Genomic DNA, 57,671 nt, shown 5'->3' with positions numbered 1-57,671 from the left:
CTGGCCAACAGCAGCGCAATCACGGTGGTGAACGCCATGCTCAGCGCGATCCCAGCCAACAGCATACGCTGCGTGGAGAAACCACCACGTCCGGCAATAATCACCATGATCAGCAGCGTCAACGCCGCCCCTGCACTACCGGCCGGAAGCAGCCACACGAACGCATTACCGGGAACGAAGAACAGCAAAATAATGACGCCAAACGACGCACCGGAGCTAATCCCCAGCACTTCCGGGCTCCCCATCGGGTTGCCCGTCAGTTTCTGTATTAGCGTTCCCGCCACCGCCAGCAGCACCCCGGCTGTTAGCGCCGCCAGCACCCGAGGCCAGCGCCATGAGAGCAACTGCGCTAGCACATCGCCAGCGCCCCACTGCCAGCCTTCGGCATCTTTCCCTACCATCAGCGCCGCGATCACCACCATTCCTAACAGCATGATGCCGAGTACCAGCCACGTTCCCCACAGGCGACGTTCAACCGTCGGCGTGCTGTTGCTGTCGATCATCGCGGGCTGGCCACTATTACGCAGGCGCGGCAGCAGCCACAGTAGCAACGGCGCGCCAATCAGCGCAGTCGCCGCGCCCGTTGGGACATCAAACCACACTCGACTCAGCCAGATAACGCCCTGATCGGCAACGCCAAGCAACAACGCCCCCAACAGCGGCGCGAGCAAAAGGCGGTGAAGCAAGCGCCGTGCGCCCAGCATTTTCGCCAGCAGCGGTGCAAACAGGCCGATAAAACCGATAATCCCCGCAGCGTTCACCAACTGAGCACACAGGAAAATCCCCAGCCCCAGCGCACTCAAACGTGCCAGCGATAGCCCAAGCCCCAGATTACGCGCAACGCCGTCATCCAGCCCCAGCAGCGTTAGCGGGCGAATCAACAGCAGCGCCAGACAGAAACACGCCAGAAGACGCGGAAGCACAAACTGTACATTGCTCCAGTCCTGCTGGTTCAGTACGCCGCTGCTCCACAGGAACAAGCCCTGAAGCTGCTCATGATGGAAAAGCACCAGTAGCTGATTGACCGCGCTACAGTAGAAACTCAGCACCAGCCCCGCCAGTATCAGCGTCACCGGCGATAATCGCTTGCCCCAGGCGACGCCAAACACCAACACACCAACCACCAGCGCGCCGATCATCGCCGCGGCCTGCTGGGTCCATGCGCCGCCGGGCAGCGCCCACAGCGTAACGACCGTGATCCCGAGCTGTGCGCCCGTGGCAATCCCCAGCGTTGACGGCTCGGCCAGCGGATTACGCAAGACCTGCTGGAATAACACACCGCACAGCCCCAGCCCCGCGCCAATCAGCAGCGCCAGCACCATACGTGGCAACAGGCTGTAGTAAAACAGAAGCGGCTGCATCGTGTTCGATACCGGTTGGCTCAGCGCGTCAAACCACTGTGATACCGGTAATTGCTGCTGCAAATTGTAGCTGCCCATACCCAGCATCACGATCAGTAGAAAACCCATCACGACCACCGGCAGCACCAGCGGATGACTCACGCGTTGATACGCGGTCGAGGAACCAACAGACAGAGGATTAGCCATGATTTCTCGCCTCCAGTGCCTGATTCAATACACGGCAGAAGCGCATCGCCGAGAGCGTTCCGCCATACAGCCAGACAGCCGGCACGCGCTGCACACGCTGTTGACGTACAAACGGCATGGCCTGCCAGATCGGATTGCTATCAAGCCGATCGAGCGCGGCACTATCACCGTGTTCAAAACAGAGCACATGGGCATCGCCGATCTCCGCCAAGCTTTCAATACCCACAATCGTACTGCCCCAGAAGCTGGTTTCACCACGCCAGGCATTCTCTATCCCGATGTGATCCATCACTTCCTGAAACAGGCTGTTCTTGCCAATCACCAACACATGGCGACTGTCGACCAGCGTGATCAGCAGCAGAGGCCGCTGGGTATACGGCTGAAGGGTGATTTTTTCCTGCTGGAGAAACTGCGCCAGTTCCGTCAGGTGTCGTTCCCCGGCCGCCTTCATATTTAGCGCATCAGCCAGTTTCATGACCGAGGACTGTGCCGCCGTCAGCGGTTTTCCCTGTTCGCTGCTAAAGCCAAAGCCCAGCATCGGAGAGATACGGGACATTTTCGCGACCGAAGGACCGTAGCCTTCAGAGTAAAGAATCATGGATGGGCGAATCTGCGTCAGCAATTCCAGATTAGGTTCGGTACGCAGCCCCACATCAATTACCGATTCAGGCAGTGCAGGCTCTTTCACCCACAGGTTGTAGTTATGTTTATCCGCGATCGCGAAGGGTGTGATGCCTAGTGCCAGAAGCAGCTCAACCGGCAACCATTCCAGCGCCACAATGCGGTTTAGATCGGGAAAATCACGCGTTCCTCCCCTGCTTGCCGCCGAATAAACCAGTGGGGACAGCAGCAGCGCCGTCAGCAAACGACGGCGTAGCGGATCGGGAGAGGGTGGAGAAGAAAAACATTCAGGCATCATGAGCAGGGAAACCGAGTTAACAAACGAAGCTGACCGGTGCGCCACCAGCCGGATGGGGCAAAATGCCCATGGGAATACCGTAGATGTTTTCCAGTACGTCCCCTTGCATCAGCGCGACAGGCTCACCCTGCGCAATCATGTTGCCACCGCGCAGTGCCACCAAGTGATCGCAGTAGCGGGCAGCCATATTGATATCATGCAGCACCGCAATGACGGTGATACCGCGCTCGCGGCTCATGCGCTGAATCAGCGCCAGCACCTCAACCTGATGGGCAATATCCAATGCGGAAGTTGGTTCATCCAGTAACAGACAGCGGCTATCCTGCGCCACCGTCATCGCCAGCCAGGCTCGCTGCCGTTCCCCGCCGGACAGGCTATCCACCAGACGATTCGCGAATGGCTTTAGTCCTACCAGCATGATGGCTTCTTCGACCTTTTCCCGATCGGCACTACCGAAACGGCCTAATGCGCCATGCCACGGGTAACGCCCTACAGCCACCAGTTCACGCACGGTCATCCCTTCGGCGGCAGGAAGCTGCTGCGGTAAATAAGCCACCTGACGGGCGAACAATTTGCTGTCCCAGCTTCCAATCACCTGTTCTCCCAGCAATGCCGTTCCGCTGCTGGCAGGCTGGTGACGGCCCAAAATTTTCAGCAAGGTCGATTTGCCCGAGCCGTTATGCCCAATCAGGCCGCATACTTTCCCGACAGGGAACGTGATAGAGAGCGGGTGTAGCAACGTGCGTCCGGCGACAGAAAAGCTGACGTCGTCCAGTCTGAAGGTGGTATCAGGCAGTACAGTTTGATTTTGCATAGCGTTTTTGGTTTGTAGTGTCACCGAAGGAAAGGGGTGAGCAGAATTCACTATTCCCGTAATCGTCAGTCTAAAAGAGAACGATAATGATTACGATAAAGGCAGCATGATAGGCGCAACAGAATACCAATCGCAAGACTTTTACCTGTCAGCAACAGAATGGCATGGCAGGAAAAGCGGTCTCAGGCAGGATGCGGTGCTCGTCTCAAAATAGCAGAGAAAAAAAATCCAATTAGATTCAGCCTATTAGGAACATTTTATGCCACTATTGAGGCGGTTTCGTGCGCGATAATACCGTTATTTTCATGCTACCTTGTAGCACGCGCCCGACATAGGGGGCTACGCCAGCCCCCTATGAACCCCGGCTTTTAGCGCGAATTATGCCGCTGACGCGGTTCCTTCGTCGGTATCAGGCTTAACGGACCGCTTGCGACACGTTTACTCGCCCCATAAATGGGGCTCGCCCTTCGGGCCAGCACAAGTGCTGTTCAAAAACGTCTTTGACGTTTTTGTCCGACGTGGCGCAAGCTTTCGCCGCGTCCATGCGGCTCATCCTAAGCCTGCTATCTCCTCAGCATAATTTTTTACGCCAGATAACGACAAAACACGTGATTCCCCTGTCTTTATCTATAAGAAACAATAGATTAACCGGGGGCAGTGAGAAGCGCTTATTGACCAAACATTTGTTTGATCCAGTCAGCGACACCTTCTCCGTTTTGCTGATCCTGCTGCGCCGAAGGCTGCGGCTGGCTGGCCTGACATAGCGCCTGCGGGTTATCCGTCCAGACCGGCAGTACGCGTCCGGCGCTGCTGCCGTTACAGATAAAGTTACCGCTGGCATCCACCGTCATGGTCGTAATGCCTTCCGGCGGCGTCAACATGAGCGGCAGAGGCGTTTGGTTTTCCAGATAGCGACGATAAATCGTCAGCGCACCGTTCGCCCCGGTCAGCTTGGCCGGGCCGTTGTTATCGCGCCCTACCCAGCTAATCGCCACTTCTTTACCGTCGATACCGGCAAACCAGCTGTCACGCAGGTCATTGGTGGTACCGGTTTTCGCCGCCAAGTGATAATTCGGGAATTTCACCGCCAGCGAACGCGACGTACCGCGTTCGACAACCTGCTGCATACCATACAGCGTCAGATAGGCCGCCTGCGCCGGAACCGCCCGTTCGGCCTGCGGGAAGCTCTGGTACAACACCGTACCATCTTCCGCAATCACCGAACGCAGTGAGGAAAGCGGTGCACGGTTGCCGCCGCTGGCGATCGTCTGGTATTCCTGCGCCACTTCCATCGGCGTCAGACTGATCGCCCCCAGCAGCATAGCCGGTACAGGCTGAATCACGTTTTCCGGAATCCCTAAACGCTTCAACGTTTCCGTGATCTGATTCAGTCCCACGGCCATCCCCAGATTGACGGTCGGCACGTTCAGCGAGTTCGCCAGCGCATCAACCAGCATGACGCGGCCGCGGAACTCACGATCGTAGTTCTTCGGCTGCCACAATTGCCCGTTCGGCTGTTTGATCGACAGCGGCTCATCCGCCAGCCAGGTATTCAGACGATAGCTGTCCGGCTGACTCAGGGCTGTCAGGTAGGTCGGCGGCTTCGCCAGCGACCCAACGGGGCGACGCGCCTGTAGCGCACGGTTAAACCCGGCGTACTGCGTTTGAGAACCGCCCACCATCGCGCGAACTTCGCCGCTAAAACGATCGACAATCACCATCGCCGCTTCCAGATCGCTGACGTTACGGCCTGCGCGCAGTGCCGGAACCCCGACTTCCACCGCTTTTTCCGCCGCATCCTGCGAGACCGGATCGAGCGTGGTAAAGATCTTCACGCCGGAGAGATCGTTAACCTTGTCGCCAAGCCGCTGTTGCAGTTCCTGACGCACCAGTTGCATAAACGCGGGCTGAGGGCTGATGACGCCGCCTTTCGGCTGTACACCCAGCGGACGCGCGCTCAGCATGTTGTACAGATCGGCATCAATCACCTGCTGATTCTGCAACAGACGCAGCACCAGATTGCGTCGCTCTAACGTAATCTCCGGATTACGCCACGGATTGTACAGCGACGCCCCTTTCACCATCCCCACCAGCAGCGCCTGCTGATCGAGACTCAGTTCATTCACCGGGCGACCAAAATAGTACAGGCTGGCAAGCGGGAAGCCGCGGATCTGATCGTTACCGCTCTGACCAAGGTACACCTCGTTAAGGTACAGCTCAAGGATACGATCCTTGCTGTAGCGGTAATCCATGATCAGCGCCATATAGGCTTCATTGGCTTTACGCCACAGCGAACGCTCGTTAGTCAGGAACAGGTTCTTAACCAACTGCTGCGTCAGCGTACTGCCGCCCTGTACCGCGCGTCCTGCCGTGATGTTGGCTAAAAACGCACGGCCAATCGAGTACAGGCTAATACCATCATGTTCATAAAAATGGCGGTCTTCGGTCGCGACCAGCGTATCAACCAGCAGATCGGGGAAGCCGGAACGCGGCACGAATAAACGCTGTTCGCCATTCGGTGACTGCATCATGGTGATCAGTTTCGGATCGAGACGGAAAAAGCCGAAGTTGCGCTGGTTGTCCAGATTCTGGATCTGCGACAGGCGATCGTTGGCAAACGTCAGACGCGCCTGAATCTGCCCTTCTTTCCCATCAGGGAAATCAAAAGGCCGACGCAGCATATCGATACTGTTGCCGCGCACGCTAAACTCGCCCGGACGGGTAATCCGGCTTACCTGACGATATTGCATGCCTTCCAGCAGACTAATCATCTCTTTCTGACTGTAGGCCATGCCGGGTTCAAGGTTGACCATGCGGCCATAGACGGCGGCGGGCAACTGCCAGACTTTGCCTTCAATACGGCTGCGGATCTGGCTGTCGAGGTACACACCATAGATCGCCATCGCCACGGCAAAGATCAGGAACAGTTTAATTGCCAGTCCCAGCCAACGTCGCCTTCTCTGCGATTTACGCGTCATGGTTTCGTCGCCGTCATCATCATCGTCGTCATAGTCGTCCTGATAATCATCGTAGTCATCATCATCATAGTCGTCATCCCTGCGACGTCGTATAGCCTGTTTGCGTTCAGGTTTACGTTTTGGCGCTCTCCCTTTGCGTCCGATAGGTTCGCGGTCATCCCCAGACATTACAATAACTTCTCCATCAGGTTGTTCACGGCTATCTGCAGTGCGCTCAAGCCGCCTACTCTGTTTCCAGCCCCTTTTTTGGGAAAGCGGAAACGTCTGAAATTAGTGATTCTGATATTTCTTGGTACGCCTCGTTGGAGCCGTATTCGCCGGATCGTCCGGCCAGACATGCTTGGGGTAACGCCCCTTCATCTCTTTTTGCACCTCGCGGTACGTGCCTTGCCAAAATGCGGCTAAATCACGCGTAATCTGTAGTGGACGCTGCGCTGGCGATAAAAGCTCCAACACCAGCGCCACACGACCTTCCGCCAGCAGCGGGCTCTGCTGCTCACCGAACATTTCCTGCATCCGCACCGATAGCACCGGTGGCTTATCGTCATAATAGGCGATAGGCAAACGACTGCCCCCGGGTGCCGTGTAGTGCGTGGGCAATGCGCTATCCAGCCGCTGGTGCAGCGACCAGTCCAACAGCCGCAGCAGCGCATCGCTCAAACTAATCTGGTGCAGCGCTCGTAAATCACGCACGCCGGACAGCGACGGCTGTAGCCAGATTTCCAGCGTTGCCAGCAGCGTTTCATCATCCACTCGCGGCCAGTCAACTTCAGGCAACCACTGGTGAGCACACTGTAGCCGGGCGCGTAGCTGCAACGACGCCTCGTCCCAGTTTAATGCAGCAATGCCCTGCTCCCGAATCCAGGATAACATCGCCTGCTGTAGTGCTTCATCGGAAGGCTTGTTCAGCGGGCGTGTTCTCAAGGTCAGGCAACCTATCTGGTCACGCTGGCTGGCGCGCAGAGTACCCTTTTCTTCGTCCCAGTGCACCACGTTATGTTCATTTATTAGTCCGGGTAGCCGCCGTTCCAGCCGCTCAATATCCAGCGGCAACGCCAGCAGGATCCGCGCCTCCGCGCTTTGCTTATTTTGCACTAATCGATCGTTCTGTAAGAGCGTCGGAGCCAGCAACCACTCCGTACCCGACAGCGCGTCATCAGCCGACATCATCGCGCCGCTTCCGTTAGCAAGCTGGTAGCGCCCATCCTGACTGCGCCGCCGGGCAATGCGGTCTGGGAAAGCCTGCGCCAGCAGCCAGTCGGCTTCTCCACTGTCAATATGCCCAAAATCAGCGATACGCCCCGAAGCCGTCGATAAACGACGCGTTAGCTGTTTTGCCCGCCGCAGCCAGTGCGGCAGCGGACGATGCAGCCAATCGGCCAGATTGATCGACCCGCTACGCGGCGGCTCTTCCAGTATCGCCGCCAGACATCCGGCGGTGGCCAGCGCATCTGAATTTTGCTGTGAAGCGGCATACAACATCGTCGCCAAACGAGCATCGCTACCTAGCGCGGCGATCTTGCGCCCCTCTGCGGTCAACCGATCCTGTTCATCGGTAATGCCAAGCTGGCGCAGTAGCTGGCGTGCGGCATACAGCCCGGGAGCGGGTGGTGTATCCAGCCAGGTTAACTGCGCCACATCGGTACAGCCCCACTGTAATAAGTCCAGCCAGACGCTGCTTAAATCGCTGTTCAGTATCTCAGCGTCGCTTTGCGCCGCTGCGCGTTCTGCCTGTTCACGCGAGCACAGGTGCCAGCAAATGCCGGGGCTTAAGCGTCCGGCACGTCCGGCGCGCTGCACCATAGAGGCCTGACTGATTCGCTGTGTCACCAATCGGGTGACGCCGCTTTTCACATCAAAGCTGGCAACACGTTCAAGACCGCTATCCACCACCAGCCGGATCCCTTGAATCGTCAGACTGGTTTCTGCAATATTGGTGGCTAACACCACCTTACGACGACCCGGCTCGGCAGGCAGAATCGCCTTTTGCTGCTCCGCCAGCGTTAATGCGCCGTATAACGGACAGAGATCCGTCTCGCCCGACACGCTATTTTCCAGCAGTGCCTGCACACGGCGAATCTCCGCAACACCGGGCAAAAACAGCAGCAGCGAGCCGTCTTCTTCACTGAGCAAGCGTCGCACCTGTCGCGCCACGCCCTCTTCCAATCGTTCCTGATTATTTAGCGGCGCGTAACACCGCTCAACCGGATAACTGCGACCTTCAGACACCACGCAGACAGCTTCCGGCAGCAGCGCCGCCAGCCGCGCATTGTCGAGCGTGGCGGACATAATCAGCAGTTTTAAATCGTCACGCAGCCCTTGTTGCACATCGAGCAATAGCGCCAATGCCAAATCGGCCTGCACGCTGCGCTCGTGAAATTCATCAAGGATAATCAGCGCCACGCCTTGCAGTTCCGCATCCTGTTGCAGCAAACGGGTTAACATCCCTTCGGTGACGACTTCCAGTTTCGTTGCGTCGCTCACGCGGCTTTCTGAGCGCATGCGATAACCTATCGTCTGTCCCGGTTCCTCACCGAGCTGCTGCGCCAACCGCCAGGCTACGCTCTTCGCCGCCAGACGACGCGGCTCCAGCATGATGATGCGCCCGTTCAGCTTACCCTGTTGCAGCAATTGCAACGGCAGCCAGGTCGATTTTCCCGCCCCTGTTGGGGCATTGAGCAGCACCTGAGGCGCGGTATGTAGCGCCGTTATGACATCATCCAGCACAGCGCTGACGGGCGGTAAAATCACAGACATCTCCGTATAAGGTTAACTTTCAGCGGCGAGCATTGTAGCATCATGATGAATATCGCATCGGATGGAATCAGCACAGAGAGATCGCCATGTCAGCCCCCCGCCGCCTGTTTTTTGCCCTATCACTACCGGAAACCATACAGCAAGAGATTATCCGCTGGCGTGCCGAGCACTTCGCCCCGGAAGCGGGTCGTCCGGTCGCGGCGGCCAACCTTCATCTGACGCTGGCTTTTTTGGGTGACGTTAGTGAACAAAAAGCGCAGGTTCTACAGACATTGGCGGGCCGCATCCATCAACCCGCCTTTTCCCTTACGCTGGATGACGCCGGACACTGGCCACGTCCCGGCGTGGTCTGGCTGGGCTGCCGCCGTGCACCGCGTGGGCTGCTACAGCTCGCGGAACTGCTGCGCTCTCAGGCCGCACGCAACGGCTGTTATCAAACGGCATTACCTTTCCATCCACACATTACGCTATTGCGCGGCGCGACTCGCCCCGTTGCGATTCCCCCCGCCACCTTCAGTTGGCAGGTCGACATGACGCACTTTTCGCTTTATGAGTCACTTTTCGACAATGGCAAAACCCGCTATCAACAATTGGAAAGCTGGCCATTTATTAAATAAGTGAGCAGGCGGATAAACGCATAAAACAGGATACGCATGGACTATAACCCACGTTTACAACCTGCCCGGTTGATTAAGCGTTACAAACGCTTTTTGGCCGATGTCGTGACCCCGGAAGGTGAGACGCTTACGCTGCACTGTGCCAATACTGGTGCGATGACAGGCTGTGCCACGCCCGGCGATACCGTTTGGTACTCAACGTCCGATAATCCTAAGCGTAAGTATCCACAGAGCTGGGAACTGACTGAAACGCAACAAAATCACTGGATTTGTGTCAATACTCTGCGTGCCAACACATTATTGTACGAAGCCTTATTGGAAAATCGCATAGAAGAGTTGGCGGGCTATTCGGACGTAAAAACAGAAGTGAAATACGGTACGGAAAATAGCCGAGTCGACCTGCTTTTGCAGGCGCCGGGTAAGATTGACTGCTATATTGAGGTGAAATCCGTCACATTATTGCAACATGAATGTGGTTACTTTCCCGATGCGGTTACACTCAGAGGGCAGAAGCATCTACGTGAGCTGCAACAGATGGTTTCCAATGGAAAACGCGCGGTACTGTTTTTCGCCGTGCTCCATTCAGGAATCCAGCAGGTTTCTCCCGCCCGGCATATTGATGCACGCTATGCGGAATTATTTACAGAAGCACAACGGGCAGGGGTTGAAATTTTATGTTACGGCTCCACATTATGCCCTGACGGTATTACATTGACGCACAAACTACCGTTGTTGGCATGACGTAAAAGCATTGCATAACACGCCAAACGCACCATAAAAGGCGTAACACATTGTTTATTATTTAATGTATACGGGTTGTTCCTCACACTTTATCAGGCCGGTGTCAGGAAGCATTGCCAACCCCATCTTCATCTGCTATTTATAGCGGCCTGTTTTTTCCCCCTTTTGGGGGCCGATATACCCAGATAGCTGAAGTTCTGGTCAACAACGCCGCATCTTCACTGCATAAAAGGGTATTATGCGTGTCGTGTTATGTAGGAGAAGCAACATGCAAGAAGGGCAAAACCGTAAGACATCTTCTCTGAGCATTCTCGCAATTGCCGGAGTAGAGCCGTACCAGGAGAAGCCGGGCGAAGAGTATATGAACGATGCTCAGCTCGCTCATTTCAAGCGTATTCTTGAAGCATGGCGCAACCAACTCATGGATGAAGTGGATCGTACTGTATCGCACATGCGCGATGAGGCCGCTAACTTCCCCGATCCTGTGGATCGTGCGGCGCAGGAAGAAGAGTTCAGTCTCGAACTGCGTAACCGTGACCGTGAGCGCAAGCTGATCAAGAAAATCGCCAAAACGCTGGTGAAAATCGAAGAAGAGGATTTCGGATTCTGTGAATCCTGTGGCGTCGAAATTGGCATCCGCCGTCTGGAAGCACGTCCGACAGCCGATCTGTGTATCGACTGCAAAACACTGGCAGAGATACGCGAAAAGCAAATGGCAGGATAATCCTCCTGCCCAGAATCGGCTCCTGCCCGTCGCAGGGGCCGACTCCAGGCACGCTACCGCTGATGAATAATGATGTTCATCACGCTATTTTCTGTCTGGATGAAACGCTGACGAGATAGCACCGACCCCTTATGTCTGGAACAGCTTGTTTTACACAAAAAAGTCGTTTTGCCGAAAAAAGTAGGTTTACAGAGAAAAATAGCTTTACCGAAACTCCCCCTTCTCCTGAAGCGAATCCCTTTACTGAAACCGACCGCTACGTCGGGCGTTTTGCGCCCTCTCCCTCTGGCGATCTGCATTTTGGCTCACTGATTGCCGCACTGGGTAGTTATCTTCAGGCTCGTTCCCAACAAGGGCGCTGGCTGGTACGCATTGAAGACATCGATCCGCCACGGGAAATTCCTGGTGCCGCCTCCCGTATACTGGCACAGCTAGAACACTACGGCCTGCACTGGGATGGCGATGTGGTTTACCAATCACAGCGCCATGCGCGTTACCGTGAGATTCTTCAGCTACTGCAACAGCAGGGAATGAGCTATTACTGTACCTGTACGCGCAGCCGTATTCAGCAGTTAGGTGGACACTATGACGGCTATTGCCGGACGCGTAACCTGCCCGCCGACAACGCCGCGCTACGCCTGCGTCAGACGGCGCCGGTATTTCATTTTCACGATAGATTACGTGGCGACCTGCATGCCGACATGGCTCTCGCGCAGGAAGATTTTATTATCCACCGCCGTGACGGGCTGTTTGCCTATAATCTGGCTGTCGTGATCGACGATAACGATCAGGGAATTACGGAAATCGTGCGCGGAGCCGATCTTATCGAACCGACAGTCCGGCAAATTTCGCTCTATCAGCAATTGGGCTACACGATCCCTGCCTATGTTCATCTGCCGCTGGTGCTGAATACAGAGGGAAATAAACTGTCCAAACAAAATCATGCCCCAGCGCTGCCGAACAGCGATCCGCGTCCCGTGCTACTTGCCGCACTGCAATTTCTAAATCAACCGCTGCCGGAAAACGCGCAAGACATGACGCTTTCCGCACTGCTGGCATGGTCCGTCGCGCACTGGTCGCTTGATATCGTCCCGTTACAGGCGGCAATAAACGCGTCCGCGATCACATCAGCATTCTCAAAGGGGCATTGGTGAGCTATGATTAGCCGCTATTTTTCATGGCGCGCCATCCTTAGCCGCCCCTTTGGGGGGCGACGCCAATGCTGTGCTGTTGATTTATCCATCACTATCGAGGTGTATTATCTTTTCCCGAGTTGCTAATTTTTGTCGTAAAGTACTGAATCGTGAGAACGAAATGGTCGAATCAGAGGAAACGCGTCAGAACCTGACGGTGATCCCGCGTGACCAACATACTATTTCACGCAGCGACATCAGCGATAACGCGCTGAAAGTACTTTATCGCCTGAACAAAGCGGGCTACGAGGCTTATCTGGTTGGCGGCGGCGTACGCGACCTGCTGCTGGGCAAAAAGCCAAAGGATTTTGATATCACCACTAACGCTACGCCCGATCAGGTACGCAAGTTGTTCCGCAACTGTCGTTTGGTTGGGCGTCGTTTCCGTCTGGCCCATATCATGTTCGGGCCAGAGGTGATTGAAGTTGCCACGTTCCGTGGTCACCACGATCAGCATCAGGAGCAGCAGGAAACCAAGAATTCTTCTCAGCAAGCTCAGAGCGGCATGCTGCTGCGCGACAATATTTTCGGCTCGGTTGAAGAAGACGCCCAGCGTCGCGATTTCTCGATCAACAGCCTCTACTACAGCATTTCTGATTTCAGCGTTCGTGACTATACCGGTGGCCTGAACGACCTGCGTCAGGGTGTCATCCGAATGATTGGCGACCCTGAAACGCGCTACCGTGAAGATCCGGTGCGTATGCTGCGCGCCGTCCGTTTCGCGGCCAAACTGAACATGACGGTCAGCCCGGAAACCGCCGAACCGATCCCTCGTTTAGCTTCGCTGCTGCACGATATCCCTGCGGCGCGTATGTTTGAAGAGTCGCTGAAGCTGCTTCAGTCAGGGTATGGCTACCCAACCTATAAAATGCTGTGTGAATATCAGCTGTTCCAGCCGCTTTTCCCGCTGCTGAGTCGCTATTTCACACCAAACGGCGATTCCACGCTGGAGCGCATGGTTGCACAGGTGCTGAAAAACACCGATCAGCGCCTGCAAAACAATATGCGCGTCAATCCGGCATTTTTGTTCTCCGCCATGCTGTGGTATCCGCTGATTGAACACGCACAAAAGCTGGCTCAGGAAAGCGGTCTGGCCTACTTTGATGCCTTCTCGCTAGCGATGAACGATGTGCTGGATGAACAGTGCCGTTCTCTGGCGATTCCTAAGCGTATTACCTCTTTAGTCCGCGATATCTGGCAACTGCAAACGCGCCTGTCTCGTCGTCAGGGGAAACGCGCGTATAAACTGATGGAACACCCGAAATTCCGCGCCGCGTATGACTTGCTTTGCCTGCGTGCCGAAATCGAGAACCATCAGGAGCTGCTGCGTCTGGCTCAGTGGTGGGGAGAATTCCAGGTTGCCGCGCCGCCACGTCAGCAAAACATGCTGAAATCGCTGGATGATGGCCCGACGCCACACCGTCGTTCCCGCCCTCGTCGACCGCGTAAACCGACAACAGCACGTAGAGATCCAGCCTAATGACACGCGTGTATCTGGCGCTGGGCAGCAATCTTGCCCAGCCTTTGCAACAGGTGCGCGCGGCATTGTCTGCGCTAGACGCGATTCCCCATACTCGCGTCGTTTGCTGCTCCTCGTTTTACCGTAGTCGCCCGCTCGGCCCGCAGGATCAGCCAGACTATCTCAATGCCGTCGTTGAACTGGAAACCGAACTTGCAGCCGAGTCGCTGTTGGATCGCACACAGGCCATCGAACTGGAACAAGGCCGTGAGCGCAAGGAACACCGCTGGGGCCCGCGCACGTTGGATCTGGATATTCTGCTGTTCGGCAATGACGAGATCCAGACTGAACGCCTGACCGTACCGCATTATGATATGAAAAACCGTGAGTTCATGCTCTACCCGCTGGCAGAAATCGCCCCAGACCTGGCGTTCCCTGACGGTGAAACACTTGCCCAGCGGCTAACCCATGTCGATCGCAACGGTCTGACATTATGGGACAGACAATAAACCGACGGAATCGCGAGGCCAACTGACCGCCCCGCTTATCAACACCTCTCACATCTGTAGCTTGAAGCATGACGGGTATATCGCTACACGTCAGCTTACATTAGAATGTCTCCCTTAATTCTTCGCCCTATTGACATAGGAAGACCGTCATGAAACCGACGACTATCTCCCATTTGCGCCAATGGAAACAAGAGCAGCGAAAATTCGCTACGATTACCGCTTACGACGCCAGCTTCTCTCGCCTATTTTTTGAACAAGGCATTCGCGTGATGCTAGTAGGTGATTCTCTGGGAATGACCGTGCAAGGTCACGATTCCACCTTACCCGTGACCACCAACGACATCGTTTACCACACACAGTGTGTGCGCCGCGGCGCCCCACTGGCGCTGGTTCTCTCCGATATGCCTTTTATGACCTATGCCACGCCGGAGCAAACATTCAGTCAGGCCGCAGAGCTAATGCGTGCAGGTGCGAATATGGTGAAGCTGGAAGGCGGAAGCTGGCTTGCGCCAACGGTAAAAATGCTGACCGAACGCGCCGTGCCGGTTTGCGGCCATCTGGGTCTGACACCGCAATCCGTTAACATCTTCGGCGGCTATAAAATTCAGGGCCGAAGCGAAAGCGATGCCAATCAACTGCTGGCCGATGCCCTCGCGCTTGAAGAAGCGGGAGCACAGTTGCTGGTACTAGAATGTGTACCGGTTGCGCTGGCTAAACGCGTTACGGATGCGCTGTCGATTCCGGTGATCGGCATTGGCGCTGGCAACGTGACCGACGGGCAGATTCTGGTCATGCATGATGCTTTCGGCATTACCGGTGACAACACGCCTAAGTTCGCCAAGAACTTTCTGGCGCAAAGCGGGGGGGATATCCGTTCGGCAGTGCGTTTGTATGCACAAGAAGTCGAACAGGGTATCTATCCGGCCGAAGAACATTCATTTCATTAAAAAACGAGCATTCCGTTAATCGGACTTATACCCTAAATAATTCGAGTTGCAGGAAGGCGGCAAGAGAAAGAATCCCGATGAGCTTACTTGAGTAAGTGATTCGGGTGAGTGAACGTAGCCAACGCACATGCAGCTTGAAGTATGACGGGTATATTTTTTAGGAGTACGAGTGTGTTAATAATCGAAACCCCTCTGCTGCTGCGCCGCGAAGTTCGCCGCTGGCGTCAGGAAGGGAAACGCATTGCTTTGGTTCCCACCATGGGTAACTTGCATGACGGGCACATGACGCTGGTCGATGAAGCCAGAGCTCGCGCCGACATCGTTATTGTCAGCGTTTTTGTCAATCCCATGCAGTTTGAGCGGCCAGATGATTTAGCCCGCTACCCCCGGACATTGCAGGAAGACTGCGAGAAATTGAATCGCCGCGGTACCGATCTGGTTTTCGCGCCGAGCCCGGATGTGATATACCCAAATGGGCTGGAGTCACAAACGTTTGTCGATGTGCCTGGCCTGTCTTCCATGTTGGAAGGTGCCAGCCGTCCCGGCCATTTCCGGGGCGTAGCCACCATTGTCAGTAAGCTGTTCAATCTGGTACAGCCAGATGTAGCCTGCTTTGGTGAGAAAGATTATCAGCAGCTAGCGCTGATTCGACAACTCGTCCGCGATATGGGCTATGACATTGATATCATTGGCGTCCCTATCGCACGTGCAAAAGATGGGCTGGCATTGAGTTCACGTAATGGCTACCTCAGTGCTGAAGAACGCCAGCTGGCACCAACACTTTATCAGCTGATGATGGCGCTTTCCGCACAATTGGACAACGGCGATCGTCAGATAGACACATTGCTGGAACAGACGGCAGAACAGTTGCGTGCAGCGGGCTTTACGCCTGATGAACTGTTTATCCGCGATGCTGATACACTACAACCGCTAAACGCGGCCAGCACGCGTGCAGTGATTTTGATGGCTGCCTGGTTAGGCAAGGCCAGATTGATTGATAACCACCAGGTCGATTTGACTGTATGAACCGAGGTAACAAAGCGATGATACGTACCATGCTGCAAGGCAAGCTGCACCGGGTCAAAGTGACTCAGGCTGACTTGCATTATGAAGGCTCTTGCGCCATCGATCAGGATTTTATGGATGCCGCTGGCATTCTGGAATACGAAGCGATTGATATCTACAACGTTGATAACGGTCAGCGTTTCTCTACCTACGCGATTGCGGGCGAAAGGGGTTCACGCATTATCTCCGTGAACGGTGCTGCTGCTCGCCTTGCCTGCGTCGGCGACAAACTGATTATCTGTTCCTACGTGCAAATGTCCGACGAGCAGGCCAGAAGCCACAGCCCCAAGGTTGCCTATTTCTCTGGCGATAACGAGCTGCAACGTCAGGCCAAAGCGATTCCGGTTCAGGTTGCCTGATCGCCAAGTTTTTGACGGAATCGAGCGGTAGTAATGGATAGATCGTAAAGACGCTGCAAGTACCTCCTTGTAAGCTCGAGCCGCGCCATCCCTGGCGCGGACGCTTTACTCTTCTATTCCATTACTACCGTTTTCACTTCTTAAATCAGTCTGCAAAAAGACTAACACGGTGTTACCACCGCCTTTTCATTTGCAGAATTGACACACTACGTCCGCAGCCCGCGTCCGCGTTCAATCAGCCACCAGACCAGCAAATAAAATACCACGATAAAGGCAATCAGCACCGACATCGTAAACAGCAGCGGCACGTCCTGAATCCCGAGAAAACCGTAGCGGAAGCCACTGATCATGTATACCACCGGGTTCAGTTTAGATACCGCCTGCCAGAACGGCGGCAGCAGCGTCAGCGAATAAAATACCCCGCCCAGATAGGTCAACGGCGTTAACACAAACGTCGGAATCAGACTGATATCATCAAAGGTTTTCGCAAATACCGCATTCAATAAGCCTGCCAGTGAGAACAACATCGCCGTCAGCAATAGCGTCAGAACAATCACCCACCAGGCATGAACATGCAGCGGAACGAAGAACAGCGACACCGCCGTCACCAGAATGCCCACGCACAGGCCGCGTGCGATACCACCGCCAACATAACCCGCGATAACCACATGGGTCGGCACGGGCGCAACCAGCAGCTCTTCAATATTGCGCTGAAACTTGGCGCTGAAAAAGGAAGAGGCCACGTTGGCATACGCGTTGGTGATCACCGCCATCATGATCAACCCCGGCACGATAAACTGCATGTAGGTAAACCCGTGCATTTCACCGATACGCGAGCCAATCAGGTTACCGAAAATAATAAAATACAGCGTCATGGTGATCACTGGCGGCACTAGCGTCTGAATCCAGATCCGCCCAAATCGAGTGACTTCTTTTACCCAGATACTCTGTAGCGCCACCCAATACAAATGCATCATGCCTTTTCTCCCTTACTGCTTGTCCCATTCACCAGCGTGACAAACAGCTCTTCCAACCGGTTCGCTTTATTACGCATACTCAATATCGTTATCCCCTGTGCGTTGAGCTGACTGAATAACGCATTCAGACCTTGCTCACGCATGACATCGACTTCCAGCGTTGACGTGTCCGTCAGACGGAAGGTGTAGCCTTCCAACTGCGGCAGCGGGCTTTTCGCCGCCAGATCGAAAATAAACGTTTCTGACTTCAGCTTGCCAAGTAGCTGCTTCATCGAGGTATTTTCCACCAGATCTCCCCGCTGGATGATCCCAATGTTGCGGCACAGCATTTCCGCTTCTTCAAGATAGTGCGTCGTCAGGATAATCGTGGTGCCCTGCGCGTTCAGCGCTTTCAAAAACCCCCACATGGAACGACGTAATTCAATATCCACGCCCGCCGTCGGTTCATCAAGAATCAGCAACTTAGGCTCATGCATTAGCGCACGCGCAATCATCAGGCGACGCTTCATCCCGCCGGACAACATCATCGCCTTTTCGCTGCGTTTCTCCCATAGGTCTAGCTGTTTCAGGTATTTTTCCGCACGCTGCAAGGCATCCTGACGTTTCACGCCATAGTAGCCCGCCTGGTTAACCACAATCTGTAATACTGTTTCGAAGGGGTTGAAGTTAAATTCCTGTGGAACCAGCCCCAGTTGGCGTTTCGCATTCACTTTATCCAGCTCAAGGTCATAGCCGAAGACGCGAACTTTGCCGGCGGTTTTGTTCACCAGCGAGCTGATAATCCCAATCGTCGTGGATTTTCCCGCGCCATTCGGCCCCAGCAGCGCGTAGAAATCCCCCGCTTCCACGTTCAGGTCGATCCCCCGTAACGCTTTGACGCCTCCCGGATAGGTTTTGGTTAATTGCGCCAGTTCCAGTGCATATGTCATAAGAAATGGATTGCCTTATTATCAGTGAGTTCTACAGGTTCGAAGTGTGACAAATAAATACTCTAAATAATTCAAGTTTCAGGAAGGCGGCAAGAGAAGGAATCCCGATGAGCTTACTCAGGTAAGTGATTCGGGTGAGTGAACGCAGCCAACGTACATGCAACTTGAAGTATGACGAGTATAAACTATCGTTTTTCAAACGACGCATGTTGCCTTATATTACTCCTCACTGCCCCTTGTTTGTTACAGGTCATTTACTTTCATGAAAGAAATTGAAACGCTCATCGCGAACAACCAGCTTTGGTCTAAAACGATGGTGGAAGAGGATCCTGGCTACTTTGAACGTCTGGCGCAGGCACAACGTCCCCGTTTTCTATGGATTGGATGCTCGGACAGTCGCGTACCTGCGGAAAGTCTGACTAGCCTTGAGCCTGGTGAACTGTTTGTTCACCGCAATGTCGCCAATCTGGTTATTCACACCGACCTCAACTGCCTGTCTGTCGTGCAATATGCCGTCGAAGTTCTCGAAGTCGAACACATCATCATCTGCGGCCACTACGGCTGCGGCGGTGTTCAGGCTGCGGTGGAAAACCCGGAACTGGGTTTGATTAACAACTGGCTGCTGCATATCCGTGATTTGTGGTACAAGCATAGTTCTCTGCTGGGGGAATTACCTCCCGAACAGCGTCTGAACACGCTTTGTGAAATCAATGTTGTCGAGCAGGTGTATAACCTCGGCCACTCCACCATCATGCAGTCCGCATGGAAGCGTGGCCAGAAAGTTACGATCCACGGTTGGGTGTACGGCATTCAGGATGGCCGTCTGCGCGATCTGGAAGTGACGGCGACCAACCGGGAGACGCTGGAACAGCGTTATCGCCGCGCGATTTCCTCCCTGCCTTGATTCACTGCCTGACGCCCACTCGCTGGGCGTCGCTCACGGCATCGGCTTTATCTTGTCATTATTCCTGCGGAACAACCTTGCCGACGTAAGGTAAGTGGCGATAGTGCTGGGCATAGTCGATGCCGTAACCCACGACGAACTCATCAGGGATCGAGAACCCAACCCACTCGACTTTAACCGCCACTTCACGGCGCTCCGGTTTGTCCAGCAGCGTACAGATAGCCAGCGATTTCGGCTCACGCAGTTGCAGAATTTCCCGCACTTTGCTCAGCGTATTACCTGAATCGATGATGTCTTCAACGATCAGCACGTCTTTACCGCGAATATCCTCATCCAGATCTTTCAGGATCTTCACATCGCGCGTACTGTTCATACCGCTGCCATAGCTGGATGCCGTCATGAAATCCACTTCGTGAGGAACGTCGATCGCCCGGCATAAATCAGCCATAAAGATAAACGATCCGCGTAATAGCCCCACCAGCACCATATCGCTGCCGCTATCACGGTAGTGTTCGCTGATCTGTTGCCCCAGTTCGGTAACCCGCGCCATCACTTCCTGCTCAGAAATCATGACTTCCACGGTATGTTTCATCATACTGATAACTCTTTGAAGTAAGGTATTCAGCACCATCGGCAGAATGACAGACTCATTATCGATGATGCGCCAATGCTGATGTTTAACGATGCTGATTTTTAACAATACAGATGTTTACATCAGTCTGGGCAATGCCCAGGCGCGCGAAGTATATCAGAAACCACACCACGAAGGAGACATCATGAGCACACCATCTGTGGATGTTTGCTACAAAGTGAACGCCCCGCTTTCCAGCCAGCAGTTCGTTGAGCTGTTGGCGAAAACCTCGTTGGGGCCACGTCGCCCATTGGATGATGAGACAGCGATTGCAGGTATGCTGAAGCATGCCAATCTGCTGGTTTCCGCCTGGCAAGGTGAAACGTTGGTGGGAATTGCGCGCAGCGTGACAGACTTTCATTTTTGCTGCTATTTGTCCGATCTGGCAGTGTCAGAGGACTTTCAGCATGCGGGAATAGGCAAAAAGCTGATTCAACAAACCGCCCAGCAGCTTGAAAAAGGCTGCAAAATCATTTTGCTGGCCGCGCCGCTGGCGGTGGATTACTACCCGAAATTAGGGTTTGAAAAGCACAATAGCACGTGGCTCATGCCAGCGGCAGAGCTGCGCGAGGCGTAATTATTGCTTTTCAGGGCCGTCAGCCGGACCGCTGGCGGCGGGTAAAGCAGGATACAAGACTGGTGGATCCGTCTTAATGCTTAACCGTATCTGCTGCCCTGGTTCAAACCAGTTGCCCGTCTGCACCAGCAGCATCAGTTCTCCCAACTTCACCCGATACAAGTTTGATGTGCCCATAAACAGCCGATCTTCGATCGACGCCGGGCCATCGGGATCGAGTGCCAGCGCCACGTCTGCCGGTCGTACCATCCAGTCACACTGTGAATCAATCGGTTGATTGAGTGGATGTGTCGCATGGTGATCGCCCAATGGGCTTTGCCATTGGTGGTCGCTCATAATTTTCACGGGCAAATAGTTCGTATTCCCCATGAAATCAGCCACAAAGCGGCTATTCGGACGATGGTACAGCTCAGAGGGATAGCCCTGCTGCATAATTTTCCCTTCATCCAGCAGAATCAAGTGGTCAGCGCAGGCAAAGGCTTCCTCTCGGCTGTGCGTAGCGAAAACCGCCGCGACATGACGCTGTTTGAGAACCTGCCGCAATTCGGTGATCAGGCGATAGCGAGTTTGGCTGTCCAGTCCGGGAAATGGCTCATCCAGCAACAGCAATTTCGGCTCACAGGCCAACGCGCGGGCAATCGCCAAACGCTGTTGCTGTTCATTCGATAGTTCGTGTGGATAACGCGCGGCAACCTCATCCAGTTGTAAAAGCGCCAGCATCTCCACACAGATTGGCTTTACCTCGCTTTCAGGGCGGCCATATAACCCAAACGCAATGTTGCCTTCCACCGTCAGATGCGGAAAAAGCGCATAGTCCTGAAAAATCAGGCCAACCTGGCGCAGCTCAGGCAAAACATACGCTTGCGGCGAGCTGACGGGCTCTCCTTCCAACAAGACCTTACCCTGAGTAATCGGCAGCAGGCCCGCTATCACCTGTAATAGCGCCGTTTTGCCGCAGCCGTTTTTACCCAGCAGGCAGATCGTCTCATCGTCACGCACGGTAAATGAAATATTCTCCAGCACGGGAGACTGCTGCAACGTACAACTTACCGCCTGAACGCTCAGAATATCTATCGACGCGGCCATATGATTATCCTTTTATATTCAGTGCGCGATTCAGCCAGAAAACAGGGATTAGCCCCACCGCCACCAGCACCAGCGCAGGAAAGGCAAATGACGCAATCTGCTCATCCGCCGTAAAGCGGAAAACATAGGTTGCTAACGTATCAATCCCGAAAGGACGCAGCAGCAGCGAAACATTCAGCTCTTTCATGCTTTCCGTGAAAATCAGCAGCGCCCCGATAAACAGGCTGCGGCGCAACAGAGGAATATGCACGCGTGACCAGCGGTTGAGGGGAGAAGCTCCCAATACAAGGCTCGCACTGTCCAGCGAGCGCGGAATGGCTTCCATGCTGCGCTCAAGGCTGTCCAGCATCAGACGCCCGAATTTAACGCTATAGGCGAGGATGAGAATAAACAGCGATCCCGCTAGCAAGGCATCGGCAGTAGGCAACCCCGCCGTGCGGGCAAACAGGTTAATCCCGCCATCCACCAGCGATAGCAACGTAAACAGCCCGACAGCCAGTACTGCGCCGGGCAAGGCAAAACTCAGGCTGACCAGCCGAACCGGCGTCTGATTGGCAAATACCCCAGCCGTACGCGTGTAGAAAATAAACGACAGCGACATCAGCGTAATGATGACTGTCGCGGTGGCAGACGCCAACAGGCTATTCATTACCGCCTGGAGGAACGCCATATCCCACATGGACATCATGTGCCGGAGAGCCAGAAATAACAGATACACCACTGGGAACAGGAACGACAGACAGACGATTGCCCAGCAGTAGCCACGCACCACCCTGCTGCGCCACCCGCTCAGCACAGGCGGAACCATCTGGGAAGCATTCGCTTGAGCCTGATAAATTTTCTGCTTACGACGCCAGAGGTTAACCAGAAACATCAAGAAGAAGATCGCAGGCAAGATCAATACACCAAGGCGTGCTGCCGCACCGATATCGCCCTGCTTCTGCCAGATATCCAGCACCTGTGTCGTCATGGTGGGAATATCAAGGTAAGACGCCGCGCCATAATCCCCCAGCGTCTCGACAACCACTAGCGCGCCACCGCAGGCAATCGCAGGCAGCGCAAGCGGCAAGCATAAGCGGCGGAATACCTGAGTGCGCGTCTGATTGAGCAAACGAGCAGAATGGATGAGACTCGCAGGCTGTTTTACCAGCGCTTCACGCACTAACAGGTAAATGTAGGGATACAACACCAGCGCCAGCACCAGACTTACGCAACCCAGCGAAACGGGTAGCCCAGCAGCGTGTGATGTTACCCATGATGAGACTGTCAGCAGTCCACCTTCTTGTAACAACAGCGAAAAATGCCGTAATACATCGGTATAAAGATAGGCAAGCAGGAATGCGGGCATCGCGAGCGGCAGGCAAAGCGCCCATTGCAACACACGATGGCCGGGAAAGCGGTACATGGCGATAAACCAGGCTGAAGGCAATCCAAACAGTAAACTGAAGAAAAGCGTACCCAGTACGATAACCGCTGAATGTATCAGGTAGGTGGGCAACCCGATTTGCCACAGTTGGGCAAATCCCAGCCCGTCGGCGAAAAAAGCCTGATAGAAAACCGTTGCTAAAGGAAGCAGCAACAGTCCCGCCAACCACCAACTACTGACGCGCCAGACACCGGAGATCATAGAATAAAAACTGTATTGGATGAGATCGTTGTTATTAATAACAGAGCCTGACGGCGGCGTCATCGTATCAAACAGCGATAAATGCGCTTTAATCCTGCGATTAACCCGAGGTGATTTTGATCACCGAACGGAAATAAAATAAAAAATAGCGATTTCAATGCATTACACTTCTCACTTTCCCGCTTCTTCCACCGCCATTTTTTATCGCAATCAGAGGTTTCCCGTAAGAAAACTTGGAACCTCATGGGATATCTGTGATAACGTCATCTGACAACATTTGGAACAGGTTCAACCATGAAAAACTCTGTGCTGGCTCTGCTCCTGCTAAGCCTGATGAGCTTCTCTTCCGCCAGCAAGGCGCTGAATGAATTTGAAGCGGAAGATCTGGCCGATCTGACCGCGATCTTTGTTTATCTGAAAAACCACTGTGGCTATCAAGATCTGCCGAATGAACAGATTCGTCGGACACTGGTTGCCTTTGCTCAGCAAAACCGCTGGGATCTCAGCAATTACAGCGCTTACGACATGACGGCGATGGGTGAAGACAGCTATCGCGACCTGAGTAAAATCGCTATCCCGACCCCGAAAAAATGCCAGTCTCTGGCACGTAATTCGCTCGGTTTACTTTCCTACGCGCAGTAACGCCCTTCTCCCTCCTCCGCACTGACTGAAATTTGACCGTGCAAGCGGCAAAAGAGTCGGCTATGATGGCGCGCCAATTTTCATGGCTGTTATCGCGGAGGAAGCCCTAACATGTCCCAGAAAGAAATTTGGTATGAAACCCTACATGCCAACTTTGGCCAGTATTTTTCGGTTGATCGTGTGCTGTATCACGAGAAGACCGATCATCAAGATCTCATCATCTTTGAAAACGACGCATTAGGCCGCGTGATGGCGCTTGACGGCGTGGTGCAAACCACCGAGCGCGATGAATTCATCTATCACGAAATGCTCACCCACGTTCCTCTTCTGTCACACGGCAACGCTAAACGCGTCCTGATTATCGGTGGTGGCGATGGCGGCATGCTGCGAGAAGTCAGCCGGCACCGCGGCGTCGAACATATCACGATGGTGGAGATCGATGCGGGCGTGATGGAATTCTGCCGCCAGTACTTGCCCAATCACAGCGCTGGTAGCTATGACGACCCGCGTTTTACTCTGGTGATTGATGACGGCGTTAATTTCGTCCGACAGTGCAGTGAAAAGTTTGACGTCATTATTTCCGATTGCACCGACCCCATCGGCCCCGGCGAAAGCCTGTTCACTTCCGATTTCTATCAGGGCTGCGCCCGCTGCCTGAACGAAGGCGGGATTTTCGTTGCGCAGAATGGCGTGTGTTTCCTGCAACAGGATGAAGCCGTCGGTAGCCATAAAAAACTCAGTCACTATTTCAGTGAGGTCAGTTTTTATCAGGCGGCGATCCCGACTTATTACGGCGGTATTATGACGTTCGCCTGGGCCAGCAATAACCCGGCATTGCGCCAGATAGACGCCGCCACGCTGCGCCAGCGCTTTGCGCAATCAGGGATTACCTGTCGCTATTACACGCCTGATGTTCACATCGGCAGTTTTGCTCTGCCACAGTACCTGCTGAACGCGCTACAGAATGCGCAATAATCCATCACTTAGGGTAATCACACAACCACAAGGGGGTGACGTAAATTGCACAAGCTGAAACTACACGGCTTTAACAACCTGACGAAAAGCCTGAGTTTTTGTATCTACGATATCTGTTACACCAAAACGGCCGACGATCGTGACGGTTATATCGCCTATATCGACGAGCAATATAACGCTAACCGTTTAACAGAAATCCTCACTGAAACCTGCTCAATTATCGGTGCCAATGTCCTTAACATCGCACGTCAGGACTATGAACCACAAGGTGCCAGCGTGACCATTCTGGTCAGCGAAGAACCCATCGATCCGCGAGATGTCGATACCTCAGAACACCCAGGGCCGCTGCCCCATTCCGTCGTCGCGCATCTGGATAAAAGCCATATCTGTGTTCATACCTATCCAGAAAGCCACCCGGAAGGCGGGCTTTGTACCTTCCGCGCGGACATCGAAGTGTCTACCTGTGGCGTGATTTCACCGCTGAAGGCGCTGAACTACCTCATCCACCAGCTTGAATCCGATATTGTGACCATCGACTACCGCGTGCGGGGATTTACCCGTGATGTCAACGGCATAAAGCATTTCATCGATCACCAGATCAATTCGGTTCAGAACTTCATGTCCGAGGACATGAAAGCGCTCTATCACATGATGGACGTGAACGTGTATCAGGAAAATATCTTCCATACCAAGATGCTATTGAAAGACTTCGACCTGAAACACTATCTGTTCAACGTCAGCCCTGAAGAACTCAGCGCTGCTGAACGGAAAAGAATCACCGATCTGCTGTATCACGAAATGCAGGAAATCTATTACGGTAGAAACCTGCCGGTAATGTAATCGATACCTCTCCCTTCACAGGGTTGTCTCTTAGTTACATTTTTATGCCGACTAAGAGACGGTTTCGTGCGCGATGGTGTCATCATTTTCATGCTACCCCGTAGCACGCGCCCGACGCAGGGGCGCTCAATCGCCGCCCCCCTGCGAACCCAGGCTTCCGGCTAAATTATGCCGCTACGCGGAGCCATCGGTGTTCATGACCACTCTTCGAGCCGCCAGTGACGCGTTTACTCGCTCCATAAATGGGGCTCGCCCTTCGGGCCAGCACAAGTGCTGTTCAAAAACGTCTTTGACGTTTTTGTCCGACGCGGCACTGGCTTTCGCGGCCTCCATGCCGCTCACTCGGTGTTCATGCCCACCGCTGCATAATTTTTACGCCGGATAAGGACAAAACCCATGATGACTCCTTGTATTTATGTACAAGGTACAGCGCCTGAGGAGGATTGAGGTGTAGTGAGTTCATCTCTCTTTCATTTCTTCGCACACTATTTCGTCAAAAATGATGCACATCACATTTATTTCTTTCTGCATTTTTTACTTGCATTCTCTCCCACCCTTGCTGCATCAGGGTTTGCGTCAATTTGTATAAGGCCAACTAAAAATCATATATCTTGTGTGGTTGAAATTTAAAACACCCACATCTAGTATTCTTTGTGTGGCACTCGCGTAACGCGTCGCTACCCAGTGGATCGGTTCGGGTGCACATACCCTGAAGATAGCCGCTCCGACATACTTCTTTCACGCCAAAGGGTAAATACGAATCATGCGTATTACTATTTTCACTAAGCCAGATTGTGTTCAATGCAACGCCACATGTCGTGCGCTGGATAAGCAAGGAATTCACTATCAACTGGTGGACTTAACTGAAGATGAACAGGCGTTGCAGCAGGTAAGAGCGTTGGGCTATCAGCAGGTGCCCGTCGTGATGACGGCCGACGATCATTGGAGCGGCTTCCGCCCGGATAAGATCAGTACTCTGAACGCCGCCCTGCAATTGCAGTAAGGGGGCAATATGAACCCGCTGGTCTATTTCTCCAGCCAGTCGGAAAACACACATCGCTTCATTTCCAGGGTGGGCTTACCCGCCCTGAGAATCCCGATAGCGACAGAGCAGCCTGCATTGAAAGTTGATCGCCCCTATATTCTGGTTGTCCCCAGCTACGGCGGAGGCAGCACGAAAGGGGCTGTGCCGCGTCAGGTCATCACCTTTCTCAACGATCCGCACAATCGCGCTTACCTGCGCGGCGTGATTGCCGCAGGCAATACCAATTTCGGTGCAGCGTACTGCATCGCTGGCGACATCATTGCGCAGAAATGTCAGGTGCCCTACCTGTACCGCCTTGAATTGCTCGGCACGGCAGAAGACGTTGCAAACGTGCGTAAGGGAGTAACTGAATTTTGGCAACAACAGACCACGTGAGTGCAAAGGCAACCAAAGCCGAAGCGGATGCCCACTCGCTCGATTACCATACACTCGACTACCATGCGCTGAACGCGATGCTCAACCTCTACGACGCAGAGGGGAATATCCAGTTCGAGATGGATAAGCTCGCGGCACGCCGTTATTTCCTACAGCATGTGAACCAGAACACCGTGTTCTTCCACAATCTGGAAGAAAAGCTGCGTTATCTGGTGGAAGAAGGCTACTACGAAGCGGAAGTGTTGGACCAATATCAGTTCGATTTCATCAAAAGCCTTTTCCAGCAGGCTTACGCTCACAAGTTCCGCTTTCAAACCTTTCTGGGTGCGTTCAAGTACTACACCGGCTATACGCTGAAAACCTTTGACGGCAAACGCTATCTGGAGCGCTACGAAGATCGCGTCTGCCTCGTGGCACTGACCCTCGCCAAAGGGGACACCGCACTGGCTAGCGCGCTGGTCGATGAAATCATCAGTGGACGCTTCCAGCCCGCGACCCCCACGTTCCTCAACTGCGGCAAAAAGCAGCGCGGTGAACTGGTCTCCTGCTTCCTGCTGCGCATTGAAGACAATATGGAGTCGATTGGCCGAGCAATTAACTCCGCACTCCAGCTTTCAAAACGCGGCGGCGGCGTGGCTTTCATGCTCAGCAACATCCGCGAGACCGGTGCGCCGATCAAACGTATCGAAAACCAGTCATCCGGCATTATTCCTATCATGAAAATGCTGGAAGATGCGTTCTCCTATGCAAACCAGCTTGGGGCGCGTCAGGGCGCGGGGGCGGTGTACCTCAACGCACACCATCCAGATATTCTGCGTTTTCTGGATACCAAGCGGGAAAATGCCGATGAGAAAATCCGCATCAAGACGCTGTCTTTAGGCGTGGTCATCCCCGATATCACATTCCAGTTGGCGAAGAATAATCAGGTGATGTACCTGTTCTCGCCCTATGATGTCGAACAGGTTTATGGTGTGCCTCTGTCAGAAATTAGCGTCACCGAAAAATACCATGAGATGGTAAACGACAAGCGCATCCGTAAATCCCAAATCAAGGCGCGCGAATTCTTCCAGATCCTCGCCGAAATCCAGTTTGAGTCCGGTTATCCCTACATGATGTTTGAGGATACGGTGAATCGCGCGAACCCGATTCACGGTCGCATTAATATGAGTAACCTGTGCTCTGAAATTTTGCAGGTCAACGACGCCAGCCTGTACGACGACGATCTTGGCTATCGCCACATTGGCAAGGACATCTCCTGTAACCTTGGATCGATGAATATTGCCAACGCGATGGCTTCGCCCGATTTCGGCCAGACGGTTGAAATGGCGATCCGCGCGCTGACCGCCGTTTCCGACATGAGCCACATCCGCTCCGTACCGTCCATCGAGAAAGGCAACGACGAGTCACATGCGATTGGTTTAGGACAGATGAACCTGCACGGCTATTTGGCGAAAGAGCGTATCTTTTACGGTACAGAAGAAGCCGTCGATTTCACCAATATCTATTTCTACACCGTTGCTTTCCACGCGATTCGGGCATCGAATGCGTTAGCAATAGAGCGGAACCAGCGCTTCTCAGGCTTCGAGCACTCCAAATACGCCACGGGTGAGTATTTTGATAAATACGTTGAACAGCGCTGGGAACCCACAACAGCGCGCGCCCGTGAACTGTTTGAACAGGCTGACATCCACATTCCCACTCAGCAGGACTGGGCGGTGCTACGCGAATCCGTTATGGCACATGGCATTTATAACCAGAACTTGCAGGCCGTTCCACCGACCGGTTCGATTTCGTATATCAACCACTCGACGTCCAGTATCCACCCGATTGTGTCACGCATCGAAATTCGTAAAGAGGGCAAGATCGGCCGCGTCTACTACCCTGCCCCGTATATGAACAATGACAACCTGGAGTATTACCAGGATGCCTATGAAATCGGACCGCAGAAGATCATCGACACTTATGCCGCCGCCACGCAGCACGTCGATCAGGGGCTATCGCTGACGCTGTTTTTCCGTGATACCGCCACCACGCGTGACATCAATAAAGCGCAGATCTACGCCTGGACTAAAGGCATTAAGACTATTTATTACATTCGCATACGGCAGATGGCGCTGGAAGGCACCGAAGTTCAGGGCTGTGTGTCCTGTGCGCTATAAGCCATCGCGGAAGGAAATCGAAGCATGACCGTACTCACTCGCGTCCAGGCGATTAACTGGAACAAAATTGAAGATGACAAAGATTTGGAAGTCTGGAATCGGCTAACCTCTAACTTCTGGCTGCCGGAAAAGGTGCCGCTCTCTAACGATATTCCATCGTGGAGTACGCTGAATGCCCGCGAGCGTCAGTTGACGATTCGTGTATTCACCGGTCTGACGCTGCTGGACACCATCCAGAATACGCTGGGCGCGCCGACGCTCATGCCTGATGCTGTGACGCCGCATGAAGAAGCCGTGCTGTCTAACATCAGTTTTATGGAAGCGGTGCATGCCCGTTCATACAGCTCAATTTTCTCGACGCTGTGCCTGACCAGCGAAGTGGATGATGCCTATCGCTGGAGTGAAGAGAACCCAGCGCTACAGAAGAAATCCGACATTATTCTGTCGCACTACCGCAGCGACGATCCGCTGATGAAGAAAGTCGCCAGCGTGTTTCTGGAGTCGTTCCTGTTCTACTCTGGATTCTACCTGCCGATGTACTGGTCAAGCCGAGCCAAACTGACTAACACGGCGGATTTAATCCGGCTGATCATCCGCGACGAAGCGGTACACGGTTACTACATTGGCTACAAATTCCAGCGCGGACTGGCGAAAGCCGATCCTGCTCGTCAGCAACAGGTGAAAAATTTCGCCTACGATCTGCTACAGGATTTGTACGATAACGAGGTGTTATATACACAGGAACTCTATGACGGCGTCGGCTGGACGGAAGATGTGAAGAAATTCCTCCACTACAACGCGAACAAAGCGTTGATGAATCTGGGCTATGAAGCGTTGTTCCCCGCCAGCATGACGGATGTGAATCCGGCAATTCTCTCAGCGCTATCGCCAAATGCTGATGAGAACCACGATTTCTTCTCTGGCTCTGGTTCATCTTATGTCATCGGTAAAGCCGTCAACACCGAAGATGAAGATTGGGACTTCTAAAAAAACGGCCACTGCTTTCTGGGTGGCCGCATTTTCCTACAAACGCTTTTCTACAGTATTTCTGATAAACCCAGAAATGAAAAAACCCTGAACCATTTCTGATTCAGGGCTTTCATAATAAGTGGCGGAACGGACGGGGCTCGAACCCGCGACCCCCTGCGTGACAGGCAGGTATTCTAACCAACTGAACTACCGCTCCACTCATGCTCACTGAGCGGGATGAATACTAAGATGATGGCACTATTACGTCAATGCTTTTTATAACTAACCGTTTCTGTTTGCTTATAATTTCATCTTAGTGATTATTCTCGCACCTGCGATGCGATCGCCCTCGCCGTTTTGCAACATCAGAGGTGGCACTTCGGCGGCATTATTCAGCTCGCCACAGGCAACTCCCGCCTTTTTTAGCAATCAGATCCAGACGTTGTTCATGCGCTAACAGCTCTGCCTCATCCGCGTAAAGCACCTTTAACGCCGATTGAGGGCGGACGATTCTCTGGATCGTTTCGGTATTCTCACTCTTCTGCTGCGTTTCACCTTCCATAGAAAAAGTCAGAGACGTTTGACCGCCAGTCATCGCCAGATAAACTTCTGCCAGAATCTCGGCATCGAGCAATGCGCCGTGCAGCGTACGCTTACTGTTATCTATCTGATAGCGATCGCAGAGCGCATCCAAACTGTTACGCTTGCCGGGAAAGATCTTCCGCGCCATCAACAGGCTATCGGTGATCTTACAAAACGTCTCTGTCTTGGGAAGATCTCGGTTCAGCAACCGAAATTCATAATCCATAAAGCCGATATCAAACGTTGCGTTATGGATGACCAGTTCCGCGCCACGGATAAAATCGAGAAAATCATCCACAATATCCGCATACGTCGGTTTGTCGGCAAGAAACTCATCGCTGATACCGTGCACGTTATACGCTTCGGGATCCACTAAACGATCGGGTTTGATATAGACGTGAAAATGACGGCCCGTCAGGCGGCGGTTGATCACTTCAACCGCACCGATCTCGATAATTTTATGCCCTTCGTAGTGAACCCCCAGCATATTCATACCGGTGGTTTCTGTATCCAGGACGATTTGTCGCGTAATTTCAGTGCTCATCGTTTTCGTTTATGTCAGACTTGCCGTTTTTACCATAAGGGAGAGTCTACCAGAGATGCGCAAACAGGTAGAAATTTTCACCGACGGATCGTGCCTCGGTAATCCCGGCCCCGGCGGTTATGGCGCCCTGCTGCGCTACAAGCAGCACGAAAAACCGTTAAGTGCAGGCTATCGTCTTACGACGAATAACAGAATGGAGCTGATGGCCGCGATTGCAGCGCTTGAAACGCTGACGACCGAGTGTGATGTGGTGCTCTGCACTGACAGCCAATATGTTCGTCAGGGGATCACCAGTTGGATTCATAACTGGAAAAAACGGGGCTGGAAAACCGCCGACAAAAAACCGGTCAAAAACGTCGATCTTTGGCAAAGACTGGATACCGCGATTCAACGCCATTCCGTACGCTGGGAATGGGTAAAAGGACACGCCGGGCACCCGGAAAATGAGCGCTGTGATGAACTTGCTCGCGCCGCCGCCGGTGCACCAACGCTCGATGACACGGGTTATCAGGCTGAGTAAATCACCGTAAGCGTCCGCCTCATCTCCGATATATCTTTGTTGCGCCCACCGTGCGGCGCACTGATGCTTTACGCAACCGCGCCCTCATCGGCGTAAACGTCAGCGGAATCGTGCGCTTTCGGGCAATAATCAGCGTCAGGCATCCCAGCATCGGGATATGCTTATTCAACTTACCTTTATTTCTTCGCCATGGCGTAACGTGAAAATGCGTCTGGTGGATAACCTCATAGTTCAATAGCCCCAGCCAGTCCGTGATGCGCATTTGAGTAAACATACGACTGCAATAAGGATGCTTTTTATTGAGTCTGGGAATCAATTTACCCAGACCAACGAGGCTGATCGGATTAAACGTGCTCAAGATTAACCAGCCATCGTCAACCAAAACACGGTCAACCTCACGCAACACACGATGCGGATCCGAGGAATAAGATAGCGTTTGGGCAAGCAGGCAGGCATCGATCGACTTTTCAGAGAAAGGTAATTGATGAGCATCTGCCACGACATGAAGATTATCACCGTGTGGAGCCACGTTAACCTGATGCGCGATCGCGCACTCCGTTATGTTGATTTCCGCACTCAGCGCCCCGACCTTGATAAGATGGAAACCAAAGAGTTTTGGCCACCACGACGACAAAGCCAGCTCAAGCGACTCGCGATAAAACTGCCCGCAGGTGATATCATCCCATGAATCAGGTGCAACAATGGTCTGAGGGATTTGTGCCGATTTCATCTTCTGTTCTCGTCCTCAGGCTACTAGCAAATAAGAGGTGATGAATGAATCTTATCAGTATCCCCGCACTTCAGGACAACTACATTTGGCTATTGAGCAATAAAGAAAACCGCTGTGTGATCGTCGATCCTGGTGAAGCGCCAACAGTGCTTGACGCACTCGCTCAGCACGCACTTTTTCCTGAAGCCATCTTGCTCACTCATCACCATAACGACCACGTGGGGGGCGTTCATGAACTCCTCAAACATTACCCTAACCTGCCTGTTTTTGGCCCAAAAGAAACCGCTAAATGTGGCGCAACCAGCTTGCTTGAGGAAGGAAATACCGTCTCTTTATTAAATTCGGAATTTTCTGTAATTGAGGTTCCGGGACACACATCTGGTCATATTGCCTACTATAATGCGCCATTTTTATTCTGTGGCGACACTCTGTTTTCAGCGGGATGCGGTCGTATCTTTGAAGGTACTCCTCGGCAAATGCATGAATCAATTCAAAAAATAGCAGCGCTTCCTGATGATACGGTAGTCTGTTGTGCACATGAATACACGCTATCAAACTTAAGGTTTTCTAATGCGATATGGCCTGAAGATCAAAGTATTGAAGCTTATCTTCATGAAATCAGTCAGATACGAGAAAAATCGCAGTCAAGTTTACCAACAACATTAGGACTAGAGAGAAGAATCAACCTATTTCTTCGCTGCCATGAATTTGATTTAAAAAGAAAATTATCAAAAGAACCTGAAAATATAGAGAATTGGCAAGTTTTTGAGATGCTACGCAGCAAGAAAGACTGCTTCTGAAGGTTTAGGTTGTGCTATTCCTCTAATCAAAGTATCCTTGCTCGTCTTTTAAGCAAACTATTGACCAACATATGAAGGCTAAAGCGATAATCATCGCCTCAGTCTTGCTGGCGGGTTGTCAGGTTTCCCCTCATGACACCTCGCAACCCAAACAGCATGCACAGAGTTTGTCTTCGGCAAGTCAAAGTGAAGCAGGAAAGTACACAGATGGTCGAGAGGCCTCTGCGCGATGGCTAGATGACGATAGCCTCGCGCAACGAGATCTGTGGAACTTCATTGGCGACGAGCTGAAGATGGAGGTTCCGGATAACGCCCGGATCCGCGAGCAAAAAACGCGTTATTTGAAAAATAAGAGCTATCTCCACGATGTAACATTACGGGCAGAGCCGTACATGTACTGGATAGTCGAGCAGATTAAGCAACGTAAAATGCCGATGGAACTGGTACTGCTACCCATAGTGGAGAGCGCTTTTGATCCAAGTGCCACATCATCCGCCAACGCCGCTGGGCTATGGCAGATTATCCCTGGCACAGGACGTAATTATGGTTTGAAGCAGAACCAATGGTACGACGGACGTCGCGATGTGATTGCATCCACGACGGCAGCACTGGATATGATGCAGCGGCTCAACACCATGTTTGATGGCGATTGGTTATTAACCGTTGCTGCTTATAACAGTGGTGAAGGCCGCGTTATGCAGGCGATGAAAGCGAATAAAGCGAAAGGGAAATCAACCAACTTCTGGGCACTGGCGTTACCGCGTGAAACGTCAATTTATGTTCCTAAGATGCTGGCCTTGAGCGATATTCTGAAAAACAGTAAGAAGTACGGCGTGAGTCTGCCGCAACCCAATGAAAGCCGCGCATTAGCAAAGGTTGAGTTGGGGCAGCAGATAGAATTGACACAAGCCGCTGAGATGGCTGGTCTGTCGTTGAATAAGCTAAAGAGCTATAACTCGGGCTATAAACGTAATGTAACCGCACCAAATGGGCCACATTACATTATGGTTCCTAAAGCTCACGTTGAGCAGTTGAAAGATTCACTGGCTGATGGAGACATTGCAGCGATTCAACCAACACGCTTGGCACAAGCACAGACAACGCCAGTATCACAGCAGTATAAGGTACGTTCAGGTGATACCTTATCGGCAATCGCGGCACGGCTTAATGTCAGCACAAAAGATTTGCAGAGCTGGAACAATCTGCGTAGCGCTGGTGCGCTCAAGGTTGGTCAGACGCTACAAGTTGCCAAAGCTTCGGGCAGTAGCAGCTCTATCACCTATCAAGTTCGGAAGGGTGATTCGCTGGCAAGCATTGCTAAACGCCATGGCGTAAATATCGCTGATGTGATGCGCTGGAATACTGTTATTAACAAGAATGCCAACATCCAGCCAGGCGATCGTCTGACACTTTATGTTAGCAGCAATATAAAGCCTGATTCTTAGCGTCATATCAGAATCAATAATGAAAAATAGCCCTCCTACAGATGTAGAGGGCTTTTTTTATAGAGATTAACTCAGGCTAAATTCAACGAGCAGTGGGTTATGATCTGAGGCCTGAGTCACCAATACAGAAGACTGGTTAACAGTCAGCTCACGGTAAAAGACAAAATCGAGCGGTCGACCAAACGCCTTGCGCCGGTGGTCATCAACGAAATGTACCTCCTGCAGCCCCATCCTTGTCGCAAACCGATTAAGTGCATTGATACGCTGCTGGCTCCATGCATTAAAATCTCCAGCCATAATAGCCGGCCCCTGATGATGTACGAGCTGCTCCCCAATCGTAGCCAACTGCTTAGTATAAACCTCAACACCAAAGCTAAAGTTAACCGCATGGATATTAATAACCATCAGTCTTTGGCCATTTTGAAGCGCGTAGACCGTCACCAAAGAGGACTTAGCCAAACGCAACAAGGGTTCCCTTTCACGTAAAGGACAGCAATATACTGGCTGAGCTGCCGATAGCGTCATCACACCAGATGGATGTTGTGGGAGAATAATAGCAGGAACCTGATCGGCAGAAAGGTAGCTAGTGGTTGCAAAACGGATGAGTTCTGGCGTGCTTTGCGCTTCCTGCAACAGAACTAGCTGGGTACCCTTACCGAAATTCTGTAGAACGGAAAGCCAATTCATTCGTTGTTGCTTGAAAATATTCCACACCATTACGCGTAAAATATCTCCCTCCAGCAACAATGAGCCTGTCGGTAGCGCTTGCCCCGGATAATGCATTTCCCCGGGAGGAAAGATACGTTCAGCTGGTTGGCCGGCAACATACCTCATTGCATAGGTTTTTTTCCGCACGCCTTACCTACTATCAGTTTTAATACACTAATACCCTATCAAAAAAGAACTCCCTTCAGTTATAAGAATTTTATCGCAGACTTACAATGTACGCATGGAGACAGAGGAAGGAAAAACGAAATAGTGAGCAAAAACAAAAAGTTAATGGGAAGATAAAAAGAGGATTCATCTAAAATTTCTAAAACCCAGACAGCAAAAACCCTAAGCGTTAACTTAGGGTTTTTGCATAATAAGTGGCGGAACGGACGGGGCTCGAACCCGCGACCCCCTGCGTGACAGGCAGGTATTCTAACCAACTGAACTACCGCTCCACCGAGTTTCTTTACAACCACCAGATTGCTCCGGTTTACTGCTTAATTTGATGCCTGGCAGTTCCCTACTCTCACATGGGGAAGCCCCACACTACCATCGGCGCTACGGCGTTTCACTTCTGAGTTCGGCATGGGGTCAGGTGGGACCACCGCGCTATCGCCGCCAGGCAAATTCTGTTTCATTCCAACCGTTGTACTTCACTCACTTTCGTGTGTTTGTGTACAACCATCAGAACCAATCTTCGAACAAGCTAAATATCAAAACACTTCTCTATGAGTCATCTCACAAAACACCTTCGGTGTTGTAAGGTTAAGCCTCTCGGGTCATTAGTACTGGTTAGCTCAACGTATCGCTACGCTTACACACCCAGCCTATCTACGTCGTCGTCTTCAACGGCCCTTCAGGGGCATCAAGTGCCCAGGGAAGACTCATCTCGAGGCAAGTTTCCCGCTTAGATGCTTTCAGCGGTTATCTCTTCCGCACTTAGCTACCGGGCAATGCAATTGGCATCACAACCCGTACACCAGTGGTGCGTTCACTCCGGTCCTCTCGTACTAGGAGCAACCCCTCTCAATCTTCCAACGCCCACGGCAGATAGGGACCGAACTGTCTCACGACGTTCTAAACCCAGCTCGCGTACCACTTTAAATGGCGAACAGCCATACCCTTGGGACCTACTTCAGCCCCAGGATGTGATGAGCCGACATCGAGGTGCCAAACACCGCCGTCGATATGAACTCTTGGGCGGTATCAGCCTGTTATCCCCGGAGTACCTTTTATCCGTTGAGCGATGGCCCTTCCATTCAGAACCACCGGATCACTAAGACCTGCTTTCGCACCTGCTCGAGCTGTCACTCTCGCAGTCAAGCTAGCTTATGCCTTTGCACTAACCTCCTGATGTCCGACCAGGATTAGCTAACCTTCGTGCTCCTCCGTTACGCTTTGGGAGGAGACCGCCCCAGTCAAACTACCCACCAGACACTGTCCGCAACCCGGATTACGGGCCCACGTTAGAACATCAAACATTAAAGGGTGGTATTTCAAGGTCGGCTCCACGCAGACTGGCGTCCACGCTTCAAAGCCTCCCACCTATCCTACACATCAAGGCTCAAGGTTCAGTGTCAAGCTATAGTAAAGGTTCACGGGGTCTTTCCGTCTTGCCGCGGGTACACTGCATCTTCACAGCGAGTTCAATTTCACTGAGTCTCGGGTGGAGACAGCCTGGCCATCATTACGCCATTCGTGCAGGTCGGAACTTACCCGACAAGGAATTTCGCTACCTTAGGACCGTTATAGTTACGGCCGCCGTTTACCGGGGCTTCGATCAAGAGCTTCGCCTTGCGGCTGACCCCATCAATTAACCTTCCGGCACCGGGCAGGCGTCACACCGTATACGTCCACTTTCGTGTTTGCACAGTGCTGTGTTTTTATTAAACAGTTGCAGCCAGCTGGTATCTTCGACTGGTCTCAGCTCCATCCGCGAGGGACTTCACCTTACACCAGCGTGCCTTCTCCCGAAGTTACGGCACCATTTTGCCTAGTTCCTTCACCCGAGTTCTCTCAAGCGCCTGAGTATTCTCTACCTGACCACCTGTGTCGGTTTGGGGTACGATTCGGTGTTACCTGGAGCTTAGAGGCTTTTCCTGGAAGCGTAGCATCAGTTACTTCATCACCGTAGTGACTCGTCATCACGCCTCAGTGTTAATGATGACCCGGATTTACCAAAGTCACCCACCTTCACGCTTAAACCGGGACAACCGTCGCCCGGATAACCTAGCTTTCTCCGTCCCCCCTTCGCAGTAACACCCAGTACAGGAATATTAACCTGTTTCCCATCGACTACGCTTTTCAGCCTCGCCTTAGGGGTCGACTCACCCTGCCCCGATTAACGTTGGACAGGAACCCTTGGTCTTCCGGCGTGCGGGTTTTTCACCCGCATTATCGTTACTTATGTCAGCATTCGCACTTCTGATACCTCCAGCACCCCTCACAGGACACCTTCGCAGGCTTACAGAACGCTCCCCTACCCAACAACACCTGAGTGTCGCTGCCGCAGCTTCGGTGCATGGTTTAGCCCCGTTACATCTTCCGCGCAGGCCGACTCGACCAGTGAGCTATTACGCTTTCTTTAAATGATGGCTGCTTCTAAGCCAACATCCTGGCTGTCTGTGCCTTCCCACATCGTTTCCCACTTAACCATGACTTTGGGACCTTAGCTGGCGGTCTGGGTTGTTTCCCTCTTCACGACGAACGTTAGCACCCGCCGTGTGTCTCCCGTGATAACATTCTTCGGTATTCGTAGTTTGCATCGGGTTGGTAAGTCGGGATGACCCCCTAGCCGAAACAGTGCTCTACCCCCGAAGATGAATTCACGAGGCGCTACCTAAATAGCTTTCGGGGAGAACCAGCTATCTCCCGGTTTGATTGGCCTTTCACCCCCAGCCACAAGTCATCCGCTAATTTTTCAACATTAGTCGGTTCGGTCCTCCAGTTAGTGTTACCCAACCTTCAACCTGCCCATGGCTAGATCACCGGGTTTCGGGTCTATACCCTGCAACTTAACGCCCAGTTAAGACTCGGTTTCCCTGCGGCTCCCCTATTCGGTTAACCTTGCTACAGAATATAAGTCGCTGACCCATTATACAAAAGGTACGCAGTCACCTAACAAGTAGGCTCCCACTGCTTGTACGTACACGGTTTCAGGTTCTATTTCACTCCCCTCGCCGGGGTTCTTTTCGCCTTTCCCTCACGGTACTGGTTCACTATCGGTCAGTCAGGAGTATTTAGCCTTGGAGGATGGTCCCCCCATATTCAGACAGGATGTCACGTGTCCCGCCCTACTCATCGAACTCACAACTTGTGCATTTTTGTGTACGGGACTATCACCCTTTACTGTGCGACTTTCCAGACGCTTCCACTCACACACAAACTGATTCAGGTTCTGGGCTCCTCCCCGTTCGCTCGCCGCTACTGGGGGAATCTCGGTTGATTTCTTTTCCTCGGGGTACTGAGATGTTTCAGTTCCCCCGGTTCGCCTCATGACACTATGGATTCATGTCATGATAGTGTGTCGAAACACACTGGGTTTCCCCATTCGGGTATCGTCGGGTATAACGCTTCATATCAGCTTACCGACGCTTATCGCAGATTAGCACGCCCTTCATCGCCTCTGACTGCCTAGGCATCCACCGTGTACGCTTAGTCGCTTAACCTCACAACCCGAAGGTGTCTTGAAGACACATTCGCGCTGCGATTATTTGAGAGACTCATTGACAGACTGATTCATCACAACTCACCCGAAGGCAGTCATGCATGTTCAGCTGTCATGTTTCAATTTTCAGCTTGTTCCAGATTGTTAAAGAGCAATATCTTAAACCCTGACTATTGCTAATCAGTTTTAAGATATGAGGTAAGTAGTTGACTTACTGAAGACCCCCGCTTTCACCGGAATGGTCGGATGCGCTGGCGTCCCCTAGGGGATTCGAACCCCTGTTACCGCCGTGAAAGGGCGGTGTCCTAGGCCTCTAGACGAAGGGGACACGACACCGTACTTTGTTGACGCTTTTGCTCATTATTTTCATCAGACAATCTGTGTGAGCACTTCACTCAACGCACATCTTCTTGGTAAGGAGGTGATCCAACCGCAGGTTCCCCTACGGTTACCTTGTTACGACTTCACCCCAGTCATGAATCACAAAGTGGTAAGCGCCCTCCCGAAGGTTAAGCTACCTACTTCTTTTGCAACCCACTCCCATGGTGTGACGGGCGGTGTGTACAAGGCCCGGGAACGTATTCACCGTAGCATTCTGATCTACGATTACTAGCGATTCCGACTTCATGGAGTCGAGTTGCAGACTCCAATCCGGACTACGACGTACTTTATGAGGTCCGCTTGCTCTCGCGAGGTCGCTTCTCTTTGTATACGCCATTGTAGCACGTGTGTAGCCCTACTCGTAAGGGCCATGATGACTTGACGTCATCCCCACCTTCCTCCAGTTTATCACTGGCAGTCTCCTTTGAGTTCCCGGCCTAACCGCTGGCAACAAAGGATAAGGGTTGCGCTCGTTGCGGGACTTAACCCAACATTTCACAACACGAGCTGACGACAGCCATGCAGCACCTGTCTCACAGTTCCCGAAGGCACTAAGGTATCTCTACCGAATTCTGTGGATGTCAAGAGTAGGTAAGGTTCTTCGCGTTGCATCGAATTAAACCACATGCTCCACCGCTTGTGCGGGCCCCCGTCAATTCATTTGAGTTTTAACCTTGCGGCCGTACTCCCCAGGCGGTCGATTTAACGCGTTAGCTCCGGAAGCCACGCCTCAAGGGCACAACCTCCAAATCGACATCGTTTACAGCGTGGACTACCAGGGTATCTAATCCTGTTTGCTCCCCACGCTTTCGCACCTGAGCGTCAGTCTTTGTCCAGGGGGCCGCCTTCGCCACCGGTATTCCTCCAGATCTCTACGCATTTCACCGCTACACCTGGAATTCTACCCCCCTCTACAAGACTCTAGCTTGCCAGTTTCAAATGCAGTTCCCAAGTTAAGCTCGGGGATTTCACATCTGACTTAACAAACCGCCTGCGTGCGCTTTACGCCCAGTCATTCCGATTAACGCTTGCACCCTCCGTATTACCGCGGCTGCTGGCACGGAGTTAGCCGGTGCTTCTTCTGCGGGTAACGTCAATCGATGAGGTTATTAACCTCACCGCCTTCCTCCCCGCTGAAAGTGCTTTACAACCCGAAGGCCTTCTTCACACACGCGGCATGGCTGCATCAGGCTTGCGCCCATTGTGCAATATTCCCCACTGCTGCCTCCCGTAGGAGTCTGGACCGTGTCTCAGTTCCAGTGTGGCTGGTCATCCTCTCAGACCAGCTAGGGATCGTCGCCTAGGTGAGCCATTACCTCACCTACCAGCTAATCCCATCTGGGCACATCTGATGGCGCGAGGCCCGAAGGTCCCCCGCTTTGGTCCGAAGACGTTATGCGGTATTAGCTACCGTTTCCAGTAGTTATCCCCCTCCATCAGGCAGTTTCCCAGACATTACTCACCCGTCCGCCGCTCGTCACCCAAGGAGCAAGCTCCTCTGTGCTACCGCCCGACTTGCATGTGTTAGGCCTGCCGCCAGCGTTCAATCTGAGCCATGATCAAACTCTTCAATTTAAGATTTGTTTGATTTGCTGAACTCGTCAGCGATGCTCAAAGAATTAAAACTGTTTATTCGTAATGAATTTACTGTTGTTCACTCTTCAAGACTTTTTATATCGTTAAGATACGGTCTTGTGAGTGCCCACACAGATTGTCTGATTAAATTGTTAAAGAGCAGTGCCACAATCTCTCGTGGCGCGGGTCGCATATACTATGCTAATCCGCTTTAAAGTCAAGTCATTGCTGACTGCTTTATGAAATCTTTTTCCTGTCATCACAACTGCGTTTGCGCTGTTGCCGTGTCAGTGGAGGCGCATTATAGGGACTTCTCGCCGCCTGACAAGCGCTAAATGCAAATTATTTTTCAACCGTTCAAAAACAAACCAAAAGACTCAGTTTCGCATACTTCACATACAGAAAGTGAACATAATTCGAGCTCTCCGTGTAAAAACGGGGACATCCATTAATGAATCTCCCCGTTTATCACTTACCATTTCACGCACAGACTTATTGCCGTGCGACGATCTGTTCGCCTTCAACATCTAATGTGATTGGTTTACCAGGTATCAATTTTCCCCCCAGCATCTGCTGAGCGAGCGGGTTCTCTATCAGTTGCTGTATCGCTCTTTTAAGCGGACGCGCACCATAAACAGGATCAAACCCAACTTCCCCGAGCATATCTAAAGCTGCATCCGTGATCGTGACGCTATATCCACGCTCTTCAAGACGCTTGTACAGTCTCTGGAGCTGAATTTGTGCGATAGACGTAATATGTGCCCTTCCCAGTGGATGGAATACCACGACTTCATCGATACGGTTGATAAACTCGGGGCGGAAGCTGTGGCTAACGACTTCAAGCACCATATCTCTCATTTCGGTATAGCTGCGCTCACCAAAACGTTCCTGAATAAGGTCAGAGCCCAAGTTTGACGTCATGATGACCACAGTATTACGGAAGTCGACCGTTCTGCCTTGACCATCAGTAAGGCGTCCATCATCTAATACCTGAAGCAGGATATTAAACACATCAGGGTGTGCTTTTTCGATCTCATCTAGCAAAATGACCGAATAAGGACGACGGCGTACCGCTTCCGTCAAATATCCCCCTTCCTCGTAACCGACGTATCCAGGAGGCGCACCGACCAAGCGTGAAACTGAGTGTTTCTCCATAAACTCAGACATATCGATACGCACCATGGCGTCGTCACTGTCGAAGAGGAAAGTCGCCAGTGTTTTGCAAAGTTCCGTTTTCCCCACGCCAGTTGGACCAAGGAACAGGAACGAGCCAATTGGACGATTAGGATCAGATAGCCCTGCCCGGCTGCGACGGATAGAATTCGCTACCGCCTCGACGGCTTCGTTCTGCCCAATCACACGCTGATGCAGTTCATCTTCCATTCGCAATAATTTTTCTTTCTCGCTTTCCAGCATGCGAGAAACAGGAATCCCTGTCCAACGCGCCAGCACATCGGCGATTTCAACATCCGTTACTCGATTACGCAGCAAATGCATCGTTTTACCTTCCTGCTGCGTTGCTGCTGCCAACTGTTTCTCTAGCTCAGGGATTTTGCCGTATTGCAGTTCAGACATTCTCCCCAGATCGCCCTGACGACGAGCCTGTTCCAGCGCAATTTTCGCCTGCTCTAAAGACGCTTTAATATTCTGCGTTCCCGTCAATGACGCCTTTTCTGCTTTCCACTCTTCTTCTTGCTGGGAGTATTCGCGTTCTTTTTGGTCGAGCTCCGCACTCAATAATTCAAGCCGCTTTTGGCTGGCTTCATCAGATTCTTTTTTTAGCGCCTGCTGTTCCAGCTTTAACTGGATGATCCGGCGCTCAAGCCGATCGAGGGGCTCAGGTTTCGAATCAATCTGAATACGAATGCTGGATGCGGCTTCATCAATCAGGTCAATCGCCTTATCTGGCAATTGACGATCCGCGATATAGCGATGAGAGAGCATTGCCGCCGCCACAATCGCCGGGTCAGTGATTTGTACATGGTGGTGCAATTCATAGCGCTCTTTCAATCCACGCAGAATCGCAATCGTGTCCTCAACGGTCGGTTCCGCGACAAACACCTTCTGGAAACGGCGCTCAAGAGCCGCATCTTTTTCAATATATTGCCGATACTCATCCAGCGTTGTCGCCCCGACGCAATGCAACTCACCGCGGGCCAGCGCAGGTTTTAGCATATTACCGGCATCCATCGCGCCATCGGCTTTACCCGCGCCCACCATCGTGTGGAGTTCATCAATAAACAGAATGACGCTGCCTTCCTGCTTAGACAGATCGTTGAGCACGCCTTTCAAACGTTCTTCAAACTCACCACGGTATTTCGCACCCGCCACCAGCGCGCCCATATCCAATGAAAGTACACGCTTGTTTTTCAAGCCTTCAGGCACTTCGCCATTAACGATACGCTGGGCTAATCCTTCTACTATCGCGGTTTTACCCACGCCGGGTTCACCAATTAATACCGGATTATTTTTGGTTCGACGCTGTAAAACCTGAATAGTGCGGCGAATCTCTTCATCACGCCCGATCACAGGATCGAGTTTGCCTTGTTCTGCACGCTCCGTGAGATCAATCGTGAATTTCTTCAATGCCTGGCGCTGATCCTCAGCCCCTTGATCGTTCACTTGCTCTCCCCCTCTCACTTGATCAATCGCGTTTGTTACCCCTTGCTGCGTAACACCCGCCTTTTTCAATAGATCCCCCAGCGTGCCGCGAGACTCCAGCGCAGCAAGCACGAAAAGTTCCGAAGAGATAAAGGTATCGCTACGCTTTTGCGCCAGCTTGTCGCACATATTCAATACGCGGACTAACTCGCTTGAAGGTTGGACATCACCATCGGTGCCTTCGACCTGAGGCAAACGCGTGATTGCCTGGTCGATTTCGGTTTTCAGGTGATTAAGATTAGCTCCGGCAACAGTCAGAAGTGGACCAACAGTTCCACCATCCTGATGAAGCAAAGCGCTCATCAAATGAAGTGGTTCAATAAACTGGTGATCGCGCCCAAGGGCAAGAGACTGGGCATCAGCAAGAGCAAGTTGGAATTTGTTGGTAAGACGATCCAGACGCATAACACCTCCCGTACACTGGTCAAAATTGCTACTGGAGATTAAATGAGGTCATCCCTCAAAAATTTCAAGGTTATTTTGCCAGTCGTGACAGGATTTAAACGTTACTTGTCTTGGATCGTCTTAATTCAATAGGTTATATCAGCCAGATTAAACTTGCCATACGGCCAGTCACACCGTCACGCCGATAAGAGAAAAATTTGTGAGATTCACTCACAGTACAGGCATTTCCACCAAAAATTTGCGTTATCCCTGCGGCACGTAAGCGCAGACTTGCCAGTTGGTAGATATCGGCAAAAAATTTATTTCCTTCAGGCCGAAATGCTGAGACCGCAGCCATATCATGCTGAATAAATGCATCCCTGACTTCTGGGCCGACCTCAAAGGCATCAGGCCCAATCGCAGGCCCTAGCCACGCCATAATTTGCGCGGGTTGCGCACGGAAACAGGCTAACGTTTCTTCCAGCACCCCCGTGTGTAATCCACGCCAACCGGCATGCGCAGCAGCCACTTCATCGCCGCTGATTGCACAAAAAAGCACGGGTAGGCAGTCAGCCGTCATCACCGCACAGACCTGCCCTTTCTTATCCGTATACGCAGCATCACCGCAAACGGACGCGGGTGACACCTCGCCAATACGAATCACATCGGTACCATGAACCTGTTCCAGCCAATGCGGCATGGCCGGGAGACCAGCCATTTCCACCAACGCTTGCCGATTTGCGGTAACGCGCGCGGGCTCATCGCCCACATGATTCCCCAAATTCAGCGAATCATAAGGGGCAACACTATGTCCACCAACACGCGTCGTACTACAAGATTTCACACTGTCTGGCAAAGGCCAGTCGGGGTATATCAGCATAGTCCGTCACCTCTATAAGTCGGCACTTATCGTATTGAATTCATTACCAGTCGAGCTGATCTTTAAACGCTTCGGTATCGGCTTTCAGCGCATCAATCAGATTGACCATATCCTGCGGCAATTCCGCATGCCATTCCATGTGAATGCCGGTAATAGGATGGTAGAAACGTAGCATGGTGGCATGCAGCGCCTGACGATCGAAACCACGCAGCGTCTCAATGAACGTTTCCGAAGCACCTCTTGGCGGGCGAGGACGACCACCATATAGCTGATCGCCAACTAGAGGATGGTTAATGTGCGCCATATGCACACGAATCTGATGGGTGCGCCCCGTTTCCAGACGCAACCGCAAACGGGTGTGCGCACGGAAATGTTCCATGATGCGATAATGTGTCACAGCAGGCTTGCCCATTGGGTGCACCGCCATGTGAGTACGCTTGGTTGCGTGGCGAGCGATAGGCTGATCGACCATGCCACCCGCAGTCATCGAGCCAATCGCAACGGCTTCATACTCACGGGTAATTTCACGAGCCTGTAGCGCCTCAACCAAACGCGTCTGTGCTGGGACGGTTTTCGCAACCACCATGAGGCCCGTCGTATCTTTATCAAGCCGGTGCACAATCCCTGCACGGGGCACATCGACAATCTCAGGATAGTGATACAGCAAGGCATTCAATACCGTGCCATCCGGGTTACCCGCACCGGGGTGAACCACCAGATCTCTAGGTTTGTTGATGACCAGGATGTCCTGATCTTCATACACGATATCCAGCTTGATATCTTGCGCTTCCCAGCGGGCTTCTTCCTCAATCAATGCATCAATCGCTACCGATTCGCCGCCAAGTACTTTCTCTTTTGGCTTATTGGTGACATTGCCGTTAATCTGTACTCGATTCTCAAGAATCCACTCTTTTATGCGGGATCGTGAATAATCAGGGAACAATTCGGCCAAAGCCTGATCTAAACGTTGTCCGAGTTGAGATTCGGCCACCGTTGCGGTGAGTTGTACTTGTTGTGCCATATTATGCAGCTTCTTCGTTAACGTTGGGTTTTGACGGCGACGCCGTTTAAAATAATGTACTATTGTAGCTGGTCTAAATCGGGAGCTTAACGGACAGCCTCCCGGAATAACATTCTGAGGATAATCAAAACGTCATGACGCGTATGAAATATCTGGTGGCTGCCGCCACGTTGAGCCTGGCGCTGGCTGGTTGCTCCAGCAATTCCAAAGATGCGGTTCCTGATAGTCCGCCATCTGAAATCTATGCCAATGCTCAACAAAAACTGCAAGACGGCAACTTTAAAGCAGCCATCACGCAGTTGGAAGCACTGGATAACCGGTATCCGTTTGGTCCCTACTCGCAGCAAGTACAGTTGGATTTGATCTACGCCTATTACAAATCCGCAGAGTTGCCATTGGCTCAAGCTTCTATTGACCGCTTCCTGCGGCTCAACCCGACTCATCCAAACGTGGATTATGTCCTGTACATGCGCGGCCTGACCGACATGGCACTGGATGATAGCGCGTTACAAGGCTTCTTCGGCGTCGATCGCTCCGATCGCGATCCGCAGTACGCCCGCACCGCATTTCGGGATTTCAGCAAGCTCATTCAGGGATATCCGAACAGCCAATACGCTACCGACGCAAACAAGCGTTTGGTTTACCTCAAAGAGCGTCTGGCCAAGTATGAACTTTCTGTCGCGCAATACTACACGAAACGTGGCGCTTATGTGGCAGTAGTTAATCGCGTTGAGCAAATGCTGCGTGATTACCCTGATACCCAGGCAACAAAAACGGCCCTGCCGTTGATGGAAAACGCCTATCGGGAACTGCAACTGGCCGCACAGGCGGATAAAGTGGCAAAAATCATCGCGGCTAACCCGGCATAAGCGAGAGAAGTCACACAATAATGAGACGGCAGCTTCGGTTGCCGTTTTTTTATGGTTCGAACAGTTCGCAATGCATTGATGAGCAGAAAAAACAGCTTGGCGGGAGTCAACAACAAGGCGGTGGCGTCAATACATCCTATCAATAATGGCACAGGCCAGATGCCCCCTCAAGCACTTCCCTCTTATTCCCGATGGCACCTCACAAATCCCGTTTTCTTGACAAAAAGTGACGAAAAAAAGCGATCAATATCACGCTTTTTGTCGCAACTCACTGTATGCTGAAATCATCCAAGACGGACATAGGCAGAGAGGTAAGTTTATATGACTATTAATATTACCAGTAAGCAAATGGATATCACCCCCGCAATTCGTCAACATGTCGAAGACCGTCTTTCTAAGCTGGATAAGTGGCAAACCCAGTTGATTAACCCGCATATTATTCTGTCAAAAGAGCCTCAGGGGTTTGTGGCCGATGCCACGATCAGTACGCCAAATGGCCCGCTGGTTGGCAGCGCTAAACATGATGATATGTATGCCGCCATCAATGAGTTGATTACCAAACTCGAACGCCAATTGGACAAACTCCAGCATAAAGGCGAAGCCAGGCGCGCAGTCGCTAGCGTCAAAGAAGCCAATCTTCAGCCGACCCAAGAAGAGTAGTTCACTCTCTTCACATCAATACAACGCGCCTGAGGGCGCGTTTCTGCATTCTACGCCCCATAACCCACGTCCTAAAGCGCCAACGCGATACATGGTTTAACATGGCATGCGGCGATTTTGTATTGACAGGATGAAAAGCCAACAGTTACCTTACCTGCTAAGAATCTGGATTTTCCTGACTAACAGAGCACACATGACAAATAAACTGTTTTTCTTCGTATTCTTTTTCACCTTCCCCTGATTTGGGAGGCGATTCGTCGTAAGAGCAAGAATACGAAGACGAACAAAAAAGCCTCCTGACCAGGAGGCTTTTTTTATATAAGAACATAAGGCAGGTAATAGCATCATGACAGACAACCCATTACTGGCACTGCGAGAACGCATCAGCGCATTGGATCTGCAATTAATTGAATTGTTGGCACAAAGACGAGAGCTGGCGCTAGACGTCGCCCGCAGCAAATTACATTCGCATCGCCCCATCCGTGACAAAGAGCGTGAACGTGATTTGCTGGACAAGCTGACCGCCGCTGGGAAAAAACATCATCTTGATGGTCACTATATTACCCGCTTATTTCAGCTCATTATTGAAGATTCGGTACTGACGCAGCAGGCTCTCTTACAGCATCACCTCAACCAAACAACATCACATTCTGCTCGTATTGCGTTCCTCGGTCCGAAGGGGTCTTATTCTCATCTTGCCGCCCGCCAGTATGCCGCACGACACTTCGAGCAACTCATCGAATGCGGCTGCCAGAAATTTCAGGACATCTTCAATATGGTGGAAACAGGGCAAGCGGACTATGCCGTTCTGCCGATTGAAAACACCAGCTCTGGTTCGATTAACGACGTCTACGACCTGCTGCAACACACAGCTTTATCCATCGTCGGCGAATTAACCAATCCAATAAATCACTGCGTTTTAGTTGCTACCGATACGTCATTGGAACAGATCGAAACGGTTTATAGCCACCCACAGCCGTTCCAGCAGTGCAGCCATTTCATTAATCGTTTTCCACACTGGAAGATTGAATATTGTGAAAGCACGGCCGCGGCGATGGAAAAAGTGGCTGCACTCAACTCACCAAAAGCAGCGGCACTCGGCAGCGAAGCCGGTGGTCAACTTTATCAGCTACAGATGCTGGAACACGATCTGGCAAATCAGTCGCAAAATATCACTCGCTTCATTGTATTAGCACGTAAGCCGATTGACGTAACTGAACAAGTACCAGCAAAAACCACGCTAATTATGGCAACCGGCCAACAGTCCGGCGCACTGGTGGAAGCGCTATTGGTATTGCGTGATAACGGCATTGTGATGACCAAGCTGGAATCCAGGCCGATCAACGGTAACCCGTGGGAAGAGATGTTCTATCTTGACGTACAGGCCAACCTGCGCAGCGATGCTATGCAGAAAGCGCTAAAAGGATTAGCCCCCATCACCCGCTCGTTAAAAGTGTTGGGCTGTTACCCCAGTGAAAACGTCGTCCCCGTCGATGTAAACGAATAGTCGATACGAACGAATCATTGAAAAAAGCCATCCTGGTATCCCCGGGATGGCTTCTTAAACACAGCCAAGATAGTAAACCTGCTTATTGACGAATATCGTTTGCCTGACGCAAAAGCACTCGGCTCTCCGCCTGAAAGCGTTTGGCATAGTCGCCAAACCAGTGTTCGACTTTTTTGAAGCTGTTAATAAACTCAGCTTTATCCGTCTGCTCCAGTAACGTAATCGCTTCGCCAAAGCGTTTGTAGTAACGCTTAATCAACGCCAGATTATCCTCTGAAGACATAATAATGTCGGCATAAAGCTGTGGGTCCTGTGCAAACAAACGCCCGACCATGATCAACTCCAGACGATAGATTGGCGATGACAGAGCGAGTAGCTGTTCAATCTGCACATTCTCTTCGGCTAAATGCAGACCATAGGCAAACGTCGCAAAATGCCGCAGTGCCTGAATGAACATCATGTTCTGATCGTGTTCAACCGCGCTAATACGATGCAGACGCGCGCCCCATACCTGAATCTGTTCCAGCAACCACTGGTAAGCTTCAGGCTGCCGGCCATCGCAATAGACGACAACCTGCTTGGCAAGGCTCCCGCTGTCTGGCCCGAACATCGGGTGCAGGCCAAGTACCGGACCACTATGCGCCGCTAACATCGCCTGAAGCGGGCCATTTTTTACCGATGCCAGATCAACCAAAATACAGTCATCCGGTAAAGCTGGCAGACGAGCAATAACCTGCTCAGTAACGTGAATCGGCACGCTAACAATCACCATACCGGCGTCAGACAGCAATTCATCCGCGCGCGGCCAGTCATCCTGCTCCAGAATCTTGACCTGATATCCCGACAGCGTCAGCATTTTTTCAAACAGATTGCCCATTTGACCACGGCCACCGATGATGACGACCGGGCGCAACTGTGGACACAGCGTTTTAAAGCCTTTGTCATTTTCGCTGGTATAGGATTCGCGCATAGTTCGCCGCAGGATATCTTCAATAAGATCCGGTGGAACCCCCATCGACGCCGCCTCTTGACGGCGTGAACTGAGCATGGCCGCTTCACGATCGGGCGCATAAATAGGCAAACCATAGCGGCTTTTCACTTCACCTACTTCCGCCACCAAACACAACCGACGTGATAACAGCGCGACAAGCTCCTTATCCACCTCATCAATCTGATCACGTAATGCGGTCAGTTCAGCTACCATATCTTGTTACTCTCCTGAATGTTTCACACGCGTAGCACTCAGCTCTTGATGAACGGAACGCAGCAGCGCTTCTGTACTTTCCCAACTGATACAGGCATCCGTGACTGATACACCATAGCGCATATCTGAACGCGGCTGTTCTGAAGATTGGCTCCCCTCGTTAAGGTGGCTTTCCAGCATCAGTCCTATAATGGAACGATTTCCCGCCTTAATTTGTTCAATCGCAGATTCAACAACAAGTGGCTGACGGCGGTAGTCTTTATTCGAATTACCGTGACTACAATCTATCATCAGCGCCGGTCTCAGTCCCGCATCCTGCATCTGTTTTTCACATTCAGCGACATCCTGCGCACTGTAATTTGGTTTTTTACCGCCGCGCAGAATCACGTGGCCATCAATGTTCCCCTGCGTTTGCAGCAGACAAACCTGACCCGTTTGATTGATACCCACAAAACGATGCGGCATTGCGGCGGCTCTCATCGCATTGATCGCCGTTCCCAAACTCCCATCCGTGCCGTTTTTGAACCCAACAGGCATAGACAGGCCGGAAGCCATCTCACGGTGCGTTTGTGATTCTGTCGTACGTGCACCGATAGCCGACCAACTGAACAAATCCCCCAGGTACTGCGGACTGTTCGGATCAAGTGCTTCGGTCGCCAGCGGCAGCCCCATATTCACTAGTTCCAGCAGCAGACCGCGCGCGATATGCAGCCCCGATTCCACATCAAATGAGCCATCCATGAACGGATCGTTGATGAGCCCTTTCCAGCCCACGGTAGTACGTGGTTTTTCAAAATAAACACGCATCACAATATAGAGGCGATCGTTTAATTCAGCTGCGAGCGATTGCAGGCGGCGTGCGTATTCCAACGCGGCATCGGTGTCATGAATCGAGCAAGGCCCACAGACGATCAGCAGACGATCATCGCGGCCATGAATGATATCCGCAATAGTTGCTCTCGCTTGGGCAATATCACGTTGTTCTGCATCGTTAAGTGGAAACTTGGCTTTCAATTCATCGGGGGTAATCAAAACCTGTTCTGCACTGATATTAATATTGTTAAGTGAATCTTTTTGCATGATCCCATTCCTGAAAAGTTCGGTATATTCGCGACTGTCTGTACAACCCATTGCCCGTACGACCAACGCATGATGTTTACACCATAACACGAACCGTAAAGATTTCAATCCACTTAGTGTAAATAAAAAATTACCACCCTAAATATTGTCATAAAAACACTATCTGCATGCCCGATCACTTCCCGACGCAACCATGCCTCTCTCCAGCGTGAATAATGATAGAATCACGCCAACAAGGGGGAAGGATGCTGAAAGCGATAATCATCGATGACGAACAGCTGGCACGTGAAGAGCTCAGCCTGTTACTGGAAAATGAATCTGATATCACCATCATTGCACAGTGCAGCAATGCGCTGGAGGCAATACCCGCGATTCACCGGCTGCAACCGGATGTCATTTTTCTGGATATACAGATGCCAAAGGTCAGCGGATTAGAGCTGGTTGCCATGTTGGATCCAGAAAATATGCCTTATGTCGTCTTCGTGACAGCCTATGACGAGTACGCGGTGAGAGCATTTGAAGAGCATGCTTTTGACTATTTACTGAAACCGCTGGATGCACAGCGGCTGGGCAAAACGTTAAATCGTTTACGGCGCGGCACAAGCGTAAACAAAAACGTACAGATAATTTCAGAACCCTTACTTCGTCACATCCCCTGTAACGGGCACAACCGTATTTTTTTGCTCAAGATTGAGGAAGTCGAGTATCTTTGTTCGGAACTCAGCGGCGTGCACGTCGTGGGCGTCAGCCAGTCCGGCTATACCCAACTTTCGCTGAAAACGCTGGAAGAGAAAACGCCTTTCGTCCGTTGCCATCGTCAATATATGGTTAACACGGAGCAACTGAAAGAAATACAGTTAATGGAGAATGGCGCAGCAGAAGTATTGACGCACACGGGAAAACACATCCCAGTCAGTCGCCGCTATCTCAAGTTACTGAAAGAAAAACTGGGCATCGCCTGACGGCATGCTCCTTCAGGCCAATGGCCAAAATATTGAAGGTTTGATGATGAAATACAGTTATATCTTGGCTGTAATTCTTTTAATGACAGCATGCCAAAACAACGTCCCTTCGTTACCGGCTAAAAGTGAATCAGGATTCTGGTATGAAGCGGGTTATCAGGACGCAATATCCGGCATGGTCGTAAAGGACGATAGCACCTTACAGGAATGGTTTGGTAATCCGCAGATCGATCGTGAAACCTACTTACGTGGTTATCAGGCCGGACAATCGGCTTTTTGCGGTACAGATAACATGGAAGAATGGGGAAAAGCTGGAAAAAACTTTCCCGCCAGTTGCGATGGCGTAGAGAATGCGGAAGCGCTGCGAATTCACTGGCAGCAAAACCTGCCTTAATCTCCTTCCAAAGATAAGACGATGGCCCATACTCATCAGCGAGTTAGCTGGCAAAAAGCTATGGATCATCGTATCTGGTAACAATTCCACTCACTTTTATACTCATATAGAAATACGTCAGACATACCTCGCCTCTATTATCGCTCAAACATAATAATCACATTAAGTTATTAATAACCTAATGCTGGGATAACGAAAGAATCATAGGTCATTGATAGTTACTCCCATTATTCCTGATAGCGATTGATATTATGGAGTGCTCACATGTCCGGTTCACATAAGCCTCATAACCCGTCTCTGAATAACAGCTCAAGGCTCTTATCACACGCAACGTCATCGCAGGAAAGCTATGATGAACGCGTCGCTGCGGTAAAGAACAAAATTATCGAGTCCGGCGACCACTCTGGTATTTCTGTAGAGGAACAGTTGGCGCTTCTCGATGCCTTATCCCACCTTGAATTAGGCCAGTTTTTACTGAAACATCATGGGTTAAATGCGTACTGGACACATAATGTGATAGCACATCAGCCAACTCACTATGTGAACCCGCTCGAAGAAATTATCTACACACAACTCCCCAGCGTTTTAGCGACACGCGAACGGTTCGGTATTTTCCAACGCCTGCTTCAAGAACACTTACGACCGAATGCCGTCATGGTATCCGTCCCCTGTGGCGTCATGGCCGACTTACTGCTGCTGGACTATACGCGGCATCGAGATGTGAAATTAATCGGGATCGACCTGGATAGACAGGCGCTGGAAGAGGCTTACAAACTTGCCAGTCAACAAGGGTTGGAAAACCAAATATCGTTGGTACTGACTGATGCCTGGACCGTTGATTTAGCCGCACAAGCCGATGTGATTACCAGCAACGGACTCAATGTTTATGAGCAAGATGATGACAAAGTGACCGAACTTTACCGCGTGTTCTATTGCGGGCTGAAACCTGGAGGCACGCTGATAACCAGCTTTATGACACCTCCTCCTACGCAATCGCAAGACTCCCCATGGATAAACACCGACCCGAAATTGCTGGCGCTCCAGTATGTTCTTTTCTCCCGCATTATCGGGGCAACGTGGACAGCGTTCCGAACCCACAAACAAACGCAATCGCAGTTAGAACAGGCTGGATTCACCGATATTCAGTTTATTAACGATCGTATGCACATGTACCCAACGGTTGTCGCTAATAAGCCGTACTGAACAGGATAAAAACGGTATCAACGCGATGCTTTGATCGCCGTAACCGATCAATATTGGAAAATTGATCTGTATAAACGTTTATAAAATAACCACGTGTGATGTCATTATGGTACTGAAATTCAAACAATAATGATGACATCAGGGAAAGCGAAGCCCACCTTTTGAACTGCACCCCTACTCGTTGGGTGTCCAACTTTTGGGGTGCAGTTCAAAAAAGGTGGGCTTTTTACTACTGAAACAAAGGATGTCTTAGCCACAGCCATTAAACAATGCATACATATCCCTGAGAGATAGCACAATGCATTTCCACCGCCGCTTTGCCGCCAACAGACATAAAAAAAGGGGTTAGCCTTTGGCTAAACCCCTTATTCATAACAACTTTCGGATGTTGCGAAAGCGCTATCTTAGTTAAGACGCTCTTTGATACGAGCAGACTTACCAGTACGCTCACGCAGGTAGTACAGTTTGGCTTTACGCACGGCACCACGACGTTTAACAGCGATGCTGTCAACAACCGGAGAGTGAGTCTGGAATACACGCTCCACGCCTTCGCCGTTAGAAATTTTGCGAACAGTGAATGCAGAATGCAGACCGCGGTTACGAATAGCGATAACCACGCCCTCGAATGCCTGCAGACGTTTTTTGCTACCTTCAACAACCCATACCTTCACTTCTACGGTATCACCCGGACGAAATGCAGGTACGTCCTGCTTCATTTGTTCGTCTTCGATTTGCTTAATAATGTTGCTCATAATATGTCTCTTACCCTAGGTAAACTGATAGTTGGGTTCGCCAGATCAAACCGACGTAACCACCTAATACTCTTGTTGCTCAGACTGATATTCACGTTGGAATTCAGCCAGCAACCTTGTTTGCTCGTCAGTCAGAGCTAGGCTTTTCAGAAGTTCAGGTCTTCTAAGCCAGGTTCGGCCCAGCGACTGCTTCAACCGCCAGCGACGTATTTCCGCATGGTTTCCAGACAGTAACACCGCCGGAACCTCCATGCCTTCCAGTATTTCAGGGCGAGTGAAATGAGGACAGTCCAGCAATCCATCGGCAAAAGAATCTTCTTCTGCTGAAGCCTGATGCCCCAGAACGCCCGGTATAAAGCGGGCAACAGAGTCAATCAGGGTCATCGCTGGCAGTTCCCCACCGCTGAGGACGTAATCTCCGATCGACCATTCTTCATCGATTTCGGTTTTAATTACGCGCTCATCAATCCCCTCGTACCGTCCACAGACCAGAATCATCTTCTGGTTCGTAGCGAGTTGACGTACGCCTTGCTGATCTAATTTACGGCCCTGAGGTGATAAATAAATCACTCTCGCGCCTTCGCCTGCCGCTGCTTTTGCTGCGTGGATCGCATCCCGTAAAGGTTGCACCATCATCAGCATTCCGGGGCCACCGCCATAAGGTCGGTCGTCCACGGTGCGATGCCGATCGTAAGTGAAGTCGCGAGGACTCCAATACTGTACGTTCAGCAGGCCATTTTTTACTGCCCGGCCAGTGACTCCGTAATCAGTAATTGCCCGGAACATCTCTGGAAACAGGCTAATCACCCCAATCCACATAGTCTCGTTCCGCTGGGTACTACTGGTCGATTCAGAGCTCAAAAACCAGGATCCCAATCTACTTCAATAGTTTGAGTAGACAGGTCGACGCGCTTAACAACCTGTTCAGTGAGGAACGGAACCAGCCGTTCCTTGACTCCGAAGGCATCTTTTAGGTTGGCTTTTATTACCATCACATCGTTCGAGCCGGTTTCCATCATATCGATGACTTTACCCAACTCATAACCCGTTACGGTCACGACCTGACAGCCAATAAGATCCTTCCAGTAATAATCACCTTCGCCCAGATCGGGCAGTTGTGACGAATCTACGACAATTTCGCAATTAGTCAGTAAATTAGCCGCATCACGGTCATCAGTACCTTTCACTTTAATGATCAGATCCTGATTGTGATACTTCCAGCCTTCAATCTCGACAAGCTGCCAACCGCTTTTGCTCTGGATGAACCAAGGCTGATAATCAAAAATGCTCTCGGCATCTTCGGTGGATGAAAACACTCTGAGCCAACCTCGGATGCCATATGCCGATCCAATTTTCCCCATCACAATCGGGTTAACGGGAGGCTTTGGGCTGAGTTGATTGCTCATTATCACCACCGCAACAGATTATGCTGCTTTTTTAGCGTCTTTGATCAGCGAAGATACGCGATCAGACACAGTTGCACCCAGACCAAGCCAATGCTCGATACGGTCCAGATCCAGACGCAGGGCTTCTGCTTGACCAGCTGCGATTGGGTTGAAGAAACCTACGCGCTCGATGAAACGACCATCACGCGCATTGCGGCTGTCGGTCACGACTACTTGATAGAAAGGGCGTTTTTTAGCGCCGCCACGTGCCAAACGAATTGTTACCATAACATCCTCTTTAGTGAATAAAACAACTGGGCCCCATCGAGGAACGGAGCCCAGTATGTCATATAAAAAGCCCGAAAATTTTACTCATTTTGGCGCAAAAAGCAATCTAAAGCGTGTAATCGCGCCAAGAGTTTATCTACGCCACGGAATTTCAGTGATTAACGCCCCGGAAACCCAGGTGGCATCATCCCTTTCATGCCGCGCATCATTTTCGCCAGGCCGCCGTTTTTCATCTTCTTCATCATGCGTTGCATATCATCGAACTGCTTCAGAAGACGGTTCACGTCCTGAACCTGCATACCTGAACCCATCGCGATACGGCGCTTGCGCGACCCTTTGATAATCTCAGGCTTAGCACGTTCCTGAAGCGTCATTGAATTAATGATCGCCTCCATGCGTACCAGCACTTTGTCATCCATTTGCGATTTCACATTATCAGGCAGTTGGCCCATGCCCGGCATTTTGCTCATCATGCTCGCCATCCCGCCCATATTGCGCATCTGCTTGAGCTGATCCAGAAAATCGGTCAAATCAAACCCATCGCCCTTCTTCAGCTTCTTCGCCAGCTTCTCTGCCTGTGTGCGGTCGACCTTGCTTTCAATATCTTCAATCAGTGAAAGCACATCGCCCATGCCGAGAATGCGCGATGCCACGCGCTCTGGATAGAACGGCTCCAGCGCTTCGGTTTTTTCGCCGACACCGAGAAATTTAATTGGCTTGCCAGTAATATGGCGGATAGACAACGCCGCACCGCCGCGGGCGTCACCATCAATTTTGGTGAGGATCACACCGGTCAGTGGCAGCGCTTCGTTAAAGGCTTTCGCCGTATTCGCCGCATCCTGCCCCGTCATGGCATCAACCACAAACAGCGTTTCAACCGGCTTAATCGCCGCGTGAACCTGCTTGATTTCGTCCATCATCGCATCGTCAACGTGGAGACGACCCGCGGTATCGACTAACAAGACATCGTAGAACTTCAGCTTAGCGTGCTGTAACGCGTGTTGTACGATAGCAAGCGGCTTTTCCTGCACGTCTGACGGGAAGAAATCGACCCCCACCTGCTCTGCCAATGTTTCCAACTGTTTAATCGCCGCAGGGCGA

General features: G+C 51.8%; 50 protein-coding genes, 3 tRNA genes, 3 rRNA genes and 1 other annotated feature (2 of these 57 only partly in view). Of the genes, 27 read left to right on the top strand and 29 right to left on the bottom strand.

From position 1 onward, the window contains the following. From fhuB to hrpB, 5 genes are all read right to left on the bottom strand, one after another. Positions 1–1,469, bottom strand: the 5' portion of a protein-coding gene (gene fhuB, locus O1Q74_RS05240) for a Fe(3+)-hydroxamate ABC transporter permease FhuB (protein WP_442953139.1). The gene continues 484 nt to the left of window position 1, outside the view; 1,469 of the gene's 1,953 nt are visible here — the first part of the coding sequence; its start codon is at positions 1,467–1,469; its stop codon lies beyond the left edge, outside the window. Between the two features lie 70 nt (positions 1,470–1,539). After that, positions 1,540–2,466, bottom strand: coding sequence for a Fe(3+)-hydroxamate ABC transporter substrate-binding protein FhuD (gene fhuD / locus O1Q74_RS05235; RefSeq protein WP_271876716.1), 927 nt, complete (start codon positions 2,464–2,466; stop codon positions 1,540–1,542). A 16-nt stretch (positions 2,467–2,482) separates the two neighbouring features. Further along, positions 2,483–3,280 carry a Fe3+-hydroxamate ABC transporter ATP-binding protein FhuC gene (gene fhuC, locus O1Q74_RS05230; RefSeq protein WP_271876714.1) on the bottom strand — a complete coding sequence of 266 codons (798 nt, stop codon included), beginning with the start codon at positions 3,278–3,280 and terminating at the stop codon, positions 2,483–2,485. A gap of 668 nt (positions 3,281–3,948) precedes the next feature. Beyond that, positions 3,949–6,426: a bifunctional glycosyl transferase/transpeptidase gene (mrcB, locus tag O1Q74_RS05225; protein WP_271876711.1), complete on the bottom strand. Its 2,478-nt coding sequence runs from the start codon at positions 6,424–6,426 to the stop codon at positions 3,949–3,951. 102 nt (positions 6,427–6,528) lie between these two features. Then, a complete protein-coding gene (gene hrpB, locus O1Q74_RS05220; RefSeq protein ID WP_271876708.1) occupies positions 6,529–9,009 on the bottom strand; it encodes an ATP-dependent helicase HrpB in 2,481 nt (826 codons plus the stop codon). A 92-nt stretch (positions 9,010–9,101) separates the two neighbouring features. Between hrpB and thpR the strand changes: the two genes are divergently transcribed. The 9 genes from thpR to panD all read left to right on the top strand — a co-directional run bounded on the left by thpR (position 9,102) and on the right by panD (position 16,629). After that, a complete protein-coding gene (gene thpR / locus O1Q74_RS05215) occupies positions 9,102–9,632 on the top strand; it encodes an RNA 2',3'-cyclic phosphodiesterase (RefSeq protein WP_271876705.1) in 531 nt (176 codons plus the stop codon). Between the two features lie 36 nt (positions 9,633–9,668). Then, positions 9,669–10,373, top strand: a complete 705-nt coding sequence (gene sfsA, locus O1Q74_RS05210; protein ID WP_271876702.1) for a DNA/RNA nuclease SfsA — start codon at positions 9,669–9,671, stop codon at positions 10,371–10,373. A gap of 268 nt (positions 10,374–10,641) precedes the next feature. Further along, positions 10,642–11,097 (top strand): RNA polymerase-binding protein DksA, encoded by a 456-nt coding sequence (gene dksA / locus O1Q74_RS05205; protein ID WP_010280759.1) that lies wholly within the window; start codon positions 10,642–10,644, stop codon positions 11,095–11,097. Positions 11,098–11,228: 131 nt separating this feature from the next. Beyond that, positions 11,229–12,251 carry a tRNA glutamyl-Q(34) synthetase GluQRS gene (gene gluQRS / locus O1Q74_RS05200; protein WP_271876697.1) on the top strand — a complete coding sequence of 341 codons (1,023 nt, stop codon included), beginning with the start codon at positions 11,229–11,231 and terminating at the stop codon, positions 12,249–12,251. Positions 12,252–12,357: 106 nt separating this feature from the next. Further along, on the top strand, positions 12,358–13,770 hold the full coding sequence (gene pcnB / locus O1Q74_RS05195) for a polynucleotide adenylyltransferase PcnB (RefSeq protein WP_271878763.1): 1,413 nt from the start codon (positions 12,358–12,360) through the stop codon (positions 13,768–13,770). Next, positions 13,770–14,258 carry a 2-amino-4-hydroxy-6-hydroxymethyldihydropteridine diphosphokinase gene (folK, locus tag O1Q74_RS05190; RefSeq protein ID WP_225085487.1) on the top strand — a complete coding sequence of 163 codons (489 nt, stop codon included), beginning with the start codon at positions 13,770–13,772 and terminating at the stop codon, positions 14,256–14,258. The genes pcnB and folK overlap by 1 nt, the downstream gene beginning before the upstream one ends. Positions 14,259–14,407: 149 nt before the next feature. Further along, complete coding sequence (gene panB, locus O1Q74_RS05185) at positions 14,408–15,205, top strand: 3-methyl-2-oxobutanoate hydroxymethyltransferase (protein WP_271876693.1); 798 nt, start codon at positions 14,408–14,410, stop codon at positions 15,203–15,205. A 171-nt stretch (positions 15,206–15,376) separates the two neighbouring features. Beyond that, positions 15,377–16,231, top strand: a complete 855-nt coding sequence (gene panC, locus O1Q74_RS05180; RefSeq protein WP_271876690.1) for a pantoate--beta-alanine ligase — start codon at positions 15,377–15,379, stop codon at positions 16,229–16,231. Between the two features lie 17 nt (positions 16,232–16,248). Continuing rightward, positions 16,249–16,629 carry an aspartate 1-decarboxylase gene (gene panD / locus O1Q74_RS05175; RefSeq protein WP_014916285.1) on the top strand — a complete coding sequence of 127 codons (381 nt, stop codon included), beginning with the start codon at positions 16,249–16,251 and terminating at the stop codon, positions 16,627–16,629. A gap of 206 nt (positions 16,630–16,835) precedes the next feature. On the opposite strand, the gene O1Q74_RS05170 is transcribed toward panD, so the two are convergent. Both O1Q74_RS05170 and O1Q74_RS05165 read right to left on the bottom strand, forming a co-directional pair. Beyond that, complete coding sequence (locus O1Q74_RS05170) at positions 16,836–17,606, bottom strand: ABC transporter permease (RefSeq protein WP_271876686.1); 771 nt, start codon at positions 17,604–17,606, stop codon at positions 16,836–16,838. Continuing rightward, positions 17,603–18,535 carry an ABC transporter ATP-binding protein gene (locus tag O1Q74_RS05165; RefSeq protein WP_271876683.1) on the bottom strand — a complete coding sequence of 311 codons (933 nt, stop codon included), beginning with the start codon at positions 18,533–18,535 and terminating at the stop codon, positions 17,603–17,605. Before O1Q74_RS05165 ends, O1Q74_RS05170 begins: the two co-directional genes overlap by 4 nt. A 262-nt stretch (positions 18,536–18,797) precedes the next feature. Between O1Q74_RS05165 and can the strand changes: the two genes are divergently transcribed. Then, positions 18,798–19,439: a carbonate dehydratase gene (gene can, locus O1Q74_RS05160; protein ID WP_010280785.1), complete on the top strand. Its 642-nt coding sequence runs from the start codon at positions 18,798–18,800 to the stop codon at positions 19,437–19,439. 58 nt (positions 19,440–19,497) lie between these two features. Here the strand turns inward: can and hpt are convergent, their stop codons facing one another. Beyond that, positions 19,498–20,031 (bottom strand): hypoxanthine phosphoribosyltransferase, encoded by a 534-nt coding sequence (gene hpt, locus O1Q74_RS05155; protein WP_172644812.1) that lies wholly within the window; start codon positions 20,029–20,031, stop codon positions 19,498–19,500. Between the two features lie 184 nt (positions 20,032–20,215). On the opposite strand from hpt, the gene O1Q74_RS05150 reads away from it, so the two are divergent. Continuing rightward, positions 20,216–20,647, top strand: coding sequence for a GNAT family N-acetyltransferase (locus O1Q74_RS05150; RefSeq protein WP_271876670.1), 432 nt, complete (start codon positions 20,216–20,218; stop codon positions 20,645–20,647). On the opposite strand, the gene O1Q74_RS05145 is transcribed toward O1Q74_RS05150, so the two are convergent. Further along, on the bottom strand, positions 20,648–21,733 hold the full coding sequence (locus tag O1Q74_RS05145) for an ABC transporter ATP-binding protein (RefSeq protein ID WP_271876668.1): 1,086 nt from the start codon (positions 21,731–21,733) through the stop codon (positions 20,648–20,650). It lies immediately after the preceding gene. Between the two features lie 4 nt (positions 21,734–21,737). Beyond that, a complete protein-coding gene (locus O1Q74_RS05140; RefSeq protein ID WP_271876665.1) occupies positions 21,738–23,423 on the bottom strand; it encodes an ABC transporter permease in 1,686 nt (561 codons plus the stop codon). Between the two features lie 231 nt (positions 23,424–23,654). Between O1Q74_RS05140 and O1Q74_RS05135 the strand changes: the two genes are divergently transcribed. From O1Q74_RS05135 to nrdF, 7 genes are all read left to right on the top strand, one after another. Beyond that, positions 23,655–24,002 (top strand): YacC family pilotin-like protein, encoded by a 348-nt coding sequence (locus O1Q74_RS05135; RefSeq protein ID WP_271876663.1) that lies wholly within the window; start codon positions 23,655–23,657, stop codon positions 24,000–24,002. A gap of 111 nt (positions 24,003–24,113) precedes the next feature. Next, entirely contained in the window at positions 24,114–24,977 is an 864-nt protein-coding gene (gene speE, locus O1Q74_RS05130; RefSeq protein ID WP_271876661.1) for a polyamine aminopropyltransferase, read from the top strand. Between the two features lie 45 nt (positions 24,978–25,022). Then, positions 25,023–25,817, top strand: coding sequence for an adenosylmethionine decarboxylase (gene speD / locus O1Q74_RS05125; protein WP_271876657.1), 795 nt, complete (start codon positions 25,023–25,025; stop codon positions 25,815–25,817). Positions 25,818–26,580: 763 nt separating this feature from the next. Next, positions 26,581–26,820: a glutaredoxin-like protein NrdH gene (gene nrdH / locus O1Q74_RS05120; protein WP_039352306.1), complete on the top strand. Its 240-nt coding sequence runs from the start codon at positions 26,581–26,583 to the stop codon at positions 26,818–26,820. Positions 26,821–26,829: 9 nt separating this feature from the next. After that, positions 26,830–27,237: a class Ib ribonucleoside-diphosphate reductase assembly flavoprotein NrdI gene (gene nrdI / locus O1Q74_RS05115; protein WP_271876652.1), complete on the top strand. Its 408-nt coding sequence runs from the start codon at positions 26,830–26,832 to the stop codon at positions 27,235–27,237. A 77-nt stretch (positions 27,238–27,314) separates the two neighbouring features. Beyond that, positions 27,315–29,396, top strand: a complete 2,082-nt coding sequence (nrdE, locus tag O1Q74_RS05110) for a class 1b ribonucleoside-diphosphate reductase subunit alpha (protein ID WP_271878759.1) — start codon at positions 27,315–27,317, stop codon at positions 29,394–29,396. Between the two features lie 24 nt (positions 29,397–29,420). Continuing rightward, positions 29,421–30,383: a class 1b ribonucleoside-diphosphate reductase subunit beta gene (nrdF, locus tag O1Q74_RS05105; RefSeq protein ID WP_271876649.1), complete on the top strand. Its 963-nt coding sequence runs from the start codon at positions 29,421–29,423 to the stop codon at positions 30,381–30,383. Positions 30,384–30,505: 122 nt separating this feature from the next. On the opposite strand, the gene O1Q74_RS05100 is transcribed toward nrdF, so the two are convergent. Both O1Q74_RS05100 and dnaQ read right to left on the bottom strand, forming a co-directional pair. Continuing rightward, positions 30,506–30,582 (bottom strand) — tRNA-Asp (locus O1Q74_RS05100). 171 nt (positions 30,583–30,753) lie between these two features. Next, complete coding sequence (dnaQ, locus tag O1Q74_RS05095; protein ID WP_039280690.1) at positions 30,754–31,491, bottom strand: DNA polymerase III subunit epsilon; 738 nt, start codon at positions 31,489–31,491, stop codon at positions 30,754–30,756. Between dnaQ and rnhA the strand changes: the two genes are divergently transcribed. After that, positions 31,445–32,011, top strand: coding sequence for a ribonuclease HI (gene rnhA / locus O1Q74_RS05090; RefSeq protein WP_181830611.1), 567 nt, complete (start codon positions 31,445–31,447; stop codon positions 32,009–32,011). The genes dnaQ and rnhA overlap by 47 nt on opposite strands. Positions 32,012–32,030: 19 nt before the next feature. Here the strand turns inward: rnhA and O1Q74_RS05085 are convergent, their stop codons facing one another. Further along, entirely contained in the window at positions 32,031–32,741 is a 711-nt protein-coding gene (locus O1Q74_RS05085; RefSeq protein ID WP_015841301.1) for a class I SAM-dependent methyltransferase, read from the bottom strand. A 44-nt stretch (positions 32,742–32,785) separates the two neighbouring features. Between O1Q74_RS05085 and gloB the strand changes: the two genes are divergently transcribed. After that, positions 32,786–33,541, top strand: coding sequence for a hydroxyacylglutathione hydrolase (gene gloB / locus O1Q74_RS05080; protein WP_271876642.1), 756 nt, complete (start codon positions 32,786–32,788; stop codon positions 33,539–33,541). 71 nt (positions 33,542–33,612) lie between these two features. Continuing rightward, on the top strand, positions 33,613–34,986 hold the full coding sequence (gene mltD, locus O1Q74_RS05075) for a murein transglycosylase D (RefSeq protein WP_271876641.1): 1,374 nt from the start codon (positions 33,613–33,615) through the stop codon (positions 34,984–34,986). 66 nt (positions 34,987–35,052) lie between these two features. On the opposite strand, the gene O1Q74_RS05070 is transcribed toward mltD, so the two are convergent. The 9 genes from O1Q74_RS05070 to rluD all read right to left on the bottom strand — a co-directional run bounded on the left by O1Q74_RS05070 (position 35,053) and on the right by rluD (position 46,266). After that, on the bottom strand, positions 35,053–35,841 hold the full coding sequence (locus O1Q74_RS05070) for an endonuclease/exonuclease/phosphatase family protein (RefSeq protein ID WP_271876638.1): 789 nt from the start codon (positions 35,839–35,841) through the stop codon (positions 35,053–35,055). A gap of 234 nt (positions 35,842–36,075) precedes the next feature. Beyond that, a tRNA-Asp gene (locus tag O1Q74_RS05065) sits at positions 36,076–36,152 on the bottom strand. 52 nt (positions 36,153–36,204) lie between these two features. Further along, positions 36,205–36,320: ribosomal RNA gene (gene rrf / locus O1Q74_RS05060) — 5S ribosomal RNA — on the bottom strand. A gap of 138 nt (positions 36,321–36,458) precedes the next feature. Beyond that, positions 36,459–39,365: ribosomal RNA gene (locus O1Q74_RS05055) — 23S ribosomal RNA — on the bottom strand. A 251-nt stretch (positions 39,366–39,616) separates the two neighbouring features. Continuing rightward, positions 39,617–39,692: transfer RNA gene (locus O1Q74_RS05050), tRNA-Glu, on the bottom strand. A gap of 86 nt (positions 39,693–39,778) precedes the next feature. Then, positions 39,779–41,320: ribosomal RNA gene (locus O1Q74_RS05045) — 16S ribosomal RNA — on the bottom strand. Together the 16S, 23S and 5S rRNA genes with 2 tRNA genes alongside form the textbook arrangement of a ribosomal RNA operon. A 492-nt stretch (positions 41,321–41,812) precedes the next feature. Then, positions 41,813–44,386 (bottom strand): ATP-dependent chaperone ClpB, encoded by a 2,574-nt coding sequence (gene clpB, locus O1Q74_RS05040; protein ID WP_271876636.1) that lies wholly within the window; start codon positions 44,384–44,386, stop codon positions 41,813–41,815. 133 nt (positions 44,387–44,519) lie between these two features. Continuing rightward, positions 44,520–45,245, bottom strand: coding sequence for a purine nucleoside phosphorylase YfiH (gene yfiH / locus O1Q74_RS05035; protein WP_271876633.1), 726 nt, complete (start codon positions 45,243–45,245; stop codon positions 44,520–44,522). 43 nt (positions 45,246–45,288) lie between these two features. Then, positions 45,289–46,266, bottom strand: coding sequence for a 23S rRNA pseudouridine(1911/1915/1917) synthase RluD (rluD, locus tag O1Q74_RS05030; protein ID WP_271876630.1), 978 nt, complete (start codon positions 46,264–46,266; stop codon positions 45,289–45,291). A gap of 134 nt (positions 46,267–46,400) precedes the next feature. On the opposite strand from rluD, the gene bamD reads away from it, so the two are divergent. The 3 genes from bamD (at position 46,401) to pheA (ending at position 49,302) form a co-directional block, all read left to right on the top strand. Then, complete coding sequence (bamD, locus tag O1Q74_RS05025; protein WP_039350784.1) at positions 46,401–47,135, top strand: outer membrane protein assembly factor BamD; 735 nt, start codon at positions 46,401–46,403, stop codon at positions 47,133–47,135. Positions 47,136–47,456: 321 nt separating this feature from the next. Further along, positions 47,457–47,795: a ribosome-associated translation inhibitor RaiA gene (gene raiA / locus O1Q74_RS05020; protein ID WP_225085508.1), complete on the top strand. Its 339-nt coding sequence runs from the start codon at positions 47,457–47,459 to the stop codon at positions 47,793–47,795. Positions 47,796–47,987: 192 nt separating this feature from the next. Then, positions 47,988–48,113: a sequence feature (Phe leader region), on the top strand. Positions 48,114–48,141: 28 nt separating this feature from the next. After that, a complete protein-coding gene (gene pheA, locus O1Q74_RS05015; protein ID WP_180743949.1) occupies positions 48,142–49,302 on the top strand; it encodes a bifunctional chorismate mutase/prephenate dehydratase in 1,161 nt (386 codons plus the stop codon). Between the two features lie 82 nt (positions 49,303–49,384). Here pheA and tyrA read toward each other — a convergent pair whose 3' ends face one another. Continuing rightward, positions 49,385–50,506, bottom strand: a complete 1,122-nt coding sequence (tyrA, locus tag O1Q74_RS05010; RefSeq protein ID WP_271876624.1) for a bifunctional chorismate mutase/prephenate dehydrogenase — start codon at positions 50,504–50,506, stop codon at positions 49,385–49,387. Between the two features lie 6 nt (positions 50,507–50,512). Continuing rightward, positions 50,513–51,586 carry a 3-deoxy-7-phosphoheptulonate synthase gene (locus O1Q74_RS05005; protein WP_271876622.1) on the bottom strand — a complete coding sequence of 358 codons (1,074 nt, stop codon included), beginning with the start codon at positions 51,584–51,586 and terminating at the stop codon, positions 50,513–50,515. Positions 51,587–51,831: 245 nt separating this feature from the next. On the opposite strand from O1Q74_RS05005, the gene btsR reads away from it, so the two are divergent. From btsR to O1Q74_RS04990, 3 genes are all read left to right on the top strand, one after another. Then, positions 51,832–52,548 carry a two-component system response regulator BtsR gene (gene btsR, locus O1Q74_RS05000; protein WP_225085512.1) on the top strand — a complete coding sequence of 239 codons (717 nt, stop codon included), beginning with the start codon at positions 51,832–51,834 and terminating at the stop codon, positions 52,546–52,548. Positions 52,549–52,630: 82 nt separating this feature from the next. After that, positions 52,631–52,942, top strand: coding sequence for a DUF2799 domain-containing protein (locus tag O1Q74_RS04995; protein WP_442953120.1), 312 nt, complete (start codon positions 52,631–52,633; stop codon positions 52,940–52,942). Positions 52,943–53,206: 264 nt separating this feature from the next. Continuing rightward, on the top strand, positions 53,207–54,145 hold the full coding sequence (locus tag O1Q74_RS04990; RefSeq protein WP_271876619.1) for a class I SAM-dependent methyltransferase: 939 nt from the start codon (positions 53,207–53,209) through the stop codon (positions 54,143–54,145). Between the two features lie 404 nt (positions 54,146–54,549). On the opposite strand, the gene rplS is transcribed toward O1Q74_RS04990, so the two are convergent. The 5 genes from rplS to ffh all read right to left on the bottom strand — a co-directional run. Beyond that, positions 54,550–54,897 carry a 50S ribosomal protein L19 gene (gene rplS, locus O1Q74_RS04985; protein WP_010285987.1) on the bottom strand — a complete coding sequence of 116 codons (348 nt, stop codon included), beginning with the start codon at positions 54,895–54,897 and terminating at the stop codon, positions 54,550–54,552. A gap of 63 nt (positions 54,898–54,960) precedes the next feature. Further along, positions 54,961–55,716: a tRNA (guanosine(37)-N1)-methyltransferase TrmD gene (gene trmD / locus O1Q74_RS04980; RefSeq protein WP_015841361.1), complete on the bottom strand. Its 756-nt coding sequence runs from the start codon at positions 55,714–55,716 to the stop codon at positions 54,961–54,963. Positions 55,717–55,754: 38 nt separating this feature from the next. Next, positions 55,755–56,303: a ribosome maturation factor RimM gene (rimM, locus tag O1Q74_RS04975; RefSeq protein ID WP_271876616.1), complete on the bottom strand. Its 549-nt coding sequence runs from the start codon at positions 56,301–56,303 to the stop codon at positions 55,755–55,757. Between the two features lie 18 nt (positions 56,304–56,321). After that, a complete protein-coding gene (gene rpsP, locus O1Q74_RS04970; protein WP_015841363.1) occupies positions 56,322–56,570 on the bottom strand; it encodes a 30S ribosomal protein S16 in 249 nt (82 codons plus the stop codon). Between the two features lie 158 nt (positions 56,571–56,728). Next, positions 56,729–57,671: the 3' portion of a signal recognition particle protein gene (gene ffh, locus O1Q74_RS04965; RefSeq protein ID WP_271876612.1), read on the bottom strand. Its footprint extends 419 nt past the window's final position; 943 of the gene's 1,362 nt are visible here — the last part of the coding sequence; its start codon lies off the right edge, out of view — the gene reads right to left on this strand; the stop codon is at positions 56,729–56,731.

Source organism: Pectobacterium sp. A5351, from assembly GCF_028335745.1.
In the GTDB taxonomy this organism is placed as follows: domain Bacteria; phylum Pseudomonadota; class Gammaproteobacteria; order Enterobacterales; family Enterobacteriaceae; genus Pectobacterium.
Note: the sequence above shows the minus strand (reverse complement) of the source record. Positions and strands in the feature narration are given on the sequence as shown.

Coding starts and splice junctions, on each gene's coding strand:
- folK (WP_225085487.1), top strand. CDS start 13,770: ATGACACGCGTGTATCTGGCGCTGGGCAGCAATCTTGCCCAGCCTTTG.
- nrdF (WP_271876649.1), top strand. CDS start 29,421: ATGACCGTACTCACTCGCGTCCAGGCGATTAACTGGAACAAAATTGAA.
- can (WP_010280785.1), top strand. CDS start 18,798: ATGAAAGAAATTGAAACGCTCATCGCGAACAACCAGCTTTGGTCTAAA.
- O1Q74_RS05165 (WP_271876683.1), bottom strand. CDS start 18,535: ATGACATATGCACTGGAACTGGCGCAATTAACCAAAACCTATCCGGGA.
- mrcB (WP_271876711.1), bottom strand. CDS start 6,426: ATGTCTGGGGATGACCGCGAACCTATCGGACGCAAAGGGAGAGCGCCA.
- rimM (WP_271876616.1), bottom strand. CDS start 56,303: ATGAGCAATCAACTCAGCCCAAAGCCTCCCGTTAACCCGATTGTGATG.
- O1Q74_RS05150 (WP_271876670.1), top strand. CDS start 20,216: ATGAGCACACCATCTGTGGATGTTTGCTACAAAGTGAACGCCCCGCTT.
- panB (WP_271876693.1), top strand. CDS start 14,408: ATGAAACCGACGACTATCTCCCATTTGCGCCAATGGAAACAAGAGCAG.
- O1Q74_RS04990 (WP_271876619.1), top strand. CDS start 53,207: ATGTCCGGTTCACATAAGCCTCATAACCCGTCTCTGAATAACAGCTCA.
- rpsP (WP_015841363.1), bottom strand. CDS start 56,570: ATGGTAACAATTCGTTTGGCACGTGGCGGCGCTAAAAAACGCCCTTTC.
- gluQRS (WP_271876697.1), top strand. CDS start 11,229: ATGTCTGGAACAGCTTGTTTTACACAAAAAAGTCGTTTTGCCGAAAAA.
- rplS (WP_010285987.1), bottom strand. CDS start 54,897: ATGAGCAACATTATTAAGCAAATCGAAGACGAACAAATGAAGCAGGAC.
- O1Q74_RS05145 (WP_271876668.1), bottom strand. CDS start 21,733: ATGGCCGCGTCGATAGATATTCTGAGCGTTCAGGCGGTAAGTTGTACG.
- O1Q74_RS05170 (WP_271876686.1), bottom strand. CDS start 17,606: ATGATGCATTTGTATTGGGTGGCGCTACAGAGTATCTGGGTAAAAGAA.
- btsR (WP_225085512.1), top strand. CDS start 51,832: ATGCTGAAAGCGATAATCATCGATGACGAACAGCTGGCACGTGAAGAG.
- bamD (WP_039350784.1), top strand. CDS start 46,401: ATGACGCGTATGAAATATCTGGTGGCTGCCGCCACGTTGAGCCTGGCG.
- mltD (WP_271876641.1), top strand. CDS start 33,613: ATGAAGGCTAAAGCGATAATCATCGCCTCAGTCTTGCTGGCGGGTTGT.
- clpB (WP_271876636.1), bottom strand. CDS start 44,386: ATGCGTCTGGATCGTCTTACCAACAAATTCCAACTTGCTCTTGCTGAT.
- rluD (WP_271876630.1), bottom strand. CDS start 46,266: ATGGCACAACAAGTACAACTCACCGCAACGGTGGCCGAATCTCAACTC.
- O1Q74_RS04995 (WP_442953120.1), top strand. CDS start 52,631: ATGACAGCATGCCAAAACAACGTCCCTTCGTTACCGGCTAAAAGTGAA.
- hpt (WP_172644812.1), bottom strand. CDS start 20,031: ATGAAACATACCGTGGAAGTCATGATTTCTGAGCAGGAAGTGATGGCG.
- yfiH (WP_271876633.1), bottom strand. CDS start 45,245: ATGCTGATATACCCCGACTGGCCTTTGCCAGACAGTGTGAAATCTTGT.
- fhuC (WP_271876714.1), bottom strand. CDS start 3,280: ATGCAAAATCAAACTGTACTGCCTGATACCACCTTCAGACTGGACGAC.
- sfsA (WP_271876702.1), top strand. CDS start 9,669: ATGGACTATAACCCACGTTTACAACCTGCCCGGTTGATTAAGCGTTAC.
- O1Q74_RS05135 (WP_271876663.1), top strand. CDS start 23,655: ATGAAAAACTCTGTGCTGGCTCTGCTCCTGCTAAGCCTGATGAGCTTC.
- O1Q74_RS05005 (WP_271876622.1), bottom strand. CDS start 51,586: ATGCAAAAAGATTCACTTAACAATATTAATATCAGTGCAGAACAGGTT.
- raiA (WP_225085508.1), top strand. CDS start 47,457: ATGACTATTAATATTACCAGTAAGCAAATGGATATCACCCCCGCAATT.
- gloB (WP_271876642.1), top strand. CDS start 32,786: ATGAATCTTATCAGTATCCCCGCACTTCAGGACAACTACATTTGGCTA.
- panD (WP_014916285.1), top strand. CDS start 16,249: ATGATACGTACCATGCTGCAAGGCAAGCTGCACCGGGTCAAAGTGACT.
- O1Q74_RS05085 (WP_015841301.1), bottom strand. CDS start 32,741: ATGAAATCGGCACAAATCCCTCAGACCATTGTTGCACCTGATTCATGG.
- speE (WP_271876661.1), top strand. CDS start 24,114: ATGTCCCAGAAAGAAATTTGGTATGAAACCCTACATGCCAACTTTGGC.
- dnaQ (WP_039280690.1), bottom strand. CDS start 31,491: ATGAGCACTGAAATTACGCGACAAATCGTCCTGGATACAGAAACCACC.
- nrdI (WP_271876652.1), top strand. CDS start 26,830: ATGAACCCGCTGGTCTATTTCTCCAGCCAGTCGGAAAACACACATCGC.
- fhuD (WP_271876716.1), bottom strand. CDS start 2,466: ATGATGCCTGAATGTTTTTCTTCTCCACCCTCTCCCGATCCGCTACGC.
- O1Q74_RS05140 (WP_271876665.1), bottom strand. CDS start 23,423: ATGACGCCGCCGTCAGGCTCTGTTATTAATAACAACGATCTCATCCAA.
- pheA (WP_180743949.1), top strand. CDS start 48,142: ATGACAGACAACCCATTACTGGCACTGCGAGAACGCATCAGCGCATTG.
- tyrA (WP_271876624.1), bottom strand. CDS start 50,506: ATGGTAGCTGAACTGACCGCATTACGTGATCAGATTGATGAGGTGGAT.
- nrdH (WP_039352306.1), top strand. CDS start 26,581: ATGCGTATTACTATTTTCACTAAGCCAGATTGTGTTCAATGCAACGCC.
- thpR (WP_271876705.1), top strand. CDS start 9,102: ATGTCAGCCCCCCGCCGCCTGTTTTTTGCCCTATCACTACCGGAAACC.
- trmD (WP_015841361.1), bottom strand. CDS start 55,716: ATGTGGATTGGGGTGATTAGCCTGTTTCCAGAGATGTTCCGGGCAATT.
- nrdE (WP_271878759.1), top strand. CDS start 27,315: ATGCTCAACCTCTACGACGCAGAGGGGAATATCCAGTTCGAGATGGAT.
- dksA (WP_010280759.1), top strand. CDS start 10,642: ATGCAAGAAGGGCAAAACCGTAAGACATCTTCTCTGAGCATTCTCGCA.